Genomic DNA, 57,671 nt, shown 5'->3' with positions numbered 1-57,671 from the left:
GGTGATATGAAAGATAAAACAGATCATCAAAATTTAGATTTCAAAACATTGAATCATTATTACCACGAAACAGGAGTTGAAGTAAATAATTTAATTTTCAAAACATTTGGATTGGGAGCATTTTACCGTTTAGGTGCTTATTCAGAAGAAAAATTCCAAGATAATTTCTATTTAAAATTAACTGTAAATTTGAATTTTTTGTAGGTATTTAGATTTTGTCATTCTGGACTCGTTTCAGAATCGTATATATTGATTTAAATTTATGAATAAAGAGTTTGAACTTAAAAAATATAGAGATTTAGTACTTGCGACTATAGATTATTATATTGTTCATCTTGCTTTTAATAATGAAATGAAAGATGAATATATTCGTCTAAAAACTCAAACAGAGGAGTATTATTCAAAAAGAAAATTAACTATTTTAAAAAACTGGTTTAAAGATTTAACGTCTGATTTTATCGAAGATAGAGATTTTGGTTTTAATGAATATTTGATAAAGACAACCAATTATGACATTGATATTTTTGAATCATATTTTAAAAGAATCGAAAAGATAATTGAGAAAGATCAAATTAAAACTGATAGTCAATTTTACGAATTAAAAAATTATGTAGATTATTTAATTCAAAATAATAATTCTGATAAAGTTCTTATTCAAAGAATAAATGAACTTCTTTTGCGTTTTGAATCTAAGAACTAGAATAATTTCACTTCAAAAAATAAACTAAAATCAAAAATCCTTTACATTTTCATTGAAATTGTAAAGGATTTTTAGGTTGGTTGAAAAATATTCGCAAAAATTATGCCTATAATTTTTATAACTTTAAATAATAACTAAATTTGTAAGGATAAATTAAAAAATTATGCAATCGTACGGAATTAAAGCCTTATTAGAAAAAGGCAAGGATTTGTTGCTACAGGAAGTAGTTGTAAATGGATGGGTAAGATCGTTCAGAAGTAATCGTTTCATCGCGTTGAATGACGGTTCTACAATTAATAATATTCAAGTAGTAGTAGATTTCGAAAATTTTGACGAATCAATTATAAAACAAATTTCTACAGCAGCTTCTTTACAAGTAAAAGGAGAAGTGGTAGAAAGTGAAGGAGCTGGTCAAGAGATTGAAATTGTTGCGAAAGAAATCAAAATTTTAGGAACTGCGCCATCTGATGATTTAAAAGGAACAATTTTACAACCAAAACAACACAGTTTAGAGATTTTGCGTGAGCAAGCACATTTACGTTTCAGAACAAATGTTTTTGCTGCAACTATGCGTGTTCGTAACGCGTTAATGTTCGGGATTCACAAGTATTTCAACGAAAATGGATTCGTTTACATCAACACGCCAATTATTACAGGATCTGATGCTGAAGGAGCAGGAGAGATGTTTCATATCACAAACTTGGATATGGAAAACTTACCTAAAAATGAAGAAGGTAAAGTAGATTATACACAAGATTTCTTTGGTAAATCGACTAACTTAACGGTTTCTGGACAGTTAGAAGGAGAAACAGCAGCAATGGGATTAGGGAAAATTTATACATTTGGACCTACTTTCCGTGCAGAAAACTCGAATACTTCTCGTCACTTAGCTGAATTCTGGATGATTGAGCCAGAAGTTGCGTTTTTCCGTTTAGATCAAAATATGGATTTGGCAGAAGATTTTATGAAATCTGTTATCACTTATGCAATGGAAACGTGTAAAGATGATTTGAAATTCTTAGCTGAACGTTTTGACAAAGAACAAAAACAAAAACCAGAAGCAGAGCGTTCTGAATTAGGTTTAATTGAGCGTTTAGAATATGTTTTAAATAACAAATTCATTCGTTTAACTTATACAGAAGCAATAGATATCTTAAAAGATTCTAAACCAAATAAAAAAGGTAAATTCAAATATCCAATCGAAGGTTGGGGAGCAGATTTACAATCAGAACACGAACGTTATTTAGTTGAGAAACATTTCAAAACGCCAGTTATTTTATTTGATTATCCTGTAGAAATCAAAGCATTTTACATGCGTATGAATGATGATGGAAAAACAGTTCGCGCAATGGACGTTTTATTCCCTGGAATCGGAGAAATTATCGGAGGTTCTGAACGTGAAGAGCGTTTAGAAGTTTTAGACGAAAAAATGGAAAAATTCGGAATTGATAAAGAAGAATTATGGTGGTACCGTGACACAAGACGTTTCGGTTCTGTGCCACATTCAGGTTTCGGTTTAGGTTTAGAGCGTTTGGTATTATTCGTTACAGGAATGGGTAACATTCGTGACGTAATTCCTTTCCCTAGAACACCGAATAACGCTGAATTTTAATCAAAATATTTTTACGGATTTATGCTTAAAAATTGTAACTTTAAGCTAAATCCGTTTTTTATATAAGCCAAAACCCAAAATATGTTAAAGCAGGAATTAAATTTAAAATTACAACAAAAACTATCGCCACAACAAATCCAATTAATGAAGTTGGTTCAACTTCCTACGGTTGCTTTTGAACAACGCGTAAAGGAAGAGTTGGAAGAAAACCCTGCTTTGGATGATCAATCTTCTGAATATGATGAAGATTACGGAGGAGAACAGGAAGAATGGGACAATCAGAGTGATGATTTTGGCGACGAGCAAGTGATTGACACAAGTGACATCAATATTGATGATTATTTGAGCGATGATGACATCCCAAATTATAAAACGTATACGAATAATTATAGTGATGATGACGAAGATAAATCTGTTCCTTACGCGCAAGGAGAGAGCTTTATCGAGTTTTTGACATCACAATTATATACGAATCGATTAACTTCGGAACAATTTCAAATTGCTGAATTTATCTTAGGAAATATTGACGATGATGGTTATATGCGTCGTGATATTAAATCGTTGGTTGACGATTTAGCATTCTCGCAAAATATTTACACTTCGCCAGAAGAGGTCGAAAATTTGTTGATTAATTATATTCAACGAATGGATCCAGTTGGTGTAGGTGCGCGTGATTTGCAAGAATGTTTATTGATTCAATTAGAAAATAAAAATCAAACAGAAGCAGTAGAGTTAGCAGAAAAATTAATTTCAGAATCGTTTGATGCATTTACGAAAAAGCATTATTCGAAATTGATGGCAAAATATGATGCGGATGATGATGAGTTGCGTGATGCAATTTCGGAGATTGAACGTTTGAATCCAAAACCAGGAAAATCATTTTCGAGTAGTAGTAAAATTGTAGAGCAAATAACGCCAGATTTTACGATTCATATCAACGATGGCGATTTAGAATTGTCGTTAAATGGACGTAATGTACCAGAATTGAAAATTTCGAGTGCGTTTGCAGAAATGTTAGATACATACAAAAAAACCGAAAATAAATCGAATCAACAGAAAGAAGCTGTGATGTTTGTCAAACAAAAGTTAGATTCTGCGAAATGGTTTATTGATGCGGTTCAGCAACGCCGTAACACGCTTTTATACACGATGGAAGCGATTATGAAATTTCAAAAAGAGTATTTCTTAACAGGAGATGAAACGAAAATTAAACCGATGATTTTAAAAGATATTTCAGACAGAATTGGAATGGATATTTCGACAGTTTCTCGTGTAGCGAATTCTAAATATGTCACAACGCCTTACGGAACATTTTTGATAAAAGATTTGTTCTCAGAATCGTTAACAAATGATGAAGGTGAAGAAGTTTCGACGCGCGAAATTAAACGAATTTTACAAGATGTAATTGCAGATGAAGACAAACGTAAACCTTTGACAGACGAAAAATTAACCGAAATTTTAAAAGAAAAAGGTTATCCAATTGCTCGTCGTACAATTGCAAAATATCGCGAACAACTAAATATTCCGGTTGCGAGATTGAGAAAAGAAATCTAAACTTTTAGAAGAAATATTATCAAACAAAAAAAGAGCTTTTTATAAAGCTCTTTTTTTGTTTTTACCCCAAGTTGTCATCCATTCAAAATAATCTTCTTTGTACGAATTATCATTCAATTGCGTAATAATTTTTTGTTGTTTTTCTTTGTTCAAATCATCATCAATTACAGAAAAGTTTAAGAAAATATCTTTACCAATTAATTTAGAAAAGAAATTTTCATTCTTTAATTCTTCTAAAACTTCGATACATTTTTCATTAATTTTATTCTGAAATTGATAAAACCAATCTTCGTCATCGTCGTGTTCATCAACGATTTCTTTACACATTTGATTGATTTCTTGAAAAGAATTTTCAGCTCCTAAATAATCATATTTCCATTCAGAAGGCTCGTATTTGTAGTAACAAAAATCGTCTTCATCCGAAACTTTTTCCAAATGTTCTACAGAATTTGCCGAAGGATGAATAGCTATTTTCGAGTCGTTATTGCACAAGGCAAAAGCGTAAAGGTCTTGGGAAGGATTTTCGTTATAAATTTTCAAAAAGGCTTGTTTGGTTGATTGCACTAATTTGTTTTTTAATTCATTAAAATCCATTCATTTATATTTTTTTAATCGGTTAAAATTATTTTTTGAAATGTAGTAAAATTCTTTAAATATTAAATCATTGTTAATTTATTTTTTAAAGACAAATTCAATTATTATTCATTTTCTATGTAACTTTTCTGTAATTCACACGTCATTATAGTAAACAAACCTAATATGTCTAAATTATATATACCAATTTTATTATTTGCCTCGACCTCGATTTTTGCGCAACAACAATATAAAGGAAGCTTGCAATATACGAATCAAATGCCTGTTAGTCTAGCAGATGTGATTATTCTGAAAGATGATCAAATTATTGAAGAAATTTCAACTGATGATAAAGGAAGTTTTACAGTTGATTTAGCCGAAGGAAATTATATGTTTCGAATAGAAGAAGCTGGTGTTTTGCTTCATACTCAAACGATTTTATGTGGAAAAAATCAGGATTTAGGCGTTATTATTCTTCCTAAAACTGAAAATATTACATTAAATGAAACGGTTGTAAAGAGTCAGAAAAAATTAATAGAAAAGAAAGTTGATCGACTTGTTTTTAATGCTGATTTAGCGGAGGGAGCAAAAGGCGGAGATGCATTAGATTTGCTAAAATTGGCGCCTCGTGTAAAGGTTGATAATGATGTAGTTTCGATAATTGGTAAAAGTAATTTGCGTGTGATGGTGGACGATCGTTTATTGGAAATGTCTGGTGATCAATTGACAAATTATTTAAAAACGCTTCGTGCAGATGATATTGAGAAAATTGAAGTAATTACAAATCCACCCGCAAAATATCAAGCAATAGGAAATAGTGGAATTCTCAATATTGTACTGAAATCAGGCAAAAAAGACTCGTGGAATGGAAGTTTGTCGTCATCATTGCAACATTATAACAAACCATATTGGAACAATAGTGCATCGTTTAATTACCGAAAAAATAAATGGACTTTAGTTTCGAATATTTTTGGTGGTTTTGGTGAATATGATGGAATTGGACAATCTGATATTTATTTTAGAAAGACAAATGAAGTTTGGACTGAAAGAGAAAAAAATAGTGGAAAAAATAGAAATATTGGCGGAAAATTAGGATTGGATTATAAAGTTTCAGATAAATTGACGACTGGTTTTACGGTTGATTTATATGCTGGAAATCGAAAAGGAACTGGTGGCACGAAAACAACGATAAATAGTTTGGATAAAAATGAATTGTTGAGTTATATTCTGAATGATCGAAATGGAAGCAAAGGAAACACGAAATACAATACGCTGAATTATCATGTGATTTATAAAATGGATACGATCGGAAAAAAACTGACATTTGATTTTGATTGGGTAAATTTTAATAATAACAATACAAGTGTAACTTCAAACCGATTTTTTAATTCAGAAGATGTTGAAAATAAAACAGAATATCAAGGAAATAAAAGTTTGTCCGACCAAAAAGCAAATAATTATAGTTTGAATATTGATATGGAACATCCCGTTAATACTTGGAAACTAAATTATGGTGGACGTTATAGTTGGACGAAAAATAATAGCGATAATTTATTTTACAACACATCTTCTGGGTCGCCTGTTTATGATGAAAAGTTGAGTAATGGTTTTTATTATGACGAAAATATTTTGGCTTTTTATGCGAGTATTGAAAAAGATATTTCAGAAAAATGGTCTGCAAAAGTTGGTTTGAGATACGAAAATACAGATGCAAAAGGTTTTTCTCCGCAAGAAAATCAACATGATACCTATAAATATGATGGATTATTTCCAACCGCTTATTTGATGTATAAACCTGCTGAAAATCATTCGTTAAGTATTAATGTTGGGCGTCGTATTGATCGACCTTTTATGGGACAATTGAATCCGTTTCGTACCATTTATTCTCCTTATTCTTTTGCCGAAGGAAATCCGAAATTAAAACCTTCTTATTCGTATAATTATGAGTTGGAATATGCATACAAAGATTTGGCAGTTACAACATTATATTACAGAAATTCTACGGATGAAATCAATCAAATTGTGGTTGTAAATCCAACAGAAAATACACAAAATTGGATTCCATATAATTATGCTGATTCGGAGAGTTTTGGAATTAGTGAAAATCTAAATTTCAAGCTTGTAAAATGGTGGAAAGTCAATGGAACGATTGATTTGTATTACAAGAAAACAAAAGGAATTATTCCTGAATACAATTATGTATTGGATGGATTTAATGGAGAATTTCGTTTGACAAATAATTTAGAATTGAATAAATCGAAAACATTATTGTTTAATCATACCACAAATTATACAACAAAAACAATTGATGCCATGTCAAGAAGTCGCGCTAATTGGAGTACAGCTTTTGGTTTGAGAGCGTTATTTTTGGATAAAAAATTCGAGGTTTCGTTTAATGTGAACAATGTATTTAAAGATAGAGCTTGGCAAGATCAAAGTTTTAGTAACGATACAAAATTTGTTTATACAGGACAATCCGCTCGCTATTATCGTGTTGGAATTCGATACAATTTCGGAAAATCATTCACAATAGAACAATCAAAAAGTAGTTCGGAAAAAGGAAGATTGTAAATTGTTAAAAATAAACCCCAATATTGATTTAAAATATTGGGGTTTATTTTTTTATTTGATATAAATGACTTTACTTCTTTTCCATTTTATAGAACAATAAAATAACGAAACTAATCGCAAACGAAACGCCCATTGCAAGTGCCGAAGCTTTCATTCCGCCAGAATATTCAATCAATAATCCATAAATAACTAAACCTAAAAATAAGGCAAATTTTTCGAAAACATCGTAAAAGCTAAAATAGGTTGTAGTATCTTCTGTTTCTGGTAATAATTTGGCGTATGTAGAACGTGATAAAGCTTGCAAACCTCCCATTACAAGACCAACCATTGCAGCCATTACGTAAAATTGAGTTTTTACATTAGGATCATTTTTATTAATCAAATAACCAATAATACATGTAATAATCCAGATAAAAATCCCGATTAATAAGGTTTTCTTATTTCCTATTTTTCCTGATAGAAAAGAGAATAACCATGCACCTAAAACAGCTTCAATTTGAATTAATAAAATGGTCATAATCAATTCTGAAGATTCCATTCCTATTTCTGAACTTCCAAACATTGCCGCCATCAAAAAGATAGTTTGCATTGCTAAACTGTAAAAGAAAAATCCAGCCAAAAAAACACGAATATTTTTGTATTGATTAAGATCTTTGAAGGTATGTTTTAAATTTCTAAAACTCGATTTGATGATATCTTTTGGAATTTCGCGATCATATTTGTGGTTTGGTAATTTACTTAATGCAATTTGTCCAAATCCTAACCACCAAATTCCTGTTAATAAGAAACTTATTCGAGTAAACATTGCTTGTTGTTCTTCTGGGGCGAATTGTATCATTGCCAAACAAATCGTCAATAAAATGACAGAACCAATATAACCAAACATATAACCTTGCGCCGAAACTTTGTCCATTTTTTCGTCTGAGACAATTTCTGGTAAATAGGCGTTGTAAAAAACTAAACTTCCCCAAAAACCTATGCTTGCAGTGATATTGAGTAATAAAGCTAACCAAACTAAATCGCTTGATGTAAAGAAAAACATTCCGATGCATGAGAAAGATCCTAAATAGCAAAAAAAGCGAAGAAATTTTATTTTATTTCCGATTAAATCTGCAATTGAAGATAAAACAGGAGACAAAACAATCACAAAAAAGAAAGCAATTGCCAATGAAAAATTGAATGCGGACTCTGGTAATAATCCTAAAAATTTAATTGGGTGATCGTTCGCATCATAGGTCATTAAAGTGTAATAAACCGGAAAAATAGCAGAGGCAATAACTAAAGAATGAACAGAATTTGCCCAGTCGTAAGAAATCCAAGCTCGTATTAGTTTGGGATTATCTTTTGTATTCATAAATTTTTTATAGTAATGTTGGTTAAACTTAAGAATAATTTATCAAAAATAATGTTTCGTAAAAATTAATTGTTCAATCTTCTATTCTTTCAGTTCAAATTTGGTCAGTTTATTGTCTTTGTAACAATAAAACTCATAACTATCTTCTCCAATTCTGAATACTTTTTCGAGATGGATTTTATCGTAATTAGGTAAAATTTCATTGTATTTCTTTAATAAATTTTTAGGTAATTCATTCGGTTGAATTGGACGTTCAATCTCAAATTCACCATCTAACGAATATTCCATCACAAAATCGCTGTTTCGCCATTTTAAAGTGGTTTCATTTTCGTCACCTTTACTTGTTGTTGTAAGTTGAACTTTATCTTCTTGAATGATTTTTTGGGAACTTGTATAAAAAAGTGTAATTCCAGAAATAACCATCGCTGCATAGCCAACTTTTCTGAAAATAAAATCGCTAAAATAAGGTAAAATATATTTGACCGTATAAGAAGAAATAATTGAGGCAATTGCAATCGTCAATCCAAGTAATAATGCGTTCTTTGAGTATAAAGCAAGAACAATATAAATGATTAATTTTATGATATGAAGTATAATTTCGTTGGCAGCTCGCGTTGCAATAATTTCTTCTTTTGTTAATCCATATTTTAAATAAAATCTATTGAATAATAAACCTATTGCTCCTGTTATTCCAGAAACGAATCCAGCTAAAAAACCAACAATGGCCAAAATATATTTTGGTGAAGGTTTTTCTTCATTGTCTTGTTGTTTTTTGTTTAGAAATAATTGTGGAACATTTGAAATCAATAATACAGCTACAATAATTTGTAAATAAATTGGGTTGATAAATTTGATTAAATAAGCGCCCATTAAAACTGCTGGAATCGAAAATGGCACGAACCAAAAGAAGATTTTCCAATGTACAGATTTTCTGAAAGCCGCTATTCGAGAGGCAGAACTTGTAAATGTTCCGATTGTTAACGAAAAAGGGACTAACGAAGTTGGAATAATAAGATTGAGGATTGGAATTAAGATTAAACTTGCGCCACCGCCACAAATTGCACTTATCCAAAATGCTAAAATAGCTCCAATAAATAGGAGAAAAATAGTAAAAATCATGACCAGAAATTTTATTCTGTTACAAAATTAGGACGATGATTTTAGAAATTAATGCTTAAAGACTTATCTTAAGTAAAACTTAAGAATAAGTAAATCTTAATTGAAAAAGATGATTTTTCGGATAAATTGTTTGCGAAATCTGTTGAAAATTATTTTTTAATAAGGCTTTAGACGAGGCGATATTTTCTTTTTTCACCCAAGCTTCAATCAGCATATATTTTCTCGATTTCAACTCTTTCGAAATCAGTTTGATGATTCGTGTTGCGTAACCTCTGTTCCAAAATTGTTCATCAATCGAATAGCCAATAATCGCTTTGTCGTGAACAGGTTGAAACATCACAGTACCAATCAAGGTTTCAGAAGATTTTTCGATAACAGCAAAACGAAATTCATATCCAGAATTCTTTTTTTCTTTATCTCTTTCCAGCATTTTGTACGAATCTTCGATTGTTTTCATTGGAGCGGTTTCGCGGTATTTCATGGCTTTTGCATTCGAATAAATTTCGAAAAGTCGTGCTACATCAGTGTCCAAAAGTTCTCTGAAATAAATTAATTCGTCTTCCATATTTTGGTTTTAAGAATTTGCTTGACGTTCTAATTTTTCAATCAGTAATGCTTTTGCGTTTGTAAGTGCATAATCTTTAGCTTCTGCAAATGAAACGTTATATTTTCGTTTGAGTGATTGAATATCTTTTGGTAAATCGTTTAAAAGTTTATCATAATAAACATCTAACATTTCAGAAGTTGGCATTTTGAAATCAATTTTTAATTGAAATCTTCTCAACAATGCAACATCAATAATATGTGGATGATTTGTTGCGGCTATCAACAACGAATTTTGTGGCAAATAATCAATTAATTGAATTACTGTGTTCACTAAACGACGCATTTCGCCAACATCTTTGTCATCATTTCCACGCGCTTTTCCGATTTGGTCAAACTCATCCAAAAATAGAATTGCTTTTTCACGAGCAGCTTTATCAAAAAGCATTCGAATATTTTGCGAAGTTTCACCAATTCTTGATGAAACAATATTACTTAAATTCAAAATCAATATTGGTTTTCCGATTTCATTTGCAATTGCTTTTGCAGTTGTTGTTTTTCCACAACCTGAAAATCCATGCAACAAAATTTTATTATTGACAGGTAAATTATATTTACTCAATTCCTCTATATATCTATGTTCTTTGATAAGTTGTTTTACTTGAGCAAGATTTTGATCATCTAAAAAAACATCATTCAAAGAAATTTCTTCCTTATCGTCAACAATTAAATCGTAAATATTCATATCAATTTTACTTCAAGACTCAAAAATAAACTATTTTAATCCGAAAGCCGATTTTTAGCACAAAAAAAGCTTCAGATTTCTGAAGCTAAAATTTTAAACCGTCATATGAGAACTGATTGCAATTCTATTCCAAGCATTAATCGTGGTAATTGCAATAATGATAATCGCAATATAATTTTCAGAAAAAAGTGTTAATGCTTTTTGATAAGTTTCTTCTGATAAACCATGTTGACTAATATTTGTAATTTCTTCTGTCATCTCCAATATCACACGCTCTTCTTCTGTAAAAAGTGTCGTTTCTCGCCACGCATTCAACAAAAAAATACGTTGATTTGTTTCGCCTAATTTCATCGCGTCTTTGGTGTGCATATTAATACAAAAAGCACAACCATTGATTTGTGAAGCTTTGATTTTAATAAGTTCTAAATGTAATTTATCTAATTCAGAATTTGCTAAATAATTCTCTAGACCATACATTGCTTCGTAAGCTTTTGGTTCTAATTTTTGAATGTTTAATCGTGATTTCATTTCTTAATTTTTTACAAAGTTCGTTGATTATTTATTCAATAAAATTAAACTGGTTTAAGAAAACTCTTTCTTTCGGATTTCGCTTAAATATTCGGGTGTGAAACCTAAATAAGAAGCTAATAAATATTGCGGAACACGTTGTAAAAACTCAGGAAAATTTTTCTTGAAGTGAAGATAAAACTCCTCTTTCGAAAACTCTTTCAAATATTTGGAACGCATTTGAGCAGCAGCATTTGCTTTTTGATAAATTTGTTTGAAATACGAATTGAAAATAGGATGTTTTTCGCATAAAATTTCTTCGTTCGTTTTACTCATTTTCATAATAATTGCATTTTCTACAGCTTGAATATAAAACTCAGAACTTTGTTGATTAATGTAAGAAAACAAATCTGTCAACCACCAATTTTCGATAGCAAAATCAATGGTTTGTTCTACACCTTTTTCATTGATGAAAAATAATCGAATACATCCAGAAATAATAAAATAATTGTACGTACAAACTGTTCCAGCTTTATGAATCATTTCTTTTTTCTTCACCGAAAATTTCTCAAAATATTGGACTGAATCGTGAAATTCTTCTTCAGAAATTGAAGTGAAAATTTGAATATGTTTCTTTAACTGACCGAAAGAATTTTCCATTTTATAAGCTTAATATATTTCTCTTTAAAATTAATGATTAGTTTCCGAAAGGACTTAATTTAGTTTAAAATTAATCAGGTTTATAGTCAGAATTTGGAGTGCAATTTACTTGAAATGAATCGTCGAAAGAACATAAAAATAATCTATATAGATTTGACATTTTTTTTTACTTTTACGAACCAAAAAATAACAATAATATGGCTTCAGGAATATTTGCAATTTTAGATGATATTGCAGCATTGATGGATGATGTAGCGGTTACAAGTAAAGTAGCAGCGAGTAAAACAGCAGGGATTTTAGGAGATGATTTGGCTGTAAATGCTGAGAAAGCAACGGGATTTTTATCTTCGCGCGAAATACCAGTTTTATGGGCAATAACAAAAGGCTCTTTTATCAATAAATTGATCATTGTTCCAATTGTTTTGACACTAAATCATTATATGCCAGAAGTGATAAAATATGTTTTGATTTTGGGAGGTTTTTATTTAGCTTTTGAAGGTGTAGAGAAAATAATCGAGTTTATTTTTCACCGTCCAAAAAAAGGTTCAGAAGTTATTCATGAAGATAAAGTAGAAGATAAGAAGCAAGTTTCGGAAAAATCAAAAGTGAAATCTGCGATTATTACGGACTTTATCCTTTCGATAGAAATTGTGATTATTGCATTGAGTACAGTTTTGGAACAACCAATGTTGACACAAGTTTTTACAGTTTCGTTTATTGCAATTTTAGCAACCATTGGTGTTTACGGGATTGTAACCTTAATTGTTCGTATGGATGATGCAGGTTTTAAACTGATAAAAGCATCACACGACAAAGGAGCTGTTTCTAAATTAGGACATTTTTTGGTTGATGCATTACCATATGTGATCAAAATTTTAGGATTTGTAGGGACTGTTGCGCTTTTATTGGTTTCAGGCGGGATATTTGTTCATAACATCGATTATATTCATCATCATTTACCTACAGCAATTCCAATGATGATTAGCGAAGCTTTGATTGCTTTGATTGCAGGATTATTGGTTGTGGTACTTGTCACAATAGTTAAGAAAATAATAGGTTTAGCTAAAGGTTAGGAGATAGAATAGATTTCGAAAAGAATTGTTAACTATTTCGTATCTTTGAATAAAGATTTACAAATGGCAGATTATATCAGAATTCATCCAGAAAATCCACAAGAAAAAGCGATTGATCAAGTGGTTAAGATTTTACAAAATGGAGGTTTAATTATTTATCCTTCCGATACTGTGTATGGATTAGGATGTGATATTACGAATATTAAAGCAATGGAGAAACTTGCTCGATTGAAAGGTGTTAAACTTGAAAAATCTCATTTTTCTATTGTTTGTAATGATTTAAGCCATTTGTCACAATATACTTTACCAATTGATAACAGTACGTTCAAAATTTTGAAACGCGCTTTACCAGGTCCTTTTACATTTGTCATGAATGCATCGCGCAATTTACCTGTTGCTTACAAAGGTAAAAAAACGGTTGGTATTCGTGTTCCAGATCATGCTGTTCCGCAAATGATTGTCGAAAAATTAGGAAATCCTATTGCTTCAACTTCTATTTATGATGAAGATGAAATTGTAGAATATACAACAGATCCTGAATTGATTTTTGAAAAATGGGAGAAGCTTGTAGATGCTGTCATTGATAGTGGTTATGGAGATAATATTGCGTCTACTGTTGTTGATATGACGGATGGAGTAGAGGTTTTACGTGAAGGTAAGGGTGATATTGAAGATTATTTATAGGATTCAACATTAATTATATAAAACCAAAAAAGGATTTCAATTGAAATCCTTTTTCTATACTAACTAATTGATAAAATTATTTATCAATCGAACCCATTACGCGTTGCATAAAAGTATTGGCAGCAGTACGCTCGTCCAATCCTTCTTCTTCCATCATTTGCTTCATTTCCATAGCTCCACAAATGTTAGAAATCATTTCTCCAATTACTTCTTGTTCTGGCTCCTTTACAGCTGGAGAATCAGCATAAACTTCCAAAACTTCTAAAGCTGTTTCCATTGCTTCAATAGAAACGTTTTTTGCTAAATTCTTAAATACCGGCAACTTCATTGATCAATTCTTTTACAGCATCAATTTTAGACGCAGTTACTTGTCCTACATTTTCTCCTCCTTTGAAAACCGCGAAAGTTGGTAAATTTGGAACTTCAGCTAATTTTCTTGATTCTACTAATTTTTCAGCATCAACATATAAAAACTCAGCTTGACCTTCATATTCAGCCGCTAATTTTTTGAATTTTGGTTTTACTAAACGGCAGTTTCCACACCATCCAGCACCATATTGTACAATTACTATATTGTTATCAGCAACTACTTGTGCTAAGTTATCTTGTTCTAATTCTGCAAACATTTTATTAATTTTTATAAGTTAAAAATTGGGTATAAAAAAGGCTGTCTAAGTGTTGAGCTTAGTGATTTTTATTGAAAATGAATTCGTTAAAATCTCCTGTCAAATTTTTTAGACAGCCTCTTCGTGAATTTTGAAAATCAAAAGATTTTCAAGTTATTTTTAGTGAGAAGCTAAGTAAGAAGCTACACCATCTTTAGTAGCGTTCATAGCATCTTTTCCTTCTTCCCAGTTTGCTGGACAAACTTCACCATATTTCTCAACGTGTAAAATTGCATCTAATAAACGTACATACTCATCGATGTTACGTCCTAATGGTAAATCGTTGATTGTTTCGTGACGAACAACACCATTTTTGTCGATGATGAAAGTACCACGGTAAGCAACTGGAGCTCCTTCAAATTTTAAAGAATCATTTTCTTCATTGTAAACATACTCACCAGCTAAAACTCCGTAATCCATAGCGATAGTTTTTGCTAAGTCAGCAACGATTGGGTAAGTAACACCTTCGATACCTCCGTTATCTTTTGCAGTGTTTAACCACGCTAAGTGAGTTTCTTCTGAATCACAAGAAGCAGCGATTACAACAGCATCTCTTTTTTCGAATTCAGCTAATTTAGCTTGGAATGCGTGTAATTCTGTTGGACAAACAAATGTAAAATCTTTTGGGTAGAAGAATAAAACGATGTTTTTCTCTCCGATTGGCATTGAAAAGTTTTCTACGATTTCGTCTCCATCAATTACTGCTGGCGCTGTGAATAAAGGCGCTTTTTTTCCTACTAATGACATAATTTTAATTTTTTATATTTTGTTTTTTACTTCTCGATGTGATAAAACTTGTAATAGTTTTTATCTCTTTTACTGATACAAATTTAGACTGATATTTTAAACTGTCCATATATTTTCAATTTCAAATATAGATTATACTATAAATTATATTTATGATATATGATTAATAATAATTATTGAGTTAATATTCTATTGAAATTCAATACAACAGCCTTTTTATCTTATTTATACGCTAATTTACGAAGATTATTTACCCTAAAGAATGATATTCATTATGTTGATGATTATTTAAAATGAATTAAATTTTATTTAAAAACGACTGTGATAATTATGATTTAATGATAAGTTCACAAGGCATAGAGAAAGATTAAGATATTAAAACGAAAAAGGTTAGTGAATTCACTAACCTTTTTCGTTTTATATTTTTTTAATTTTTCTTTCGATATAGGTATTAAAATTTTTTCCATCCATTGAAATTTCAAAAGCTGTGTTAACTTCATTATTTTCGAGTAGCGAGTAAATCAATCTAAATATGGGTTGATTGGGTTTTGTTTCACTCAGAAATGTAATCTTTTTTTCGGGATAAGTAATCGAATAATTGATAACATGACCTTCGTTATCAAAATAAATAGCTTTCGATAAATTTTTATTTTCATCTAAATAAACAACCAGTAAATCATCATATACTGTCATTTTTTTAGAATCTCGTGAAGGATATTCAGAATGACTTTTTCGGACAATAATATTGTTATTTAATTGATGACCAAAAGAAAAAGTTCCTTTTCCTTCGCCAGGTTTTCCAATACCAATTCCTCCCCAATTTCCAATTAACCAACCCCAGTTATTATTCGTTTGTGCGAATGCACAATTAGTAATATTTAGAAATAAAGTTTGGGTAATTAATCTTTTATAAATAATTTATATATCGTGTGTTATTTGTATTGCATAAAACAAACTTCGATTATTTCATCTTCATAATTACAGTTGCTAATTTCAACCGGAATATTATTAACACCAGATTTAACAGTTTATATAGCTGAATTTTTTGTGTAAATTTTTGAAGAATTCTTAAACTTAAATTAAAAAATACCTTTTTCATTCATCATTCCTCGATTGTTGATAGTAACTATATATTTACAATCACTCAATGTGTTATTTCAATTTGTTACATCTATTATAAAAGAACAAGAATAGTGTTTAATGTCATCATCTTGCCACAAACAAGATTGAAAACTTTTTAATTAAACGAAAAAACTAAATTTTATATACCTCATTAACATTGATTTGAGTTGTAAATAAACCGTAATTTACAAAAACAATTTCTTTTTTTATCTTATCAATTGTTCCAACACTAGACGAACCATGAATTTTGACACGATCACCAACTTTCAACGCATCAATTTTTTTCTGAGTAGCTGCTTTTTCTTTCTTTTCGATGACTTCTTTTTGTTGAGAAATTGTTTCTGAATTTTCTTTTAACTCGCGTTTAACTTCTTTCTCTACAATCTTTTCAATTTTCTTTAATCGTTGAACTTCTTTCGTTTTTTTCGAGTTTTCCATTTCAATTAATTTCAAGAAATTCGAAATCATTTGCTTTTTATTTTTCGTTTTCAAGTAAGAATCCGCCATGTCTGAAATACGTTCTCCAAGTTTCAAACGTTTTTGCTCGCGATCATATAATTGCTGAAAATCATATAGTTTTTGCTGAATTTTTTCATTCGTTTGCTCTAATTTTTCGTTGTGCTCAAGATTTGTTTCGCGCAACTCTTCAACATGATCTTTTGTTTTCTGAATTTCAAATTTTTCTTGTTGAAGTTTTAAAATAGTTTTATCCAAACTCACTTTTTCACGTTCAACTTTTTTCTTCGCACGATTAATCAAACGAAACGGAATTTTATTTTTCTCAGCAACCTCAAATGTAAATGAACTTCCGGCTTGTCCAATTTCCAAACGATAAAGTGGTTCCAATGTTTTTTTATCAAACAACATACAAGCATTTATCGCTTCTGGCAAACTTTCTGCGCTCAATTTGATATTTGTATAATGCGTCGTAAAAACACCGAAAGAATTACGTTCATAAAATTCTTCAAAGAAAACTTCGGCCAAAGCTCCACCCAATTCTGGATCAGAACCTGTCCCAAATTCATCAACTAACAATAATGTTTTATCGTCTGCATTCTTCAAGAAATAGGACATTTGTTTTAGACGATAACTGTATGTTGATAAATGATTTTCAATGGATTGATTATCTCCAATATCTGTGAAAATTTGATTAAAAAATCCAAATTGACTTTGATCTTTTACAGGAACTAAAACACCACTCTGAATCATAATTTGAAGTAAACCAATTGTTTTTAACGTAATTGATTTTCCTCCAGCATTTGGACCAGAAATAATGATAATTCGACAATCTTCGTTAATTTCTAAACTCTGCGGAATCGTTTTTTGAGCTTTTCTTTTATTGTTTAAAAATAAAACAGGATGATAAGCATCGACTAATTTGATAATTCGATTCTCAGAAAGTTGAGGTAAAATTCCATTAATCAAAAAAGCATAATTTGCTTTCGCTTGTGTAAAATCGATGTATTCTAAAAACGTTTGATATTCTTCAAGATTTGGTTTGTATTCTGCAATTTGAGCAGTTAAATCTAATAAAATCTGAATAACCAAATGTTTTTCTTCTTCTTTTAATTCTTCCCATTCACGACGAGGATTTTGTACACTTTCTGGCTCAATAAACGTAATCGATCCAGTTTTAGAAGTACCTAAAAATTGCCCTTTCACACGTTTTCTCAAAGCAGATTTAACGGCCAAAACGCGACGATTTCCAACAACAGATTCACGAATGTCATCCAAATAATCCGAATGATAAGACATCGATTTATTGAATAATTCGGTAATTCGTCCATTCAAATGACGCAAACGATCGCGTACAATTTTCAGTTCAGGACTTGCGTCGTCCTTGATTTCTCCAAATTTATTGAATACTTGATCGATTAATTTTATGATATTTTTTTCGTAAGTAATCGTTGAAGCTTTCTCAAACAAAACAGGTGCATATTCGTTGAAAGCTGTCAAATATTTCAAGATTTCTTTCACTTGAAGCGTATTTGCCTTGATTTTGAAGAATTCTTCTGCAGGCAAATAATAATTCTCAATTTCTAATCGGTTTAGATTTTCATCTAAAATATAATATTCTGAAAACGGAAAACGATTTCCCGTCTCGAAACTTGTTAAATATTCGTTTGTCGTTTGTAGATCTTGTACCAAAAGTTGGTGATCCTGATAAGGTTTTAAGTTAAAAATAAGTGCCTCAACCTTTTCTGTATAAGCAAATTCTGCGATTTCTTTTTGAACCGCATTAAATTCTAAATCTTTTAAAGTTTGTTCTGATATTTGCATTAACGCAAAATTACGGATAAAATTTCGACAAATTCAAAATCATGAAATACTTTGAAATCCGTGATTTTTTATGACCGATCAAAGTGAATGACATTAATTTTGACCTTATTAATATATGTCATTTGATCTGTGTTAGTATTTGCTTTGCTACTTCTGAAAACTGATTTTTTAGTTTCATTTGGTTTTAAATCAATAGTTAAAGTTTCGGAATTGATTGTCGGATTTGGATTTTTAAATTCAAAAGTTAATTTAACTTTTACTGAAAAATCCTTGTTTTTATTCTTCACTTCAGTGCTTATGTTGTATGTTCGGTCTGCATTATATATCATATCTGTATTCAAAACTTTTATATTATTTTCAATTTTCCGGCCTAAATCATAAGGATCATCATCAGCAAAATCTATACAAGAATTTAGTATAAAAAAGGGAATTAGGTAAAGAAACTTTTTCATAGAGGTTAAAATTGGTTAATTTTGTTTCTGTATAAATATATGAAAATGGATGTGAAATTAGATGCTTCTTGGAAAGAAGTTTTAAAGAATGAATTTGAAAAAGATTACTTTAAAATATTGACAGATTTTGTACGAAATGAGTATGAAACAAAAACAATATATCCTCCCGCATCCAAAATATTTTCTGCATTAGATTATACGCCTTTTGATGATGTTAAAGTGGTTTTGATTGGTCAAGATCCTTATCATGGGATTGGACAAGCAAATGGTTTGTCTTTTTCGGTTGTCGATGGAATTAAATTACCTCCAAGTTTGCAAAATATTTATAAAGAGTTGAATGATGATTTAGGAATAAGAATTTCTACTTCTGGAAATTTGGAAACATGGGCTAAACAAGGTGTATTATTATTAAATGCAACATTGACGGTTGAAGCTTCTAAGGCAGGTTCGCACCAGAAAAAAGGTTGGGAAATATTTACAGATGCTGTAATACAGAAGCTTTCTGATCAAAAAGAAAATTTAGTTTTTATACTTTGGGGAGCTTATGCTCAAAAAAAAGGAGCAAAAATTGACCGAAATAAGCATGTTGTTATAGAATCTGCTCATCCTTCTCCATTAGGAGCTTACAGAGGTTTTTGGGGAAGTAAACCTTTTTCGAAAACTAATAATTTTTTGAAAAGTAAGAATCTACAACCTATAAATTGGGAAATCAAAAGTAAATAATTTACATCGCCATAATTTTTTGTAAATAAGAATTAAAAGCTGTTGGGGTGTTTACGTTTATATACGGAACTTTTTCGGTTATTTTTTCTTTTAGAATAGTATAAGTAGCTACAAAAATGGTAACATTTGGAAGATTTTTCGTGATTGATTCGAGATAAATTTCAAGAGAAGTGGAATCATAATTTTTAGAGATATAAATAAAAATATGTGTTATTTGAGTATTTTCAATACATTCTAAAATAGAATTTAAACTCTGATTTTCCCCTAAATAAATTCCTTTTTCGTTATTAATTTTTAAAAGAAGATGAGTATAAATTAATTCTAAATCTTCATTTTCTTTTTCAGGTAAAAATAAAAGCCATTTACGAGAATTTTGATCTGAATATGGAATTGATTTAATCAAATAAAAAAGATGTTTTCTAATTAGGTTTTTAGAAAACGAAATAACCGATTCTTGAATAGTATACTTTTCCATAATGATAGACATTTTGCTTAAAAAAGGAAAAACAATATCTATACAACATTTTTCGATTCCAATTTTATTGAAACAAAGTGTAAGAATAGTGTCAAAGAAACGTGTATCATATGAAAAACAAGAACAGATTAATAACACAATAATTGGTTCATAACTTTTGTTTTTCTGGATATAATTTTGAATTTCAAATTCGGATAAAAGTTGTATTTCTGAAAGTGATTTTACACTTAAATTTTCTACTGTATATTTTTTGTTTGATTCAATTAAAAAAGAAATAATAATAACTTTTTTTAAGTGATCGTGGTTAAATAATGAATTTTTATCAATCTTATCCTCGTTAAACAATTTGAACTTTTTATCCCATAAAACAATCATTTGTTCATCTAGTCTTGACAGATCTGATAGATCTTTTAGAGAATAAGTATTCATAAGTAGAATTCTAAAATAGTTCTCTTTAAAGTTAATAATATATTGTAAATAAATCAATATAAATTATAGTGATTTATTAATAAAACATTAATATTTTATTGAATATGATAATTTTATCTGCACGAAAAACATTGAAATTTATGTTATCTTAGCAAGAGTCATAAAAAATCAAAATCACAAATAAATGTCACAAATTACTCAAGAAGAAAAGAAAGAAAAGTTTGTACATCCAATACAAGAAGTATACACTCCTAAAAACAAAGTACGTATTGTAACTGCTGCTGCTTTGTTTGATGGGCATGATGCGTCGATTAATATTATGCGTCGCATTATTCAAGCAACGGGTTGCGAGGTAATCCATTTAGGTCACGATAAATCGGTTGAAGATGTTGTAAATACTGCGATACAAGAAGATGCAAATGCAATTGCAATGACATCTTATCAAGGAGGTCACAACGAATATTTCAAATATATGTACGATTTGCTTCAAGAAAAAGGAGCGGGTCATATCCGCATCGTTGGAGGTGGAGGTGGAGTAATTTTACCGTCAGAAATTAAAGAGTTGATGGATTACGGAATTACACGTTTATACTCTCCTGATGATGGTCGCGAATTAGGTTTGCAAGGAATGATTAATGATATGGTGGAGAAAGCAGATTTTCCGACAGGGCCATTAGAATTGCCAGAAGGAAAAGATGTTTATCAATCATTAGAAGATAAAGATATCACGACGATTGCGCGACTAATTTCGTTGGCAGAAAATCGTGAAGAAGATTTTTTGAAGGCATTTGATTTCGATAAAGTAGCTGATAAATCTGCACCGGTTTTAGGAATTACGGGAACAGGAGGAGCAGGAAAATCGTCTATGGTAGATGAATTAGTGCGTCGTTTTTTGATTGATTTTCCAGAAAAATCAATTGCTTTGGTTTCTGTCGATCCATCAAAAAAGAAAACGGGTGGTGCTTTGTTAGGAGATCGTATTCGAATGAATTCTATCAACAATCCTCGTGTTTATATGCGTTCGCTGGCTACTCGTCAATCAAATTTAGCGTTATCGAAATATGTGGAGGAAGCGATTCAGGTGTTGAAAGCTGCGAAATATGATTTGATTATTTTAGAAACTTCTGGAATTGGTCAGTCAGATACCGAAATTTTAGATCATTCTGATGCTTCATTGTATATCATGACGCCAGAATTTGGTGCTGCAACGCAATTAGAGAAGATTGATATGTTAGATTTTGCTGACATTGTGGCGATTAATAAATTCGATAAACGTGGTGCGTTAGATGCCTTACGCGATGTAAAAAAACAATACCAACGTAATCATAATCTTTGGGATATAAATCCTGATGAAATGCCTGTTTTTGGAACAATTGCTTCACAATTTAACGATCCAGGAACCAATCAATTATACCAATCAATCATTGATAAAGTGGTTGAAAAAACAAATGCAGATTTGAAATCTTCTTTTCAAATTACAAAAGAAATGTCAGAGAAAATCTTTGTTATTCCACCATCAAGAACGCGTTATTTATCAGAGATTGCTGAAAATAATCGTGGATATGATGTTCGTGCAAATGCACAGAGAGATGTAGCTCAAAAACTATATGGTTTCTTTAAAACAATTGAAACACTTTCTGGAAAAAAGCCAACAATTTCTCAACACGGAATTGATATTTCTGGAACTGAAAATGCAGATTTAGTTAAAATTCTTTTAGCTGAATTTGATAAATTAAAAATGAATTTAGATCCTTTCAACTGGGAAGTAATCACGACTTGGGACGAAAAGGTAAACAAATATAAAAATCCAGTTTATACATTTAAAGTGCGTGATAAAGAAATTAAAATTCAGACACATTCTGAGTCTTTATCGCATTTACAAATCCCTAAAATTGCATTGCCAAAGTACGAAGCTTGGGGCGATATTTTACGTTGGGTTTTACAAGAAAACGTACCGGGTGAGTTTCCTTTTACTTCGGGATTATATCCATTTAAACGTGAAGGTGAGGATCCAACGCGTATGTTTGCGGGTGAAGGTGGACCAGAGCGTACCAATCGTCGTTTCCATTATGTATCGAAAGGAATGCCAGCAAAGCGTTTGTCTACAGCGTTTGATTCGGTAACTTTGTATGGAAATGATCCAGGTCATCGTCCTGATATTTACGGAAAAATTGGTAATGCTGGAGTTTCGATTTGTTGTTTAGATGATGCGAAGAAATTATATTCTGGTTTCGATTTATCACATCCAGCTACTTCGGTTTCTATGACGATTAACGGTCCTGCGCCTATGTTGTTAGGTTTCTTTATGAATGCCGCAATTGATCAAAATTGTGAAAAATACATCAAAGAAAATGGTTTAGAAACTGAAATTGAAGCAAAAATCAAAGCTATTTACGAAGACAAAGGTTTGGAAAGACCTCGTTATAATGGCGATTTACCAGAAGGAAATGATGGTTTGGGGTTAATGCTTTTGGGTGTAACTGGTGATCAGGTTTTACCTGCAGAAGTTTATGCTGAAATTAAGAAAAATACGTTAGCTCAGGTTCGTGGAACTGTTCAGGCAGATATTTTAAAAGAAGACCAAGCACAAAATACGTGTATTTTCTCAACAGAATTTGCGTTGCGTTTAATGGGCGATGTGCAAGAATATTTCATCAATCAAAATGTACGTAATTTTTATTCGGTTTCTATTTCGGGTTACCATATTGCTGAAGCAGGAGCGAATCCTATTACGCAGTTAGCGTTTACGTTAGCTAACGGATTTACGTATGTTGAGTATTATTTATCTCGCGGAATGGATATCAATGCGTTTGGGCCAAACTTATCGTTTTTCTTCTCCAATGGTATCGATCCAGAATATTCAGTAATTGGTCGTGTGGCGCGTAAAATTTGGGCAAAAGCCTTGAAAAATAAATACGGAGCTAACGAACGTGCACAAATGTTGAAATACCATATTCAAACTTCGGGTCGATCGTTACACGCGCAAGAAATTGATTTCAACGATATTCGTACGACGTTGCAAGCTTTATATGCGATTTACGACAACTGTAACTCGTTACATACCAATGCGTACGATGAAGCAATTACAACGCCAACAGAAGAATCGGTTCGCCGTGCAATGGCTATTCAGTTGATTATCAATAAAGAATTAGGTTTAGCGAAGAACGAAAATCCAATTCAAGGTTCATTTATAATTGAAGAATTAACGGATTTAGTAGAAGAAGCAGTTTTACAAGAATTTGATCGTATTACAGAACGTGGTGGCGTTTTAGGAGCGATGGAAACGATGTATCAACGTTCTAAAATTCAGGAAGAATCATTGTATTACGAAACATTGAAACACAACGGAACGTTCCCAATTATTGGTGTAAATACGTTCTTAAGTTCAAAAGGTTCGCCAACAGTGGTTCCTGCGGAGGTTATTCGTGCAACAGAAGAGGAAAAACAATTTCAAATTAAAACTAAAGAAAACTTGAATAAAATTAATGAACAACAAGCTGAAAGTGCATTAGAAACTGCACAACAAGCGGCTATTAACAATCAAAATATTTTTGAAGTGTTGATGGAAGCAACCAAAGTTTGTTCATTAGGACAAATCACTTCTGCCTTATTCGAAGTAGGCGGACAGTACCGTAGAAATATGTAATTTTTTTATTAATAATACTTTAACAGCCTCATCTTTTGATGGGGTTGTTTTCTTTTAAAAATACTTATAAACTAATATGAAAAAAAATGTAATTGTAGCTTTATTCACCTTGTTAGCAATGCCAAGTTTTGCACAAAAAGTTTTACATACCAATGAAAAAATGCTTGAAATAAAAGTAAATGGTAAAATATCAAGCAAATCTTGGGCTATTAATTCTAAAATTAAGCCAGATGTTTTTATGGCAGAAGTTTCAAATGAAAAGAGTGAAGTGATTTATTCTGATGGAAAGAATAATCTTTCTTTTGATTTAAAAAAAGGTGAAACGATTGATTTTTTAATCATTCAGAATAAGAAAGATACCGCTTATCAACGTATTATTGGAATTGCACCTAACGTAAATTTTACAAAAGATTATATCAATAAATATAAAGGAAAAACTGAAGTTGCGATTCCGGAAGTGAGTGAATTGGTCAATATTTTAATGGCTTTGCATCCCGATGCTGAGAAAGAAATTAATATGTTTGACACCAAAACAGAATATTATAAACAAGTAAAAGAGTACTTTAAGCCTTATTTGAATCATCCTGCGATAGATACGATTAAAAAATATATTACAGATTTACAGTATATTGAGGATTACAAAGGAAATATGTTTTCTAATACAAGTTATCGCTATTATTATGCCTTGAAAATGAATGCTTGTGCATATAATTTTGATAAAAACGGAGAGATTAAAAATAATGGAAACATAGGTCAAATGGCAAAAGGCTGGTATACGTTTGATCCGATGAAAGATGCAAAAGTGTTCCAAGATTTTGCAAAAGTGAGTAATTTTAGAGTATTCTATAAGAACAACCAACCGTATTATACAGAACTTTTGCAAAGGTATAATCAATTAAATCCAATTCAGAAAATGCAAAATTGGTTGGATAAAAAGTTCGGATTTGGTTATGGTTCATACGCAGTATATTTTTCGCCGTTAATTTATGGAGCGCATTCTACATCGCGTTTTGAGGATAACGGATTTACACAAACTATTATGTTCATTGCTCGTGCAGATTTTGATTCAAAATTGACTCCTACGCAAAATGAATTGTTAGAATCACGTGTTGTATTTACTGAAATCGATCATAATTATGTAAATCCTGTTTCTGATAAATATGTGAAACAAATCAATGAAGCATTGTCAAATCGTAAAAAGTGGGCGAAACCTACAATAACTGATATGTATGAATCACCTTACAAGGTTTTTAACGAATACATGACTTTTGCTGTTTATATATTATATGTTCATGATAATTATAGCAAAACAGATTTGGATAAATATTTGCCAGAATTGAATGGAATGATGAGTAATATGAGAGGTTTTGCGAAATTTACAGATTTTAATCAAGTAATGCTTGCAAAGTACAAAGAAAATCCATCAATTAATATGACTGATTTATATGAATATATGCTTGATTGGTGTAAAAAAGAGAATGAAATAGATTAGTTTTTTATACAAATAATAGATTTTTTTAATTTCAAACATGAAAAATTTCCTACTCAAAAAAGATATACAAATTTCTGCAAAACGATATTTTATCGATGCAATGGGCGCAATGGCTTATGGTTTATTTGCGACTTTATTGGTTGGTACAATTTTGAAAACTATTGGTGAAGAGTTAGATATTTCTTTTTTAACTGATATTGTTTGGCCAGTTGCGAATCAAGCGACAGGACCTGCGATAGCATTGGCTATTGCTTATAGTTTACGAGCACCTCAATTGGTGTTATTTTCGTCAGCAGTTATAGGAATTGCAGCATATCAATTAGGTGGACCTTTAGGTGTTTTTATAGCGACAATTGTAGCGGTTGAAGTGGGAAAAATGGTAGCAGGCGAAACACGTATAGATATTGTAATTACACCGATTATTACTGTTTTGGTTGGAGTAATCTTAGCACAAATCATTGGTCCTTCTGTTCAACAAATGATGAAATGGATTGGTGAAATAATTATATTATCAACCGATTCTAATCCTTTGATAATGGGAGTTGTAATTGCTGTAATTGTCGGTATGGTTTTGACTTTACCAATTTCATCAGCTGCTTTGTGTCTAATGTTAGAATTAGACGGTTCAGCAGCTGGAGCTGCAACAATAGGTTGTTGTGCACAAATGATTGGATTTGCTACAATCAGTTTTAAGGATAATGGTTTGAAAGGTGTTTTAGCACAAGGATTAGGGACAAGTATGTTACAGGTTCCGAACATTTATAAAAATTGGAAAATTTGGATTCCACCAACTTTAGCTTCAGTGATTATAGGTCCAATTGGAATTATTTATTTCAATATGGAAAATACAGCTCTAGAATCGGGGATGGGTTCTTGTGGTTTGGTTGGACAAATAGGAACTTTCAATGCCATGAAATCTAAATATGATACTTCATATATTTTAACTTCAATATTAATTTTGCAAATCATTGCTCCAGCAATTATTTCATATTTAATTTACATTTTCATGAAAAAGAAAAACTGGATAAAAGATGGTGATATGAAGTTGGGGTAAATAAAAAATCGGTTGGATAATTCCAACCGATTTTTTATTTAGTTTATACAATATTGATTATTGTAATTTCGAAAAATCAATTTGTGGTGCAGTTTGTTTGTTATCAAACTTGAAAGCTGTTCCAGGTTGTTCAATTTCATTAAAAAAGCCTCCCATCTTCAAGAAATATCCAGTAGATGTTGTTCCTCCAGTTGCATCAATACGTTGATTTGCTTTATAAGTTGCATCAACAGTTAATTTTGCTCCATTTACTTTTTTCCATTCTCCATCATAAACCCATTGATTGTTGAAGTTTACTTTTCTAGTTAAGTAACCTTGTGTTGGCATAAAATTTTCTAGGAAAGAGTGAAATCTTTTTAGGTATGTATTTGTTTTAGGGCGTTTAAAGCTTGCGATGATTTGCCAATTATTCGTTTCTGGCATAAAAAACCAAGCTGTATAAGTTGTCGAATTATCACCATTTGGAACACCTTTCAATAAGAATTTATACGTTGTATCGGCTTTCCAATTGTATTTCATATAACTTTGTCCACCAGAACCTTCGTTACCGAATTCTCCTGTTTTCACATTGTCTCCTTTCTTTAACAAAACGATTTTTTCATCATCAGGAATACTTTTTGGGTCATCAGTTACGAAAGGACTCCAAACTGAAAACAAAATACGTCTTTCCGTTTCTGAATTAGCTTGAATTCCGAAATATCCTTCTCCAAAACCGTTTGCCATATAATAAGAACCAATTATATCAGCGTCTTTTGGTACAACGATTTCATTGTAGTAATATGAAACATTTTTATCAGAAGGAATTTCATAGGCTAAATGGCAAGAAGGTCCACGTCTCGCCCAATAATAGTACTGCGGATCGTTGCTATAAATAATTCCGTTGTCTACAGCAGTTCCACTAACTATAAAATCTGTAATAGCAATTTCGCCTTTCAATCCGCTTAAATCAACAGAAACATAACCCGGTTTTGAAATAGCGAATGTACCTACAGAAATAGTTTTATCAGTAGATTTCCAATTGTATTTTTTTGTTTTTTTATTGAAACCAACATTTAATTGAGCGTCATTTTTAGCTTCACCCTTTAATTGAATATTAACATTTCCAGTTCCTAAAACTTTGAAATACGTTTTTGTTACATTTTTAGTTTGTGGAGAAATTAAAGCATCCACTTTTGTAACTGTAGATGATGATCCTTCTTTATGACCGACTTCAAAAGCATTTCCAACCAAAGGAATGTCATAAGTTTTTGTTTGTTGAGCGATTACATTTCCTCCAACCAAAACGGAAAGAGAGAATAAGATGTAATGAATTGTTTTCATGGTGTTAATTTAATTTATATTTTAATAATTCGTATCCCCTCCTTCAAGACCAACTGTATTTGATTCTTTTACAGTTTTTTTAATAACATTTTTATCATCATTGTTATTTTTCGGTTGATTTATTTCTTTTTCGATGATTTGTGTAGGTGATCTATCTACAGTATTAATTTGTGGCTGGTTTTCTTCAATTTTTTGATTTTCAGTAGTTTTTTTCTTAGTATTACGCAATTTATCCAACAAACGTTTTGCTTGCTTAGCTTCTTCAGTTCCGTCATAAGCAGTAATTACAATTTCTAAAGCTTGTTCAAAATCGCTATCTTTTCCCGTTTGTTTGATTACATAAGCATTTAATAAAGCAAATTTAGCAATGATAATTTCAGTAGGAAATTTTACAATTGCTTCTTGTACTTTTTTCTTTACGTCATCATATTTTTTATCTTGATACAACGTGTATGCAACTTTGTAGGCTTCTAAAGCTTCTTTTGTTTCAGCAGTGATGTATTCAACTTCTGGATTAAGAATATAACCTGCATAAATCGTATTTGGATATTTTGTTAGAATGATATTTTTGTATTCATCTTCTAATTTTTGATCACGATTTTTATAAATACGATACAATTGATAAGTCGCTTTTAATAACACATCTTCCGATTTTGGAGGCGAAGCAACCAAGGCTTTCAACTCTTTTCCAGCTAATTCTGAGTTATTGAAAATATCAAAATATCCAGTACCTAAAGACAATTGCGTTGTATCTCTCACAACTTTCAACTCATTCAATGCTTTTTGAGAAGTTGGAATTTGATCTAAATAATAATCAAGTTCAAAACGTCTTGGATCGCCAGCAGCAATTTGCCCTGTCAATTCATTCTGTTTATCCTCAATTGCAGTACTTATCGCATTCGAATTTCTCCAATTATCTTTTAAGGAAATTCCTCCCCAAATACGTTGGAATTCTTGCTGTCCAGTCGATTTTAAATTTTGATTATAGAAATAGAATTTTCCTTTATCAGCATTATTAAAACTCGTCGTAAAACTTGCTGTTTTATTCTCTAACTGAAAAGTTTCCATTTCTTTTTGCTCTTCTATAGCTTGCTTTTCTTCTTTTTTCTTTAATTTTTCAATATAATCTGTGAAGAATTTTGATTGATCTTCTTTTGGAAGTGCTGCAAGTTTTAGAATTGAATCATTTTTCTGAACTAAATAATGTTTTTCCATCAATTTTTTCAAAACATCATTTCGTTTCTGAATACGCGTTTGATCTTCTGGCAAATTATAACTTGTTTGTGCCGAATCATAATAAGCCGATGCGTAAACATAATCGTTTTGCTTGAACTTTATATCACCATAATTTTCGAAAGCGCGCCCACGAATATAAGGATCAGACATTGGTTCCTTCAAACTCAATTTTGCATATTCTACAGCATCATCCATTTTGTCAGCTCGAAAAGCCATTTCAGAAATTCCGTAATATAACTCGTTTTTCTTCGATGCATAAATTCCTTTATTCGAGATGTCCAACAAGTTTTGCTTGTAATTTCCGTAATTATTAATTTTTGGATCAAAATTAGCTGCAATCGCCAACTGCGATTTGATTTCCATATCAAATCCAGGCTTCATTTTATAAACTTGCGTGAAAGCTTCACCAGCCTCTTGTTGTTTTCCTAATTTAGAAAAAACTTGTCCTAACGTATAAAATATTCGAACTCGTTCATCTTTATTTGTAGAAAAATATTCGGCTTTTTGCAATGGATCAAGTGCTTCTTCGTACTTTTTTTGATCAATTAAAAATTGAGCATAGGTACGCGCAATCATTGTTTTTAATTCTTTACTTTTATACGGATCGTTTTCGTAAAGTTTTTGCAAAGTTTCAGCTCCATCAAAGTAATTTCCTCCTTTTATTTCGGAAACAGTTTTGTAAACATGCGCTTCTTGAGCGTATTTAGAATCTTTGAAATTTTTGACAACATAGTTTAAAGCATCAAGCGCTTCAAAGTATTTTTTTTGATAAAATAATGATTTTCCAATCAATAAATAAGCGCGACCCATCAAAGGATTATTTTCTTTTCCTTTAATTAACATCGAATGTTTTTCGATTGCTTTCGAAGCTTTTGCCTCTACAGCAGCAAATCCAACAGGTTTTTCTACTTTATCTTGATTATTTCGATTTCCACTTCCAATACCAAAATTGGGCGTATTAAATTCACCTAAATTAGCAGAGTCCGAAACAGAAAAATATTCTATTCCAATAGGTAAAATTTTCGAGTAATTTTCTACATAATTTGTTTGTAGTTCTGTGTTCTTTTTTTCTAACTCATCCTCAGCATTGAATACTCCATTAAACCACGATGTCATCTTGTGATATTGTCGGTTTTTGAAACTATTTTTTTGCGTAGAACAGCCGATTAAAAAACTTGCGGCGAAGATACTCAGTACAATCTTTTTCATGATAGCGAATAAAAACAAATCTACAATAAAACGTTCGATTAGAAAAAATCTTGTATCCCTCGAAAAAATAAGATAATTTTATGTGGAATAGAAATAATAGAGAAGCGACTTTTTACGGGATGATTATAAAATGATAGCTAACGTTTTAGCTTTAATGTAATTAGTGATTTGACTAAGAAAAATCATTGCAATTGTTGTTAAATTATTTAGAATATTCGTTTAAATTCGACCAATAATAATGTTTTAAAGGAACAGCATGAAAGCTTTTTTAGCGAAAATTTTTGCAAAATACATTGTCAATAAAGAACAAAAGTGGATAAATAATCCGCTGGAAACACAAGACAAAATTCTAAATGAATTGATTGTTGCTGCAAAAAATACAAAGTTTGGAGTTGATCATCATTTTGAATCAATCAAAAATTATGAAGATTTCAAATCGCAAGTTCCAATCAACGATTACGAAGGGTTGAAACATTATTTTGATGAGGTAATTGAAGGGAAACCTAATATTCTATGGCCTGGAAAACCTCTTTATTTAGCTAAAACTTCTGGAACTACTTCTGGTGCAAAATATATTCCGCTTACAAAAGAATCCGTTCCTTCGCATATAAATTCTGCTCGAAATGCTTTATTGTTTTATATTAATGAAACAAAGAACTCTAATTTTGTTGACGGAAAAATGATTTTCTTGCAAGGAAGTCCAATTCTCGAAGATAAAAATGGTTTGAAAGTTGGTCGACTTTCTGGAATTAGTGCGCATTTTGTTCCAAATTATTTGCAAAAAAATCGTTTGCCGTCTTATGAAACAAATGTGATTGAAGATTGGGAAACGAAAGTGGATAGAGTAGTGGATGAAACGGTGAAAGCTGATATGACGCTGATTTCTGGGATTCCGCCTTGGTTGATTATGTATTTTGAACGATTGATTAAAGTTTCTGGAAAAGAAAACGTTCAGTCGATTTTTAAGAATTTACAATTAATGGTAACAGGAGGTGTAAATTATGAACCTTATCGTGATAAAGTGAATCAACTAATTGGTCGAAAAATAGATTGTATTCAGACTTATCCTGCTTCAGAAGGGTTTATTGCGTATCAAGATTCTCAAAAAAATGATGATTTATTGCTTTTATTGAATAATGGAATTTTTTATGAATTTGTTCCAGTTGAAGAGTTTTTTGATGAAAATCCAACCCGAATTTCATTGAAAGATGTTGAAGTAGGAAAAGATTATGTTCTAATTCTCAATACAAACGCAGGTTTGTGGGGATATAATATTGGTGACACAGCTCGTTTTACCTCGATAAAACCTTATAGAATTGTTGTTTCTGGTCGAATTAAACATTATACATCTGCTTTTGGTGAGCATGTAATTGGTCACGAAGTGGAACAGGCGTTGCAAAAAACTTTAGAAAAATATCCAGCGAGTGTAAATGAGTTTACAGTTGCGCCTCAAGTCAATCCAGCAGAAGGTTTGCCTTATCACGAATGGTTAATAGAATTTGATCAAAAACCACAAGATATAACTATTTTTAATCAAGAATTAGATACACAAATGCGTCGCCAAAATACGTATTACGATGATTTAATTACGGGAAATATCTTGCGTCCGCTTGTCGTTTCTGAGGTTAAAACAGAAGGTTTTCAGCATTATATGAAATCGATAGGGAAATTAGGTGGACAAAATAAAGTTCCTCGTTTGTCTAATAATCGCGAAATTGCAGATGAATTTTACAGTCTAAACTTAATTACTACAAATTGAACACACACACAACAATAGATAAAATGATTTACAAAACGGTAAAAAGTTCATTGGTAACTTTTTCGCAATTAATGCTTCCATCACATTCCAATTTTAGTGGAAAAATACACGGTGGATTCATTCTTTCTCTACTCGATCAAATTGCATTCGCATGTGCTTCCAAATATTCTGGAAAATACTGTGTTACGGCGTCTGTGGATAGAGTAGATTTCTTAACGCCAGTAGAAGTAGGAGAATTATTAACGCTAAAAGCATCGGTAAACTATGTCGGAAGAACGTCAATCGTCGTAGGAATTCGAGTAGAAAGTCAAAATATCCAAACAAGTGAAATTAAACATTGTAATTCGTCTTATTTTACGATGATATGCAAAGAAGAAAATGGTGAAAAAGCAGAAGCTCCAAAATTAATTTTGAAGAATCTGAACGAAGTTCGACGCTTTTATAAAGCTTTGCATCGAATTGAAGAACATACAAAAGCAAAAGAACAAATAAAAGATCCGATTGATTATAAATCGCAAGATTTAATTGATCATTTATTGGATAATCATTTCGTGAAAATAGAACTAGATTAAAGTTTTTACATCATTAATAAATAACTCAATTCTGAAAATGAATTGAGTTATTTTGTTTATAGGGTTTTGATAAATAGTTTATATTTTATCTCCTAATTGTTATGCTCCAAAAAATTGATTATTTAATTTGAGTGGCATTACTAAATTGCAAATTATTTAATTTTAAGAAAATTAGGCATTGTATTTGTTTTATCGATTCTTAATATCAAAACCAAACTTTTTATTTAATTCATTATTATGAAAACTCTCTTCAAATTTTTATTACTATTCATTGCAAGTACAACTATTTCATTTGCTCAATCTTCTGGTTTAAATAGTCAATTAATACAAACAAATTTTACTGAAAATAGCTCTAAATCTTCAAATCCTATTAGTTTTGCTGTAGCAGGAAGTGTATTTGTTTTAGCTTTTTGTGCTTTTCGTTTCAGAAAAAAAATTGTCTAAAACGAAACAAATCATTTTTTCGAAATCAGAAAAACGATTTAATTTCTAAATTTGTAAAATGAAATATTTATTCATTTTACTTGTATTGTTAGTGCTGTTTGTTATTTACAAAAAATTAAAAACAGTTCCAATTGAAAAACCACTTCCGAAAGAAGAAGAACCAAAAATATCGTTTTTAAAAATTGAAAAAAATGATGATTTGATTGATGATTCTAATCAACAAATTTCAGAATTTCAAGTAAAAATAGATTCGGTAACAAAGAAAAAAAATACATTAGAATTCTTAATTTCTATTCAAAATAATACCGAAAAAACAGTTCGTATAAATATCGTTGAAGCTGATTTTTATTCAAATTTTTCTCAAAAAAAAATCAAAGCTGATGTTACATTTTATGGAGAATTGGCAATGGGGACAAATGATATTTTATTGAAAAATACCATTTTACCTGATTCTCACGTTATCCGAAATATTTATTTTTTCGAAACAGATTTAATTCATTTTAATCAAAACGATTATCTGGAAATTGATATAGAAATTAATGGAGAACATCATCAGTTCAAAAACTATTTTCATCAAACAACTTTCGAATCGATTAAATACATTCAGTAATCTGATTTTTTGATTTGAATTGTAAGGCTTAATTTTGCATTTCAGAATTTAGAGATATGAAACATATACAATTGATGCTTGGAAGCTTGATGCTTTTTGGATTAACAGCTTGTCAAACACCAAAAATAGTTACTGAACAACAACCAGTTCAGCAAAAAAGTTTGCAAGTTGATGGTAAAATTTATGCTGCATTTTTTCAACAACGTGCTGCTGAATATCAAGCCTTAAGCCAGCAAGCTTATAATGTTGCTAAAATGAGATTGGATGAAGCAATTGCGACAAAAGGCGCAAAACCTTTAGCGATTGTAACGGATATTGACGAAACTTTTTTGGATAATTCGTACTATGCAGTAGAAATGGCGCGTCAAGGAAAAACGTGGTCGCAAGAAACTTGGGCAAATTGGACGTCGAAAGGAATTGCAACTCCTTTGGCTGGTTCTCAAGAGTTTTTTCAGTATGCAGCGAGTAAAGGTGTTCAGATTTTTTACGTTACAAATCGATACGAAGTAGAGCGTCCTGGAACTTTGGCAAATTTAGAAAAATACAATTATCCAATTCAAAGTGCTCAGAATTTGATTTTGAGAAGTAAAGAAAGTAGCAAAGAAGCACGTCGTCAAAATATTTCGAAAGATTATGACATTGTTTTATTGTTAGGAGATAGTTTAACAGATTTTTCTTCTTTATTTGATAATCATAAATCTGAAAAAGAAAGAGCGGCAGCTGTAGAAACTTTAAAATCTGAATTTGGAAAACGATTTATTGTATTGCCGAATGTTGGATATGGAGATTGGGAATCTGCAATATTTGATTACAAATATGACTTGACGCAAGAGCAAAGAGATTCGATTATATACGAAGCTGCGAGAGAAACTCCTGTGAAATAAAGAATAAATACACAATGAAAACTGTCTTAATCGGACAGTTTTTTTTTGATTTATAAAAAAGTGAGAAATTAAATTTTAAATACATTTAACATGTTTTTGTTAAAAATAATCTATTAATTATTATTTGATCTGTAAAAAAATAATATTTATTTATTGAATATATAGTTTTTTTCTTTGTGCTGTATAATATTTAAGCATTCACCTATTTGTAAATTAAACTATAAATAACCTATATTTATAAGCTGGTTGTTTAGGCAATCATCAACCAATATTTAAAAAAAAATTATATCAAAACACATGAGTCAATCACAAAAAACTAATTGGGGTCAATTTATCCCACTGGTTACAGTATTCTTCTTTTGGGGATTCGTAGCGGCAAGTAATGAAATTTTAATTCCAGTTTTTAAAAAATCATTTGATTTATCCCAAGCCGAAAGTCAATTAGTCGCAGTAGCTTATTATATAGCTTATACGGTTGGAGCTTTAATTTATATGGGCGTTTCATTATTAGCTAAACAAGATTTAATCAATAAATTTGGGTATAAGAATTCATTATCTTTTGGACTTCTTTTATCAGCTATTGGAACGCTTTTTTTTATTCCAGCAGCCAATACAGGATCATTTCCTTTAATGTTAACAGGTTTGTTTACTGTAGGTCTAGGTTTTTCGTTGCAACAAACTGTTGCTAATCCGCTTGCAATTGCTTTAGGAGATGCAAGTACTGGATCTCAACGTTTAACATTAGCTGGAGGTATTAATAACTTAGGAACTACAATTGGACCTTTAATTGTTGCTTATGCAATTTTTGGTGCAGGAGGAGAAGGAGAAACAACTTTGAGTATAGAAGCAGTTAAAATTCCATATTTGTGTTTGGGTGTTGCTTTTTTAGCTGTTGCTATTTTCTTGAAATTTTCGTCTTTACCAAATCATCCAGAACAAGAAGAGGATAGTGCGATTGCAACTTCAAAAAATGATAAATCATCAGCCTTAAAATATCCTCAATTATTATTAGGAATGCTTGCGATCTTCTTATATGTAGGTGTAGAAGTTTCTACTGTAAGTAATTTACCAGCATATATGCACAATGAATTAGGGTTCGATATACAAGGAGTAACACCATATGTTTCGTTATATTGGGCAAGTATGATGATTGGTCGTTGGGGTGGTGCAGCAGAAGCATTTGGTTTAGATAAGACAAAAACATTGGCTCTTAAATTTATAGCACCTTATTTAGCTTTTGGGATTTTCTTATTAGTTAATTACATTGCAGGGCATGATTTGAAACCATTTTATCTATATAGTGTAATTATTTTAATAATGATTTTAGCTTCTTTATGGACAAATGGAAACCCTGCTAAAATGTTATTAACTTTCTCAATTATTGGAATTGTAGCATTATTAATCGGAATGAATACAACTGGTTTAGTCTCTATTTATTCTATTACAAGTGTTGGTTTGTTCTGTAGTACATTATGGCCTTGTATTTTTGCATTAGCAATTAATGGTTTAGGAAAAAACACTTCGCAAGGAAGTAACTTCTTAATTATGATGATTATGGGAGGAGGATTAGTAAGTATATTCCAAGGGTATATTGCAGATTTATCAACTGTTCATTCTAGTTATATTGTTTGTATTTTATGTTTTGTGTATCTTGTATTTTATGCAATTGCAACGCCTAAAATTCTTAAAAAACAAGGAATAAATCTTGGTGAAGTTAAATCTGAAGGAGGACATTAGGAAGATTTAATATTTAGTAATTTAATAAAAGGCTGTTTTATAATTTATTATAAAACAGCCTTTTCAGTTATTGAATTAATATAATAGGTGAAGGGACAAGAGAAACAACAAATTACAACATTTTGACAAGGTTCTAGAAAATATTCTAATTAGAATAATTCAAATACCACTACCCAGACAGCATCGCTATAAATCTATTTACTGGTCTAGGGATTAGTGCTAATGGAGAAAATTATATTACTGCTCAAAAAATAAATTAGTGAGTTAATAAAAAACTCAACCATTTGGTTGAGTTTTTTATTTCTTACGATATGCCAATATTTTATCAATACGATTACCGTCTTTGTCTACAATTTCTAGTGTCAAATCTTCTACTTCTACCTTATCACCAACATTTGGAATGGTTTCGTATTTATCTAAGAAAATTCCAGCAACGGTAACATATCTATTTTCGATGTCTTCGTCGATATCAATCTCAAAAAACTTCTCGAATTCATAGATCGAAAATTGCCCATCGATCAACCATGTACCATCTTCACGTTCTACGATTTCGTAATCTTCGTCTTGGTTCTCTGGTGTATCACCAACCAATTCGTCCAAAATATCGTTTATTGTTACAATTCCAGCCGTCGTACCATATTCGTCTAAAATAATGGCAAAATGTGCTTGTGAATTCTGTAACATTTCCAACAAAGGATAACTAAACGAATTTTCATTGACAAAAATAGGTTTGTGTATAAATTTTTTCAGGCTAAAATCTTCCTTACTTACACCAAACATATCTTTTAGTTTCAAGATACCAACGATTTCGTCCAGATTATTGTTCTTCGTAACAGGGTAGGCTGAATATTTATTTTTCTTAACTTTTGCACGTGCTTTCTCATAATCATCTGAAATATCTAATGAAGCAATTTCCGAACGATGCGTTGCTAACGTGTTCACACGACGATCTCCAAGCTCGAAAACACGTTCTAAGATTTCGTGTTCTTTTTCCTGAATTTCACCACCTTCTGTACTTTCTTTGATGATATTTTTAATTTCTTCTTCCGAAACAACTTCGCTGCTATCGTCTTTAATACCAAACAATTTTAAGAAAAAATTATTGGTAACTGTTAACAACCAAACGAATGGAGAAGTGATGATAGATAACCATTTCATCGGTTTCGAAACAATAGTAGAAACCATTTCAGGAAATTTCATTCCCAAACGTTTTGGTAATAATTCGCCAAATACAATCGAAAAATAAGTGATGATTACTACCATAATAATTGGAGAAAGTGTTTTGGCGTAAGGTGCAATGAAAGAAATAGATGTTAAAAATTCTGTTAAATTTGCAGTTAGTTTATCACCCGAGAAAACCCCTAATAAGATACCAATAAGGGTAATTCCGATTTGTACGGTTGATAAAAATTTGTTCGGATTCTCAGCAAGTTCTAAAGCCGTTTTAGCACCAGAACTTCCTTTCTTCATTTGATTTTCTAATTTGAATTTTCTTGACGAAACAAGTGCCATTTCTGACATGGAAAAAATTCCGTTCAATAAAATCAATACGATTATTATAACAATCTCCACTTTTATTCTTTAATTTTGATAAAAATAAACCAAAATCTAATACTTACCATAATGTCTCAATTTAATATTATGAAATTTTCTTATTTAATTTTACTTGCTTTTATGCTAAATGCTGGTTGTGCTTTCGGTAACAGCGATCAAACTCCAGAAGAAACAGATACTATTTTACCTACTTTTACAACGGCTGAATTGATTGGTAAAGGCAACCCTACGATGGTTGGAAATGGGTATAAATTGTTGCCAGAAGTTGCAAAACAATTTGAATTAATGAAAGCTGATGCACAAAAAGCAGGTTTTAAAATACAAGTGATTTCGAGCTATAGAAATTATACGTATCAAAACGGAATTTGGGAGCGCAAGTATAAAGCAAATCAAGCGAAGAAAATTGCAGCGAAAGAAAACATCGAAAAGATTATTGAATATTCTACCATTCCAGGAACTTCTCGTCACCATTGGGGAACTGATTTGGATATTATAGACGGAACGCGCGGAATACCAGCAGATCCGTTGAATGAGAAACATTTTAACGAAGGAGGATCAATGCATAAATTTAAACTTTGGTTAGATGAAAATGCATCTAAATATGGTTTTTATTTGGTGTACACGGATAATTCAGCGAGAAAAGGATTCAAATATGAACCGTGGCATTTTACGTATAAAGCGATTTCTGAACCGATGTTACAAGCTTATAAAAAGCTTGATATTAAAAAGGTTTTACAAGAAAATAAATTGTTAGGAAGCGAAAATTTTACAGATGATTTTATCGAAAAATATCGAAAAGAAAATATTTTGGATATAAATCCTGTTATTAAATAGTTAAAGCTCCTTTTTGGAGCTTTTTTTGTGGTATCTTTAAATAAAATTTAAGAGATTATACTTTCTGATGAGATTAACATTTTTCATATCGTTATTTTTGAGCATGAGTTTACTAACTTTTGCCAAACAATCGATTGTGAAAGATTTGGATGGCGATGGAAAGTTTGACAAGGTTTCAATTAATTTTGAAACGAATAAAATAGAGTTTTTACTTTCTGATACTGAATATAAAAAGCAGAGTAGTTTAGCTTTTAATGAATTGGATCGTAATACGAAGATTGAGGAAACAAAGAAAGGTTTCAAGATTATCAATAAAATAGGAGATGTTTTGTTTACATCTTATTTTCGATACAATCGTCAGACAAAAAAGATTGAATTATCTGCCATAAAACGTTCAATAGTTTCGGATGATTATTCGAAAGAAAATGGCGAATCAACTTTTATTACAGCTACAAAAGAGTTTATTGCGAAATGGAATAGTTTGGATAAATCATCAAATAAAGTGATTGCTTTACCAACGCTAAAAACTAAAATTGATTTGGATGTTATTTCTTTGAATGATTTTAATGATGCATTTCTGAATAAATTTAATCAACAAAGTTTGACTTTTTATAAAGCTGAAATCTCCAAGCAAAAATAATTATTGCTCCAAATCTATTGTTCTGAATGTTAGATTAATTCGTGGCGAATTTACTTTTTTAGTAGGAGGTAAGCGATGCAGCCAATAATCTTGTGTTTCATTTTTCATAACTAATAAACTACCACTTGCAAGATTTAAAGCAATTACTTCTTTAGTTTCTTTATGTTTAAAACCAAATTTACGTTCAGCGCCGAAACTTAGCGAGGCAATTGCGCCATGACGTTTCAATTGTTTTTCACCATCACTATGCCAAGCCATCCCTTCGGAACCATCGTGATATAAATTTACCAAACAAGAATTATAAGTTTCGCCAGTTTTTTCCTCAGCTAATTTTTTTAATTCAAGTAAAGTATCAGTCCAAGGCAAAGCTGTTTTCATGATTTTGGAATAGGTATAAGCAAATGGAAAATCTCCATACCAAGCAATTTTTCGTTTAGTTTCTATCAATTTTCCAAATATTATTGCTTGATCGTTTTTCCATTCAATTTCATTTAATAATATAGAATAATAATGATGCGCTTTTTCATCGGTCATAATTTGTCCAAAATAATTTACAGTTCCATCTTTTGGAAGTAGATTTTGTTGTCCGTCAAATAAATCGTTAAAAAGATCCATTTATAGTTTTATATGATCAAAAATAAGGAATTTAGATTTAATTCAGTTAATGTAATGTGCAGATAAATAAAGTTTTACTAACGTTTGTTATTTAAAATTTAATATTGAATAAGTCAAAAAAAAATTGGATTATATAATTTTTTATTTATTTTTATTTAACCAAAATTTAACACAATATGAATAAATTGATTTTTAAGAACACAATTAAGTTCTTCCTTGTAAGTAGTATTTTACTTCTTGTTTCTGTCTTTTTAAAAATGTTAAATGTAGATCATGCGGATTTTATCTTGAACATCAGTTTCTCGGTTACAATTATTTCGCTTATCGCTGTAATGATGAGTTATAAGACTATAAGGGGGAAAAACAATTTTTCTATGGATTAATTTTTACGTATTAATTTAATTAATAATTTTGGTTGTTTATTTGTGAAAAGATAAACAACCAACTATTGTTATTTTAATAAACTGCCTCAGCGATTCTTTTTGTATTTATAGAATTACTCATTGTATAAAAATGTAATCCAGGAACACCAAAATCGATCAACTCTTTACATTGTTGAATACACCATTCAATTCCGATTTCCTTGATTCGTTCCTTATCTTTCGACTTCAAAACTTCCATTGCCAAAGCTTCTGGTAAGTCCAAATAGAAATTTTGTGGAATCGACGTTAGTTGATTGAAAGTTGTCAAAGGTTTTATACCCGGAATAATCGGAATATTAATATCCATTTCGCGACATTTTTTAACGAAATCAAAATATTTCTGATTATCAAAAAACATTTGCGTCACGATATAATCAGCTCCCAATTCCACTTTCTTTTTCAAATAATACAAATCCATTGCAAGATTTGGTGATTCGAAATGCTTCTCAGGATAACCCGCTACACCAATACAAAAATCCATTGCATGCGATTCTTGTAGTTCGTCGTCTAGATAATTTCCTGTATTCAAAGCAGTAATTTGCTCAATCAATTCCGAAGCATTTGCATGTCCACCAACTTCAGGAACAAAAGATTTTTCCGATTTTATAGGATCTCCACGTAAAACCAAAAGATTGTCAATTCCCAAGAAATTCAAATCGATTAACGCATCTTCTGTATCTTCTTTTGTAAATCCACCACAAATCAAATGCGGAATTGCGTCTATCTTATAATGATTCTGTATTGCAGCACAAATTGCAACTGTACCAGGACGTTTTCGTACCTGATAACGTTTCAATAACCCATTTTCTTTCTGTTTGTAAATATACTCTTGACGATGATAAGTTACATCGATAAAAGCTGGATTTAACTCAACTAACGGGTCTAAAGTTTTGAACGTCGCATTGACATCTTGTCCTTTCAAAGGCGGTAAAATCTCTACAGAAAATAATGGTTTTCCGTTTGCGCGTTCTATATGTTCGGTAACTTTCATTCTTTATTTTATCGTTTAGCGAAGTTCGAATCTCGAATTTCGATTATATATTTTCTTTTATATGGGCGTTTCCTTCGGGCGGGCTTTTCGTTACAATCTTTTTTGTTAATTTCGACTTCGTCCAATCAACAAAAAAGGATTTTCACTACAATCCCTAACGCATTTTTTTATTTTGTTCTACGTTCGTTGTCATTCCGAGCTTGTCGAGGAATCTGAGATTCTTTATTTCGAAATGCTCATTTTGAATGATAAATTTTATTTTTACTTAACGCTTTTACGCCAAATTAGGACTCAACCAACGTTCAGCTTTATCAAGTTCTATATTTTTACGTTTCGCAAAATCTTCAACCTGATCCAATTTTATTTTACCAACTCCGAAATATTTTGCTTCTGGATTTCCAAAATAATAACCCGAAACAGATGAAACTGGATACATCGCCAACGAACTTGTTAACTCAATCCCTGCATTTTTCTCTACATCCAAAATTTTGAAAATTGTTTCTTTTTCTAAATGGTCAGGACATGCAGGATAACCAGGAGCAGGGCGAATTCCTTTATATTTTTCTGAAATTAATTCGTCATTTGATAAAGTTTCATCTTTCGCATAACCCCAAACTTCTGTACGAACATATTTGTGCAAATATTCTGCATAAGCTTCAGCTAGACGATCGGCAATTGCTTTCACCATAATCGAATTGTAATCATCTAAATTTGTTTCGTAAGCATTAGCAACTTCTTCAATTTCATGACCAGCTGTGACAGCAAATGCACCGATATAATCTTGAATTGCTGAATCTTTCGGCGCAATAAAATCAGCAATCGAAATATTTGGTTGTTTTTTCGATTTTTTCGCTTGTTGACGAAGTGTATAAAACTCCTCTATTTTATTATTATTTTCATCAAACAATTCAATCGTATCATCGTTTACTGTATTCGCTTTAAAAAGTCCAAAAACAGCTTTCGGTTTAGCTAAATTTTCAGCTTCAATTTTATTTAACATTGACAAAGCATCTACATATAATTCTTTGGCATTTGTTCCGACAATTTCATCATCTAAAATCGCAGGAAATTTACCATGTAAATCCCATGTTTTGAAAAATGGCGTCCAATCGATAAAATCTCTTAATTCAGAAACTGTTGTTTGATGTGTAAAAACACCTAATTTATTTGGTTTAAAAGGTTTATTTTCTTCAAAATCAACTTTTAGTTTATTTTTTCGAGCATCTTCAATCGATAAGTATTCCTTTGATACAGCACGATTTAAGAAACCTTCTCTAATTTTTATGTAATCAGTAGTAGTTTCTGTTAGCAATTCCTCCTGTTGATTTCCAATCAATTTTTGACAAATCGTAACCGAACGAGAAGCATCTAAAACATGAATTGCTTTGTCATATTCTGGTGCAATTTTTACAGCTGTATGTGCCTTAGAAGTTGTTGCGCCACCAATCATCAGTGGAATATCAAGATTAAGACGTTTCATTTCTCTGGCAACATGCACCATTTCATCTAAGGATGGAGTAATCAATCCAGAAAGACCAATCACATCGACATTATTTTTTTGCGCTTCGTCTAAAATTGTTTCAGAAGAAACCATTACGCCTAAATCGATAATCTCGAAACCATTACAGCTTAAAACGACTGAAACAATATTTTTTCCGATATCGTGAACATCACCTTTTACAGTTGCCATTAAGATTTTAGAAGGCTCTTTGTCTGTTTTATTTCTAAGTTTTTCTTCCTCTAAAAATGGCGTTAAATAAGCAACAGATTTTTTCATTACGCGAGCCGATTTAACTACTTGAGGCAAGAACATTTTTCCGCTTCCGAAAAGATCTCCAACAACGTTCATTCCGTCCATCAAAGGACCTTCAATAACACGTAATGGCGAACCAATTTTTTTCAAAGCTTCTGCAGTATCTTCGTCAATAAATTCTGTAATTCCTTTTACTAAAGAAATTTCAATACGCTTTTCTAAAGGTAATTCGCGCCAAGCATCATCTTTCTTTTTCTCTTTTGTAACACCTTTTAGATGTTCGGCAAAATCAATCAAACGCTCTGTTGCATCGTCACGTCGATCCAATAAAACATCTTCAACGTGTTCTAATAAATCTTTTGGAATATCATCGTAAATCTCAATCATTTCTGGATTGACGATTCCCATGTCCATTCCGTGTTTAATGGCGTGATATAAAAACGCCGTGTGCATCGCTTCACGAACCGCATTGTTTCCACGGAAGGAAAATGAAACATTCGAAACTCCACCCGAAACTAACGCATGCGGAAGATTTTCTTTGATCCATTTTGTTGCATCAAAAAAATCGATGGCATTACGGCGATGTTCTTCCATTCCTGTTGCAACTGGGAAAATATTCACATCAAAAATGATATCTCTTGGATTGAAATTTACTTGATTTACCAAAATATCATACGAACGTTTTACGATTTCGATTCGACGTTCATAATTATCCGCTTGACCTTTCTCATCAAACGCCATAACCACTGTTGCAGCACCGTAACGTTTAATTTTCTTCGCATGTTCGATAAATAATTCTTCTCCCTCTTTTAAAGAAATTGAGTTGACAATCGCTTTACCTTGAACATTTTTTAGACCAGCTTCAATAATTTCCCATTTCGAAGAATCAATCATAATTGGAACTTTCGAAATATCAGGTTCAGAAGCAATCAAACGCAAATATTTTACCATAGAAGCTACACCATCAAGCATACCTTCATCCATATTGATATCGATAATTTGCGCGCCACCATCCACTTGGTCACGTGCAACCTGAAGTGCTTCTTCAAATTTTTCTTCTTTGATTAATCGCAAGAATTTTTTAGAACCAGTTACATTTGTACGTTCGCCAACGTTTACAAAGTTTGAATTTTCTCGTACAATTAAAGGTTCTAATCCAGAAAGTTGAATTTTTACGCCTGACATTGTTCACTAATTTTTCGAGGTTCGTATTCTTTTGCTAAATCTGCCATCAATTTGATATGATCTGGTGTAGTTCCACAACATCCACCCAAAATATTAACCAATTTTTTATCTAAGAAAGGTTTGATAAAATCTCGCATCATTTCAGGAGTTTCATCGTATCCACCGAAAGCGTTTGGTAAACCAGCATTTGGGTATGCGCTGACATAAAATGGTGCTTTTTCGGCTAATACTTCTAAATATGGAATCAAATCTGTTGCACCTAAAGCACAATTTAACCCAACTGAAATTAAATCAATATGTTCTAATGAAATCAAGAAAGCTTCTGTTGTTTGTCCAGAAAGTGTACGTCCAGATTTATCTGTTATTGTACCAGAAGCCATTAGAGGAACGTTGATTCCTGTTTTTTCTATCGCATCTTGAATTCCATAAAATGCTGCTTTTGCATTTAAAGTATCAAAAATAGTTTCGACAAGTAAAATATCTGCACCAGCTTCTAACATTGTTTTTGCTTGACGATAATATACATTTGCCAATAAATCAAAATCCACATCGCGATAACTAGGGTCATTTACTTGTGGCGAAATAGAGGCTGTCTTGTTGGTTGGACCTAAAGATCCAACTACAAAACGAGGTTTATCTGGGGTAGAAAACTCTTCACAAGCTTCTTTTGCTAAGCGAACGGCTTCGTAATTTAATTCATCAACCAAATCAACCATATCATAATCAACCATAGAAATAATATTGGCATTGAACGTATTTGTTTCGATTAAATCTGCACCAGCAGCCAAATATTCTCGGTGAATATCTTTTATGATTTGAGGTTGGGTTAAAACCAATAAATCGTTATTTCCTTTTAAAGAAGTATGAAAATCCTTGAATCGTTCTCCACGATAATCTTCTTCTTGTAAATTGTGCTTTTGGATCATCGTTCCCATTGCACCATCTAAAATAACAATACGCTCTTTTAGTATATCGTCTAATTTCATTCTAAATATTTTAAAAGCCTTATGGGAAGAAGTGTGAGGTAAGTCCTTATCTTTCTCTATTTGAGTAGGATTTAGCACCCAACTATACTTTGGGTTGCTAAGATTTCAACGGGCCTATTCCCTCCATCTTTCTTTATAAAGCTATGTGCAAAATTATTTAAAGTATTGAGAATAAAAAAATCAAGATTGAAAAAAACGAGTTCGAAACTTGGTTCATAGAAATAATTTTTGTTTGAAATAGTTCAAAATCTCTAATAGGTCATTTTTGAAATTTATTTTAGAAAATATTTCTTTAAAATTACTATTTTAAAGAAATAATATTTTAATTAGTTATTGAAAATTGTAGTTTTTAGAATATTTTTAATAAAAATAGGGTTTTATTAAAAATTATTAAGATTTGTTTTTTCTTTTAATTGTATTTTTTAGAAAATTATTTTTGTCTATAAATATTTATAGAATAAAATTCATTATTTGTGTATTTTTATCTATAATTACGGAAAATATTAAATTAAAGAAATGAAATTAATTTGGATATATAGAATTCTTTCGCCTAAATTTGTCCTCAGAAATAGTTCATTAAAATTTACATTTTATCAAGAAAAGTGGAGGGAAATGGCCCAAAGAAACTTTAGCAACCTGATTAATGAATCAAGGTGCTAAATCCATCCTTATAGGAAAGATGAATAAAAACTACTGTAAACCAATCTTCAATAATATTCTTTATTCAAAATGGTTCAATTGTTTTTATGCGATTGAACCATTTTTTTTCTTCACTTTTCTTTGGTAAATAATTAAAAACAAAACAAATAAATGAAAAAAATAAATATCGGATTGTTCGGATTTGGAGTTGTAGGAGAAGGAATTTACAAGGTATTGGAAGAAAAACCACAATTGAATGCTGCAATTAAAAAAATTGTAATTAAAGATAATTCTAAATCTAGAAATGCTCCGTCTGAATTATTTTCGACTAATGCGGATGATATTTTAAATGACGATGAAATAAATGTTGTTGTTGAGTTAATTTCGGATGCTGATGCGGCACATGATATCATTATAAAAGCGTTCAATAAAGGTAAACATGTGGTAAGTGCAAATAAAAAATTGATTGCAGATCATCACAAAGAATTATTGGATTTGCAAGCACAAAACAATGTTTCTTTTCTTTATGAAGCCTCTGTTTGCGGGTCAGTTCCGATTATTAGAAATCTAGAAGAATATTTTGATAACGATTTATTGAATTATGTATCTGGAATTGTAAATGGGACAACAAATTACATTTTGACGAAAATGGCGAATGAAAATGAGTCGTATCAAGATGCCTTAAAAGCAGCGCAAGAAAGTGGTTTTGCAGAAGCTGATCCAACGGCTGATGTAGAAGGTTTTGATGCGTCGAGTAAATTAGCAATTATTACGTTGCATGCTTTCGGTAAAAAGATTGATGTTGATCAAGTTATTCGAAAAGGAATTACTTCATTGAAAGTTGAAGATTTTAAATACGCAAAAGAAAAAAATTATACAATAAAGTTGATTGCTAATTCTAAAATTAATCATCAAACGGGTGAAATTACATCAACAGTTTTGCCAACTTTTGTTGAATTAAATAAAACAATTGCGCTTGTGAATAACGAATATAATGGAGTTTTGATTGGAAGTTCGCTTTCAGATGAGCAATTTTTATATGGAAAAGGAGCAGGGCGTTTCCCAACTTCTTCGGCTGTTTTGAGTGATATTTCTGCGTTGAAATATGATTATCAATATTCGATTCGAAAATATGAAAACAAAGAAGAAGGAGTTTTTAATCAAACAGGAAAGAAGCGAATTTATATCGGTTTTGAGAATCAAGCAGATGATGTTTCAAATATTTTTGATGAAATAGAAGAACGTTATCAGAGTAAAAATTACAATCATATTGTTGGTGTGATTGATATAGAAAAGCTCAAACAAAAAGAGACTATTGAAAATCCAAAACTTTCGATAATTGCGTTTGAGTAAATTTTTGTGATTAAAAAGCCTCAATATTAATTGAGGCTTTTTTGTAAATCTAAAAATTAAGGTTTTTGTAAATACTTTTCCAATAAAAGTTTTAGGGGTTTATTTTTAATTAATCCAGTATAAGTCATTTCAATTTTATAATCTTTTGAGATTAAAACCCAATATGGATAACTAATTTGTTCATTTTTATCAATGAATTCTTCTAAAAATAGGTGAGTTTTTTTATTCGATTTAGGTTCATATTTTTTGTTTAAAAAGATAATAGATTCATTTGTTTCTGCTTCAAATTCAATAAAATAAATGTCATTATTTAGAATTTGAAGTAATTCTTTATCCTTTTTTAATTGTTTCTTTTGAATCATACAGTAACTACACCAATTTGTCGAAAAATAAAGTAGAATTGGTTTAGGATTTTCATTAGAAATTGAATTAAATTTTTCTAATGAAATCTGTGCTTGGAGATTCAATGATGATAAAATGAATATGAAGTACCAGATTTTCATTAACGTAAATTGTATCGAACACCTATAAAACCTCTTGTTCCCTGCATAGGTGTATAGCTGTAATCATTTGGTTCAAAAATAACATCGTTTCTTCCTTTAGGAGGAGTAACGCCATTTCCAGGTTCTCCGAATGGGTCCCACCAACGAGCAATAACATCGCCTTTTGGTAAAACATTAAAAATATTTTTGATTCCACCATAGATTTCAATATTATTCTTAAATGATTTACTTAATTGAATATTTGCAATAACAGTTGGTTTTGAATATTCTGGTCGATAATCATTTTCTACTTGAGGTAATTTCATTTTGTCATTATAATTGGCGGTTAAATCAACAGTAAAACCTTTTTTGAATGTATAACTTGCTAAGAAATTTCCAGACCATTTTGGTGCATGATATTGAACTTCTTTTTCTCCATCTTCTTTTTTGTATACATCCATATAGGTTGCGCCAAGCATTATTTTTAGAGGAAAGTCAAATGTTGCATCTAGGTTTAAAGAAACTCCTTGAGATATTGCGTGTCCATCTAAATTGTCATAGATAATCTTTGTTTCGTCAGTATCTGTATCAGCAATAATTTTGTTTGTGAAATAAGAATAGAATGTTGTAAAATCAAAGTTTAAAGCGGTGAAAGAAGTTGGTAGTTTGAATACATAATTAATATTTCCATTATATGATTTTTCAGGTTTTAATTCATTTTCAAAAACTACTTGTCTAGCTCCAGTTAATGCACGATGATCTTCTGTGAAGACATTCACAACACGAAATCCCGTACCAAAACTTGCTCTTAAAGTATGATGAGATGAAGGTGAAAATTTGTATGCAATTCTTGGAGAATGTATTCCTTTATGTGTTTTATCATAATCAAATCGATAACCAAGTAATAATTTGTTTTCAGAATTTAATGTCCATTCGTCTTGTACAAAAATACCAGGAATCTGTGTATTCATTGGGTTATTCTTGATTAGATTATTATCCTCATCATATTCTCCAGTACCTCTTGTGTTATCATCATAATAAGTATATTTAAATGAAGATCCTAAAAGTAAGCTATGTTGTCCAATTATCTTATCCCAATAAGCTTGAGCAAAAATAACTTGTTGTTTTCCTTGATAAGATTCTGGACCATAAAATGAATTCTGTTGATGAAAATTATAAGAAAATTGAGTCATTATTTTTTCTTTTATAGGTAATTGATACATTCCTATCGCTTCAAAACGATTTGTCATAATACTTTCGGCATAAACTTCGTCACTTCCTCTGTGTAGTTTTCTTTTCCAATTCATTTGACCTCCCCATCTATCTTCGTATAAATAACGTAAAGCAACTGATGCTGTTCTATTTTTTTGACGTTCAAAATCAAATTTATTGAATAACGTGATGCGATCTTGTAACGTTACATCCGTAAAACCGTCGTTATTTTTATCTTTCTTATTACCATATTTAAAGTAATTAAAACCAAATAAACTATTTACCTTTTCTCCTAAATTGTATTTGTATCCACCATCAAGATTGGTTTCCAACCAAGAAGTTGTAAAAGCATCCAAAGATAATTTTGGAGCAGATTTAGGAGATTTCGTAATTACATTAATTATACCACCCATGGCTTCTGTTCCATAAAGGGAAGATGCTGGTCCTTTTACAACTTCTATTCGTTCTACCAAAGAGTTCGGAATTCCGCTCAAACCATAAACAGTAGATAAAGAAGAAACAATTGGCATTCCGTCAATTAAAATCATGGTATATGGACCTTCCATTCCGTTAATATGAATATCACCTGTGTTACAAACATTACAGTTTAGTTGTGGTTGAACACCATTTATTAATTGTACAGCGTCAAATAATGAAGGTGTTGGATTTTTTTGAAAAAACTTTGGTGTATAGATTTCAATTGGAACTGGACTATCAGATTTTCTTACAGCTTTCATTGTTCCTGTAATTACAATCTCATCTAAATTTTCTGAAGAATCTTCCATATAAATAGAATCTTTTTGTTCCTGAGCATTTGATAGAATGGAGGTTAAGGTGATGAATAAATAAAATGTTGTTTTCATGTTAAGTAAAATTTATAATCAAATTAAAAAGTTAGACAAATCTAACAAAAATATTATTAAAAATGAATTTTTAAATTTTACTTAATTTTCAACTATATTTGTTTCCATGAATTCATTGGTCGAAGAAAATTACCTAAAAGCATTATTTCATCTTTCTGAAAATGGGAAAGGAGAAGTGAATGTGAAGGATTTGAGTAAGCATTTGGAAATAAAAATGCCTACTGTAAACAGTATGATGAAAAAATTAGCTGAAAAAGAATTGGTGATTTATGAATCGTATAAACCACTTCGGTTATCTGATAAAGGAATTCTGAAAGCTTCTTTGATTGTAAGAAAACACCGATTAACAGAGATGTTTTTGGTAGATAAAATGGGATTTGGTTGGGAACAAGTTCATGAAATTGCTGAGCAAATAGAACATATTCAAAGTCCAATTTTTTTCGATAAAATGGACGAATTATTGAATTTTCCTAAATTAGATCCGCATGGTTCTCCAATTCCAGATAAAAATGGAAAAATAGAAATTATCAATTACAAAAAATTGGCCGAATTTATAGAAGGTGATAAAGTAGAAATATGCGCTGTTATTGGTTCTTCTGATGAATTTTTGAAGTATTTGAATTCAAAAAATATTCATTTGAATGATGAAATTGAAATCATTTCTGTTGAAGATTTTGATGGAACAATGAAGGTTAAGTTCCTAAAATCAAATGAAATTGAAATATTTAGTAATCATGTGACTTCAAGATTATTAGGTAGATAATGGTTTTTAATTTATAAAAAGAAAAAAGCAAGTTATTTAACTTAAAAAAGCAAGTTATTTAACTTGCTTTACAATTATTCCGCTTTTCCTTTTATTCTGAAAATTTTTCGAGAAGAAACTGGATCGTTAGATGTGATTGTTACAGATTTATTGAAATCTCCAGTCACAGAACCACTTGAATATTTAACGGTAATATCCGCAGATTTTCCTGGTTCGATAGGTGTTGTAGGATATTCAGGAACTGTACATCCACAAGAACCAACAACGCTTTTAAGAATTAAAGGTTTATCACCTGAGTTGGTTACTTTCATCTTAGCTGTTACTTCGGTATTCAACTTTATATTTCCAAATTGAATTTCTTCTTTTTCTAAACTAAGTGTTTGAGCAAATAAACTTGTAACGCCTAAAGCAAAAGCACCTAAAAACATTAATTTTTTCATGACGATAATTAATTTGTAACCAAAGTTAAAATAAATAATACAAAAAGTCTACCTTTTTTTGTATTTTAGTACTAAAATAATTAATATATATTAATATGAAAAGAATAATTGTTACAATAATGCTTCTAGTTTACAATTTTACTAATGCACAAATGTCTTCTACAGCTACTGTTAATGAATATAATCTACAAACTATTGTTGCAGAAGTAAAACAACAGAAATATACAGAAGGAGTTACTAATAAAGATGAATATTTTAATGTTAATTTTCTTCCTGCAAGTATAGATGGTTTCAAAGAAAAGGAGAATTTTAGATATAATGCATTACTAGACGATTTAGAGTTTTTAAGAGATGGATATTTATATAAAATGAATAAATTATCAAACCAGACTATTAGATTCGATGATGGTAAAATTCTTAAGTATGTAAGTTATATTGATGGGGGTACATTAACATCAAGATATTTACAAGTATTATCACCTTTAGATCGAAAAATTGTACTTTATAGAAAATTATCTAATGATGGAGTAGATGGTCTTGGTGCTGGTGGTTTAAATGCTTCTAATAAGAGAAATTATTTTAAACAAGAGAAATTATTGATTGGTTATAGTGATAAAATGTATAATGTTCCAAATTCAACTAAAAAATTTAAAGATTTTACAGATAAAGACGTAAATCAAATTGTAAGTACAAATAAACTTAGCATAAAAAAAGAACAAGATTTAATTAAACTTATTGATTTATTGAATAAATAAACAAATTATATAATATCTTAGAAATGTTGGGCAGATTGTGTAAATTTGCCCAAATTTATTTTAAGTCATATATAAATAATGGAAATCGCATCTAAATATACGCCAACGGAAGTTGAAGGAAAATGGTATGAATACTGGATGGAGAAGAAGTATTTTAAATCTACTCCAGATGAAAGAAAAGCTTACACAATCGTCATTCCACCACCAAATGTAACAGGTGTCTTGCACATGGGACATATGTTAAATAATACGATTCAGGACGTTTTAATTCGTCGTGCGCGTATGCGTGGATTTAACGCTTGTTGGGTACCAGGTACAGACCATGCTTCAATTGCTACTGAAGCGAAAGTTGTTGCGAAGTTAAAAGAGGAAGGTGTTTCTAAATTTGATATCGGTCGTGAAGAATTTTTAAATCACGCTTGGGATTGGACGCATAAACATGGTGGAATTATTTTAGACCAATTAAAAAAGTTAGGAGCTTCTTGCGATTGGGATCGTACGAAATTTACGATGGATCCAGATTTATCTGAATCTGTTCAACGTGTTTTTGTTGATTTATATAACAAAGGATTAATTTACCGTGGATACCGTATGGTAAATTGGGATCCGGAAGCAAAGACAAATATTTCTGACGAAGAAGTTATTCATGTTGATAAAAATGGAAAATTATATCATTTAAAATATCAAGTTGACGGAACTGATCAATATATTGTTGTGGCGACAACTCGTCCTGAAACAATTTTTGGTGACTCTGCAGTTTGTATCAATCCAAATGACGAGCGATATGAATGGTTGAAAGGAAAACAAGTTATTGTTCCAATCGTTGGTCGTAAAGTAAATATTATCGAAGACGAATATGTTGACATCGAATTTGGTACAGGATGTCTTAAAGTTACGCCTGCACACGATGTGAACGATTACGAATTAGGTAAAAAACATAATTTAGATTTTATTGATATTTTTACGGATGATGCGAAATTAAATGATTTAGGATTAAATTATGCTGGATTAGATCGTTTCAAAGCGCGTAAAGAAATCGAGAAAGAATTAGAAGAAAAAGGTTTACTTGAAAAAGTAGAAAATTATAATAATAAAGTTGGTACATCTGAAAGAACAGGAGCGGTGATTGAGCCTAAAATTTCAAATCAATGGTTCTTGAAAATGACAGATTTAGCTAAACCAGCTTTAGAAAATGTAATGAATGATACGATTAAATTTCATCCTGCGAAATTTAAAAATACATATCGTAATTGGATGGAAAATGTAACAGATTGGAACATTTCTCGTCAATTATGGTGGGGACACCAAATTCCTGCATTTTTCTATGGTGATGGAAACGAAGATTTCGTTGTTGCTCTAACAAAAGAAGAAGCTTTACCATTAGCACAGGAAAAAACAGGAAATGTTACATTAACAATCGAAGATTTACGTCAAGACGAAGATGCGTTAGATACTTGGTTTTCTTCTTGGTTATGGCCAATTTCTGTTTTCAACGGAATCAATGAGCCAGAAAATGAAGAAATCAATTATTATTATCCAACACAAGATTTAGTAACTGGTCCAGATATTATTTTCTTTTGGGTTGCGCGTATGATTGTGGCTGGATATGAGTATCGTAACGAATTACCTTTCGAAAATGTATATTTCACAGGAATTGTTCGTGATAAACAAGGGCGTAAAATGTCAAAATCGTTAGGGAATTCACCAGATCCAATCGAATTGATGAACGAATATGGTGCAGATGCTACGCGTATGGGAATGTTGCTAACAGCGCCTGCTGGGAACGATTTACCTTTCGATGTTGATTTGTGTCTACAAGGACGTAATTTTGCGAATAAAATTTGGAATGCTTTCCGTCTAATAAAAGGTTGGGAAGTGAAAGAAGATTTAGAACAAACTTCTGCTCAAACAAAAGCGGTTGAATGGTTCGAAAATAAATTCCAACAAGCATTAGCAGATATCGAACATAATTACGATCAATATCGTTTATCTGATTCATTGATGGCAATTTATAAATTGATTTGGGATGATTTCTGTTCTTGGTACTTAGAAGCAATTAAACCTACTTTTGGTGAGCCAATTGATGCAAAAACTTATGCAGCAACAATTTCTTATTTAGAAAATGTATTGAAAGTTTTACATCCATTTATGCCTTTCTTAACAGAAGAAATTTGGCATTTAATTGCTGAAAGAACAGAAAACGAAGCCTTAATTATTTCTAAATATCCTGAAGTAACATCTTTCAATGAAGAGATTATCAAGAATTTTGAAAATACAAAAGAAGCAACAACTGCTATTCGTGGATTACGTTCAGAAAAAGGAATGTCACCAAAAGAAGCATTAGAAGTTTTTGCTGATGCTCAAGCTGCGAATGAAATTTATGTAGATGTGTTCTCTAAATTAGGAAATGTTTCTAATTTCAATACAGGTGATAAACCAGAAAAAGGTTTTGCTTTCCGTGTTGGTACGTTAGAATTTATGGTTCCGATGTCTGATAATATCGATATTGAAGCTGAGCGTGAGAAATTACAAAAAGAGTTGGATTACAACCAAGGTTTCTTAAACTCGGTTCGTAAAAAATTATCAAACGAAAAATTTGTTGCTGGTGCGCCAGAACAAGTGATTAATGCAGAACGTAAAAAAGAGGCTGATGCATTATCTAAAATTGCTCAAATTGAAGAGCAGTTACAAGCTTTGTAATTTTAATTTAATTTTTAAAATATATGAAAAACCACTCCAAATTTTGGAGTGGTTTTTTTATTGATTTTTTTCGATTAACTTTAATAAAGCCTCAAAAAAGTATAAATGTCAAGCGAATTAAATTACAAAAAGAAAAAGTTGTATTCTGATTTTTTAAACCAAGAAAGAAATATTTTTGTTTGGATACCAGAGCGTTTTATAAATGAAAGTTTGCCTGTTTTGTATTTATTAGATGGCGGAATTAATGAAAAATTTAAGCAAATATCAAAACTAATTGATGAGTTAATTATATCAAATCATATTCAACCATTGATGATTGTAGGAATTGAAAATATTAATCGAAATTTAGATTTTACAAGAAATACATACATTGCAAAAGATAAAAAATGGGTTCCAGAATATGGAAATGCAGAATATTTTGAGAAATTTATTGTATTAGAATTACTTCCTTATATTTCGAAAAATTACTATACAAATAATTCGAAAACTATTGTTGGTGAGTCTTTAGGCGGATTATTGGTAATGGATATATTGTTTTATTTTTCGCATTATTTTGATTCTTATATCGCAATTGATCCTTCGCTTTGGTGGAATAACCACGAATTGTTTGACTCTTATTGTAAAAAATTTGATTTTAATCTATTAGAAAATAAAAAGATTTGGATTTCAAGTTCTAAAACTATTTCAATTTCAAAGTTTACAGATCAATTTGTAGAAAAATTACGCGAAAAAGATAACTTGAAATCAAATTGGAATTATTTACATGATCCTTCGCAAAATCATTTCACAATTTTCAATTCTTCAATAAAATCAGCGTTAATATGGATGTTTAAGTAATATTTTTTTAAATGATTCATATTACTTCAATAGGTTTCTCCAACAAGTTTGTCTAAATTTGCAAACCTTTTTAAAAAGAATTAATGCAGTATTTAGAACTACTTTTAATCGGAGTTTTCACAGCTTTTATTGGATCATCCATTCCTGGATTGTTGAATATGACGGTGGTAAAAATTGGGAAACAAGAAGGAACTAAAAGTGCATATAGTTTTATGTCTGGAACAGCGATTACGATTGCAATTCAGGTTTATTTGGCAATTTTTCTGGCAAAATTTATTGATTTTAATGAAGAAGTTACTAAAATTTTTAGGGAAGTTGGATTAGCTGTTTTTGTAATTATTACGATTTATTTTCTCTTTTTTGCAAAGAAACAAGATCAAAAAAATAAGAATAAAAAGCTAAAACAACAAGGTAATGTAAAACAGAAAAATAAATTCATCTATGGGTTATTGTTATCTGCCATAAATGTTTTTCCAATACCTTTTTATGTATTTTTAAGCGCAACGTTGATTTCGTATAATGTTAATGTTTTTGGACAACCAAATAGCTCAGTTTTTGCTTTAGGAGTCGTTATTGGTTCGATGATTATTTTTGGTCTGTATCTGAAATTTTTTAATTCAAAATCAGAAGAAGATTCGTTTATTTTAAAGAATATCAACTATGTAATAGGAGGAGTGACGAGTGTGATTTCTTTGTTAACGATTTATCAACTTTTTCAATAAAAATTTAATTCAAATTTTGCTTTGGATGCGAGTATTTAAGCAAATATTCCATCACTTCATCGCATTCTTTTCCTTCTAAAATATAACTCAAAATATCTTCGATTAATTCATCAATAATTTGAGGATTAAATTCAAATTTTTTAGCTAAATCAATACAAATTGCTTTTTCATTTTGATGAATATTCAAATCAACAACCATTAACAAAACAGCGTCGTACAACAAAGAAAGTCGATCAGTAAAGGTTTTTGGCAACGTAAAATCAAACTTCGTGTTCTCGTTCAAAATATAACTTATATCTTTGGCAGAAAGCTCATGAAATTTGGCAATATCAGAGATAATTTGAATCTCTTTTTCATTCAAATTACCATCACTTTTACCAATAATAAATAAATTTTTGATGTGATTTAATTTGTCAATCAAAGTAAGATTATTTTTCATTTGTTGCTTTTTGGGATTAAAAATACTTAAAATAGTGTTAAATTAACGTTCAAAATTTTTCATGTGCCAGATTTTAAAACGAAAATAGATGAGATTTATGATAAGCAATGTAAGAATAAAGCAAATATTCGTCATCTTACTGTTTATTAGCGAAAAATATATTTAGAAAGAGTTTTTCACATATGAAACCGATTTTAAAAGTCAATTGGTTTTTATCACCTTCAAAATTTCTCAATTATCCCTATAATTCTACAACTCAAAAGGTAATTGATTTTTTGATGAAATATTTTTAAATCTCGGTTCAACGATTTAATTTTATATTTGTTTTATACAACAATCAACGTTATTTTTGTAGTTAAATCTTATAGAATTGTTATCAAAAAAGACAAAATACGGACTAAAAGCAATGGCTCATTTGGCCAGACAAGAAAGTAACAAACCAGTTTTAATCGGACAAATTTCTGAAACAGAAGTTATTCCGAAAAAATTCTTGGAGGCTATTTTATTGGATTTAAAAAAGTTAGGCTTTGTCAATTCGAAACAAGGAAAAGGTGGTGGATATTATTTGGCACGTGATGCGAAAGATATTAGTTTAGCATCTTTGATTCGTGTTTTAGAAGGACCAATCGCGCTTTTACCTTGTGTAAGTAAAAATTACTACGAAAAATGTGATGATTGCCCTAACGAAGGCATTTGTACATTGAATAAGGTGATGGTTGAATTGAGAGATTCGACTTTAGAAATTCTTGAAAATAAATCTTTAGAAAGTTTAAAATAAATCTTTAGCCTGAGTTTTTCAGGCTTTTTTATTGTAAAATTTTATAAGAATGAAGAAAAAAAGTATAACTCTTTTTCGAGAATTCTTCCTAATTTCGAACATTTGTATTTCATGAAAAATAGATCTATACAACAAGAGTTTAAAGAACTTTTAGAAC

At 30.7% G+C, this 57,671-nt stretch carries 51 protein-coding genes and 2 riboswitches (1 of these 53 running past the window's edge); of the genes, 26 read left to right on the top strand and 25 right to left on the bottom strand.

Annotated features, from left to right (window positions below; all coding sequences use genetic code 11):
• The 4 genes from B2X73_RS12405 to rpoN all read left to right on the top strand — a co-directional run.
• Positions 1-204 carry the 3' end of a DUF5686 family protein gene (locus B2X73_RS12405; RefSeq protein ID WP_219034348.1) on the top strand. 2,208 nt of this gene lie to the left of the window's left edge, so the window shows 204 of its 2,412 coding nt (coding positions 2,209-2,412); its start codon lies off the left edge, out of view; it ends in the stop codon at positions 202-204.
• 58 nt (positions 205-262) lie between these two features.
• Positions 263-700: a hypothetical protein gene (locus B2X73_RS12400; protein WP_280051165.1), complete on the top strand. Its 438-nt coding sequence runs from the start codon at positions 263-265 to the stop codon at positions 698-700.
• A gap of 163 nt (positions 701-863) precedes the next feature.
• Positions 864-2,312, top strand: a complete 1,449-nt coding sequence (asnS, locus tag B2X73_RS12395; RefSeq protein ID WP_291096549.1) for an asparagine--tRNA ligase — start codon at positions 864-866, stop codon at positions 2,310-2,312.
• An 81-nt stretch (positions 2,313-2,393) separates the two neighbouring features.
• Positions 2,394-3,866 (top strand): RNA polymerase factor sigma-54, encoded by a 1,473-nt coding sequence (gene rpoN / locus B2X73_RS12390; protein ID WP_115000980.1) that lies wholly within the window; start codon positions 2,394-2,396, stop codon positions 3,864-3,866.
• Between the two features lie 39 nt (positions 3,867-3,905).
• Here rpoN and B2X73_RS12385 read toward each other — a convergent pair whose 3' ends face one another.
• A complete protein-coding gene (locus tag B2X73_RS12385) occupies positions 3,906-4,460 on the bottom strand; it encodes a DUF4303 domain-containing protein (RefSeq protein ID WP_084106915.1) in 555 nt (184 codons plus the stop codon).
• Between the two features lie 165 nt (positions 4,461-4,625).
• Here B2X73_RS12385 and B2X73_RS12380 point away from each other — a divergent pair, with 165 nt between their 5' ends.
• Positions 4,626-7,010, top strand: coding sequence for an outer membrane beta-barrel family protein (locus B2X73_RS12380; RefSeq protein WP_291049202.1), 2,385 nt, complete (start codon positions 4,626-4,628; stop codon positions 7,008-7,010).
• A gap of 70 nt (positions 7,011-7,080) precedes the next feature.
• Here B2X73_RS12380 and B2X73_RS12375 read toward each other — a convergent pair whose 3' ends face one another.
• The 6 genes from B2X73_RS12375 to B2X73_RS12350 all read right to left on the bottom strand — a co-directional run bounded on the left by B2X73_RS12375 (position 7,081) and on the right by B2X73_RS12350 (position 11,938).
• Positions 7,081-8,364, bottom strand: coding sequence for an MFS transporter (locus tag B2X73_RS12375; RefSeq protein ID WP_280061172.1), 1,284 nt, complete (start codon positions 8,362-8,364; stop codon positions 7,081-7,083).
• Positions 8,365-8,445: 81 nt separating this feature from the next.
• Positions 8,446-9,483 (bottom strand): sulfite exporter TauE/SafE family protein, encoded by a 1,038-nt coding sequence (locus tag B2X73_RS12370; RefSeq protein ID WP_286495183.1) that lies wholly within the window; start codon positions 9,481-9,483, stop codon positions 8,446-8,448.
• 79 nt (positions 9,484-9,562) lie between these two features.
• Positions 9,563-10,048 (bottom strand): GNAT family N-acetyltransferase, encoded by a 486-nt coding sequence (locus tag B2X73_RS12365; RefSeq protein ID WP_291096547.1) that lies wholly within the window; start codon positions 10,046-10,048, stop codon positions 9,563-9,565.
• A gap of 9 nt (positions 10,049-10,057) precedes the next feature.
• The gene (locus B2X73_RS12360; protein WP_115000956.1) at positions 10,058-10,771 is read right to left on the bottom strand and encodes an AAA family ATPase; all 714 of its coding nucleotides are present in this window, start codon (positions 10,769-10,771) and stop codon (positions 10,058-10,060) included.
• A 93-nt stretch (positions 10,772-10,864) separates the two neighbouring features.
• Positions 10,865-11,299, bottom strand: a complete 435-nt coding sequence (locus B2X73_RS12355) for a carboxymuconolactone decarboxylase family protein (RefSeq protein WP_286495181.1) — start codon at positions 11,297-11,299, stop codon at positions 10,865-10,867.
• A gap of 54 nt (positions 11,300-11,353) precedes the next feature.
• Complete coding sequence (locus tag B2X73_RS12350; RefSeq protein ID WP_286495180.1) at positions 11,354-11,938, bottom strand: Crp/Fnr family transcriptional regulator; 585 nt, start codon at positions 11,936-11,938, stop codon at positions 11,354-11,356.
• A gap of 197 nt (positions 11,939-12,135) precedes the next feature.
• On the opposite strand from B2X73_RS12350, the gene B2X73_RS12345 reads away from it, so the two are divergent.
• Both B2X73_RS12345 and B2X73_RS12340 read left to right on the top strand, forming a co-directional pair.
• Positions 12,136-13,011, top strand: coding sequence for a DUF808 family protein (locus B2X73_RS12345; RefSeq protein WP_115000953.1), 876 nt, complete (start codon positions 12,136-12,138; stop codon positions 13,009-13,011).
• A 63-nt stretch (positions 13,012-13,074) separates the two neighbouring features.
• On the top strand, positions 13,075-13,695 hold the full coding sequence (locus B2X73_RS12340; protein WP_219034359.1) for an L-threonylcarbamoyladenylate synthase: 621 nt from the start codon (positions 13,075-13,077) through the stop codon (positions 13,693-13,695).
• A gap of 76 nt (positions 13,696-13,771) precedes the next feature.
• On the opposite strand, the gene B2X73_RS12335 is transcribed toward B2X73_RS12340, so the two are convergent.
• The 6 genes from B2X73_RS12335 to B2X73_RS12310 all read right to left on the bottom strand — a co-directional run bounded on the left by B2X73_RS12335 (position 13,772) and on the right by B2X73_RS12310 (position 18,961).
• Positions 13,772-14,023, bottom strand: a complete 252-nt coding sequence (locus tag B2X73_RS12335; protein ID WP_038336694.1) for a DUF6952 family protein — start codon at positions 14,021-14,023, stop codon at positions 13,772-13,774.
• The gene (locus tag B2X73_RS12330) at positions 14,004-14,321 is read right to left on the bottom strand and encodes a thioredoxin family protein (protein ID WP_286495177.1); all 318 of its coding nucleotides are present in this window, start codon (positions 14,319-14,321) and stop codon (positions 14,004-14,006) included. Before B2X73_RS12330 ends, B2X73_RS12335 begins: the two co-directional genes overlap by 20 nt.
• 159 nt (positions 14,322-14,480) lie before the next feature.
• Positions 14,481-15,107: a peroxiredoxin gene (locus tag B2X73_RS12325; protein ID WP_038336698.1), complete on the bottom strand. Its 627-nt coding sequence runs from the start codon at positions 15,105-15,107 to the stop codon at positions 14,481-14,483.
• A 417-nt stretch (positions 15,108-15,524) separates the two neighbouring features.
• On the bottom strand, positions 15,525-15,800 hold the full coding sequence (locus tag B2X73_RS12320; protein ID WP_219034361.1) for a hypothetical protein: 276 nt from the start codon (positions 15,798-15,800) through the stop codon (positions 15,525-15,527).
• Positions 15,801-16,361: 561 nt separating this feature from the next.
• A complete protein-coding gene (locus tag B2X73_RS12315; protein ID WP_286495176.1) occupies positions 16,362-18,509 on the bottom strand; it encodes an endonuclease MutS2 in 2,148 nt (715 codons plus the stop codon).
• Positions 18,510-18,577: 68 nt separating this feature from the next.
• Positions 18,578-18,961 (bottom strand): DUF5004 domain-containing protein, encoded by a 384-nt coding sequence (locus B2X73_RS12310; RefSeq protein WP_115000084.1) that lies wholly within the window; start codon positions 18,959-18,961, stop codon positions 18,578-18,580.
• Positions 18,962-19,006: 45 nt separating this feature from the next.
• Between B2X73_RS12310 and B2X73_RS12305 the strand changes: the two genes are divergently transcribed.
• Complete coding sequence (locus B2X73_RS12305) at positions 19,007-19,684, top strand: uracil-DNA glycosylase (protein ID WP_219034364.1); 678 nt, start codon at positions 19,007-19,009, stop codon at positions 19,682-19,684.
• 1 nt (position 19,685) lies between these two features.
• Here the strand turns inward: B2X73_RS12305 and B2X73_RS12300 are convergent, their stop codons facing one another.
• Positions 19,686-20,588, bottom strand: coding sequence for a hypothetical protein (locus tag B2X73_RS12300; RefSeq protein WP_291096545.1), 903 nt, complete (start codon positions 20,586-20,588; stop codon positions 19,686-19,688).
• 184 nt (positions 20,589-20,772) lie between these two features.
• Here B2X73_RS12300 and B2X73_RS12295 point away from each other — a divergent pair, with 184 nt between their 5' ends.
• From B2X73_RS12295 to B2X73_RS12285, 3 genes are all read left to right on the top strand, one after another.
• The gene (locus tag B2X73_RS12295) at positions 20,773-24,234 is read left to right on the top strand and encodes a methylmalonyl-CoA mutase family protein (RefSeq protein ID WP_291049238.1); all 3,462 of its coding nucleotides are present in this window, start codon (positions 20,773-20,775) and stop codon (positions 24,232-24,234) included.
• Between the two features lie 76 nt (positions 24,235-24,310).
• A complete protein-coding gene (locus B2X73_RS12290; RefSeq protein WP_291049241.1) occupies positions 24,311-25,726 on the top strand; it encodes a DUF4932 domain-containing protein in 1,416 nt (471 codons plus the stop codon).
• A 37-nt stretch (positions 25,727-25,763) separates the two neighbouring features.
• Positions 25,764-26,780 (top strand): PTS transporter subunit IIC, encoded by a 1,017-nt coding sequence (locus B2X73_RS12285; protein ID WP_286495173.1) that lies wholly within the window; start codon positions 25,764-25,766, stop codon positions 26,778-26,780.
• Positions 26,781-26,837: 57 nt separating this feature from the next.
• On the opposite strand, the gene B2X73_RS12280 is transcribed toward B2X73_RS12285, so the two are convergent.
• Positions 26,838-28,100, bottom strand: a complete 1,263-nt coding sequence (locus tag B2X73_RS12280; RefSeq protein ID WP_286495172.1) for a DUF3472 domain-containing protein — start codon at positions 28,098-28,100, stop codon at positions 26,838-26,840.
• A 21-nt stretch (positions 28,101-28,121) separates the two neighbouring features.
• Positions 28,122-30,452 carry a tetratricopeptide repeat protein gene (locus tag B2X73_RS12275; protein WP_291071834.1) on the bottom strand — a complete coding sequence of 777 codons (2,331 nt, stop codon included), beginning with the start codon at positions 30,450-30,452 and terminating at the stop codon, positions 28,122-28,124.
• A gap of 349 nt (positions 30,453-30,801) precedes the next feature.
• On the opposite strand from B2X73_RS12275, the gene B2X73_RS12270 reads away from it, so the two are divergent.
• The 6 genes from B2X73_RS12270 (at position 30,802) to B2X73_RS12245 (ending at position 36,551) form a co-directional block, all read left to right on the top strand.
• On the top strand, positions 30,802-32,304 hold the full coding sequence (locus B2X73_RS12270) for a GH3 family domain-containing protein (protein WP_291096543.1): 1,503 nt from the start codon (positions 30,802-30,804) through the stop codon (positions 32,302-32,304).
• A complete protein-coding gene (locus tag B2X73_RS12265) occupies positions 32,301-32,876 on the top strand; it encodes an acyl-CoA thioesterase (protein ID WP_376741545.1) in 576 nt (191 codons plus the stop codon). Before B2X73_RS12270 ends, B2X73_RS12265 begins: the two co-directional genes overlap by 4 nt.
• A 237-nt stretch (positions 32,877-33,113) precedes the next feature.
• The gene (locus B2X73_RS12260; protein WP_125350324.1) at positions 33,114-33,320 is read left to right on the top strand and encodes a hypothetical protein; all 207 of its coding nucleotides are present in this window, start codon (positions 33,114-33,116) and stop codon (positions 33,318-33,320) included.
• Positions 33,321-33,378: 58 nt separating this feature from the next.
• Positions 33,379-33,930, top strand: coding sequence for a hypothetical protein (locus tag B2X73_RS12255; protein ID WP_219035068.1), 552 nt, complete (start codon positions 33,379-33,381; stop codon positions 33,928-33,930).
• Positions 33,931-33,986: 56 nt separating this feature from the next.
• On the top strand, positions 33,987-34,814 hold the full coding sequence (locus B2X73_RS12250) for a 5'-nucleotidase, lipoprotein e(P4) family (protein ID WP_125350322.1): 828 nt from the start codon (positions 33,987-33,989) through the stop codon (positions 34,812-34,814).
• A gap of 297 nt (positions 34,815-35,111) precedes the next feature.
• Complete coding sequence (locus B2X73_RS12245) at positions 35,112-36,551, top strand: MFS transporter (RefSeq protein ID WP_125350321.1); 1,440 nt, start codon at positions 35,112-35,114, stop codon at positions 36,549-36,551.
• Between the two features lie 297 nt (positions 36,552-36,848).
• Here B2X73_RS12245 and B2X73_RS12240 read toward each other — a convergent pair whose 3' ends face one another.
• Complete coding sequence (locus B2X73_RS12240) at positions 36,849-38,123, bottom strand: hemolysin family protein (protein WP_125350320.1); 1,275 nt, start codon at positions 38,121-38,123, stop codon at positions 36,849-36,851.
• 69 nt (positions 38,124-38,192) lie between these two features.
• On the opposite strand from B2X73_RS12240, the gene B2X73_RS12235 reads away from it, so the two are divergent.
• Together B2X73_RS12235 and B2X73_RS12230 are read left to right on the top strand one after the other, a co-directional pair.
• Complete coding sequence (locus B2X73_RS12235; protein ID WP_280037621.1) at positions 38,193-38,939, top strand: M15 family metallopeptidase; 747 nt, start codon at positions 38,193-38,195, stop codon at positions 38,937-38,939.
• Positions 38,940-39,042: 103 nt separating this feature from the next.
• Positions 39,043-39,579: a hypothetical protein gene (locus tag B2X73_RS12230; protein ID WP_219035070.1), complete on the top strand. Its 537-nt coding sequence runs from the start codon at positions 39,043-39,045 to the stop codon at positions 39,577-39,579.
• On the opposite strand, the gene B2X73_RS12225 is transcribed toward B2X73_RS12230, so the two are convergent.
• The 4 genes from B2X73_RS12225 to B2X73_RS12210 all read right to left on the bottom strand — a co-directional run bounded on the left by B2X73_RS12225 (position 39,580) and on the right by B2X73_RS12210 (position 45,531).
• A complete protein-coding gene (locus B2X73_RS12225) occupies positions 39,580-40,194 on the bottom strand; it encodes an alpha-ketoglutarate-dependent dioxygenase AlkB family protein (RefSeq protein ID WP_219035071.1) in 615 nt (204 codons plus the stop codon).
• 456 nt (positions 40,195-40,650) lie between these two features.
• Positions 40,651-41,607, bottom strand: coding sequence for a methylenetetrahydrofolate reductase [NAD(P)H] (metF, locus tag B2X73_RS12220; RefSeq protein WP_125350316.1), 957 nt, complete (start codon positions 41,605-41,607; stop codon positions 40,651-40,653).
• Between the two features lie 274 nt (positions 41,608-41,881).
• On the bottom strand, positions 41,882-44,545 hold the full coding sequence (gene metH / locus B2X73_RS12215; protein WP_286496172.1) for a methionine synthase: 2,664 nt from the start codon (positions 44,543-44,545) through the stop codon (positions 41,882-41,884).
• Entirely contained in the window at positions 44,533-45,531 is a 999-nt protein-coding gene (locus tag B2X73_RS12210) for a homocysteine S-methyltransferase family protein (protein ID WP_219035074.1), read from the bottom strand. The genes metH and B2X73_RS12210 overlap by 13 nt, the downstream gene beginning before the upstream one ends.
• A 43-nt stretch (positions 45,532-45,574) precedes the next feature.
• A riboswitch (SAM riboswitch) is annotated at positions 45,575-45,673 on the bottom strand.
• A gap of 445 nt (positions 45,674-46,118) precedes the next feature.
• A riboswitch (SAM riboswitch) is annotated at positions 46,119-46,217 on the top strand.
• Positions 46,218-46,341: 124 nt separating this feature from the next.
• Between B2X73_RS12210 and B2X73_RS12205 the strand changes: the two genes are divergently transcribed.
• Positions 46,342-47,523 carry a homoserine dehydrogenase gene (locus B2X73_RS12205; protein ID WP_221856801.1) on the top strand — a complete coding sequence of 394 codons (1,182 nt, stop codon included), beginning with the start codon at positions 46,342-46,344 and terminating at the stop codon, positions 47,521-47,523.
• Positions 47,524-47,579: 56 nt separating this feature from the next.
• Here the strand turns inward: B2X73_RS12205 and B2X73_RS12200 are convergent, their stop codons facing one another.
• Both B2X73_RS12200 and B2X73_RS12195 read right to left on the bottom strand, forming a co-directional pair.
• Positions 47,580-48,026 (bottom strand): thioredoxin fold domain-containing protein, encoded by a 447-nt coding sequence (locus B2X73_RS12200; protein WP_125350313.1) that lies wholly within the window; start codon positions 48,024-48,026, stop codon positions 47,580-47,582.
• Complete coding sequence (locus tag B2X73_RS12195; RefSeq protein ID WP_291096541.1) at positions 48,026-50,080, bottom strand: TonB-dependent receptor plug domain-containing protein; 2,055 nt, start codon at positions 50,078-50,080, stop codon at positions 48,026-48,028. Before B2X73_RS12195 ends, B2X73_RS12200 begins: the two co-directional genes overlap by 1 nt.
• A gap of 106 nt (positions 50,081-50,186) precedes the next feature.
• On the opposite strand from B2X73_RS12195, the gene B2X73_RS12190 reads away from it, so the two are divergent.
• The gene (locus tag B2X73_RS12190; RefSeq protein ID WP_291096539.1) at positions 50,187-50,843 is read left to right on the top strand and encodes a metal-dependent transcriptional regulator; all 657 of its coding nucleotides are present in this window, start codon (positions 50,187-50,189) and stop codon (positions 50,841-50,843) included.
• A 74-nt stretch (positions 50,844-50,917) separates the two neighbouring features.
• On the opposite strand, the gene B2X73_RS12185 is transcribed toward B2X73_RS12190, so the two are convergent.
• Complete coding sequence (locus B2X73_RS12185; protein ID WP_038334454.1) at positions 50,918-51,283, bottom strand: DUF1573 domain-containing protein; 366 nt, start codon at positions 51,281-51,283, stop codon at positions 50,918-50,920.
• 119 nt (positions 51,284-51,402) lie between these two features.
• On the opposite strand from B2X73_RS12185, the gene B2X73_RS12180 reads away from it, so the two are divergent.
• The 4 genes from B2X73_RS12180 (at position 51,403) to B2X73_RS12165 (ending at position 56,297) form a co-directional block, all read left to right on the top strand.
• Positions 51,403-52,038: a hypothetical protein gene (locus tag B2X73_RS12180; RefSeq protein ID WP_286496174.1), complete on the top strand. Its 636-nt coding sequence runs from the start codon at positions 51,403-51,405 to the stop codon at positions 52,036-52,038.
• Between the two features lie 78 nt (positions 52,039-52,116).
• Complete coding sequence (locus tag B2X73_RS12175; RefSeq protein ID WP_286496175.1) at positions 52,117-54,738, top strand: valine--tRNA ligase; 2,622 nt, start codon at positions 52,117-52,119, stop codon at positions 54,736-54,738.
• A gap of 105 nt (positions 54,739-54,843) precedes the next feature.
• The gene (locus B2X73_RS12170) at positions 54,844-55,575 is read left to right on the top strand and encodes an alpha/beta hydrolase (protein ID WP_286496176.1); all 732 of its coding nucleotides are present in this window, start codon (positions 54,844-54,846) and stop codon (positions 55,573-55,575) included.
• 83 nt (positions 55,576-55,658) lie between these two features.
• A complete protein-coding gene (locus B2X73_RS12165) occupies positions 55,659-56,297 on the top strand; it encodes a LysE family transporter (protein WP_286496177.1) in 639 nt (212 codons plus the stop codon).
• Between the two features lie 4 nt (positions 56,298-56,301).
• Here the strand turns inward: B2X73_RS12165 and B2X73_RS12160 are convergent, their stop codons facing one another.
• Positions 56,302-56,736, bottom strand: coding sequence for a hypothetical protein (locus tag B2X73_RS12160; protein WP_286496178.1), 435 nt, complete (start codon positions 56,734-56,736; stop codon positions 56,302-56,304).
• Positions 56,737-57,106: 370 nt separating this feature from the next.
• On the opposite strand from B2X73_RS12160, the gene B2X73_RS12155 reads away from it, so the two are divergent.
• Positions 57,107-57,514, top strand: a complete 408-nt coding sequence (locus tag B2X73_RS12155) for an RrF2 family transcriptional regulator (RefSeq protein ID WP_219035236.1) — start codon at positions 57,107-57,109, stop codon at positions 57,512-57,514.
• Positions 57,515-57,671: the final 157 nt, after the last annotated feature.

The sequence above is a fragment of the Empedobacter sp. UBA7252 genome, assembly GCF_002472765.1.
Lineage (GTDB): Bacteria > Bacteroidota > Bacteroidia > Flavobacteriales > Weeksellaceae > Empedobacter > Empedobacter falsenii_B.
The sequence above is the reverse complement of the archived record's forward strand: the minus strand, read 5'-3'. Positions and strand labels throughout refer to the sequence as shown.

Excerpts from the sequence above, each read along its gene's own strand:
- B2X73_RS12400 (WP_280051165.1), top strand. The coding sequence starts at position 263 with ATGAATAAAGAGTTTGAACTTAAAAAATATAGAGATTTAGTACTTGCG.
- asnS (WP_291096549.1), top strand. The coding sequence starts at position 864 with ATGCAATCGTACGGAATTAAAGCCTTATTAGAAAAAGGCAAGGATTTG.
- rpoN (WP_115000980.1), top strand. The coding sequence starts at position 2,394 with ATGTTAAAGCAGGAATTAAATTTAAAATTACAACAAAAACTATCGCCA.
- B2X73_RS12385 (WP_084106915.1), bottom strand. The coding sequence starts at position 4,460 with ATGGATTTTAATGAATTAAAAAACAAATTAGTGCAATCAACCAAACAA.
- B2X73_RS12380 (WP_291049202.1), top strand. The coding sequence starts at position 4,626 with ATGTCTAAATTATATATACCAATTTTATTATTTGCCTCGACCTCGATT.
- B2X73_RS12375 (WP_280061172.1), bottom strand. The coding sequence starts at position 8,364 with ATGAATACAAAAGATAATCCCAAACTAATACGAGCTTGGATTTCTTAC.
- B2X73_RS12370 (WP_286495183.1), bottom strand. The coding sequence starts at position 9,483 with ATGATTTTTACTATTTTTCTCCTATTTATTGGAGCTATTTTAGCATTT.
- B2X73_RS12365 (WP_291096547.1), bottom strand. The coding sequence starts at position 10,048 with ATGGAAGACGAATTAATTTATTTCAGAGAACTTTTGGACACTGATGTA.
- B2X73_RS12360 (WP_115000956.1), bottom strand. The coding sequence starts at position 10,771 with ATGAATATTTACGATTTAATTGTTGACGATAAGGAAGAAATTTCTTTG.
- B2X73_RS12355 (WP_286495181.1), bottom strand. The coding sequence starts at position 11,299 with ATGAAATCACGATTAAACATTCAAAAATTAGAACCAAAAGCTTACGAA.
- B2X73_RS12350 (WP_286495180.1), bottom strand. The coding sequence starts at position 11,938 with ATGGAAAATTCTTTCGGTCAGTTAAAGAAACATATTCAAATTTTCACT.
- B2X73_RS12345 (WP_115000953.1), top strand. The coding sequence starts at position 12,136 with ATGGCTTCAGGAATATTTGCAATTTTAGATGATATTGCAGCATTGATG.
- B2X73_RS12340 (WP_219034359.1), top strand. The coding sequence starts at position 13,075 with ATGGCAGATTATATCAGAATTCATCCAGAAAATCCACAAGAAAAAGCG.
- B2X73_RS12335 (WP_038336694.1), bottom strand. The coding sequence starts at position 14,023 with ATGAAGTTGCCGGTATTTAAGAATTTAGCAAAAAACGTTTCTATTGAA.
- B2X73_RS12330 (WP_286495177.1), bottom strand. The coding sequence starts at position 14,321 with ATGTTTGCAGAATTAGAACAAGATAACTTAGCACAAGTAGTTGCTGAT.
- B2X73_RS12325 (WP_038336698.1), bottom strand. The coding sequence starts at position 15,107 with ATGTCATTAGTAGGAAAAAAAGCGCCTTTATTCACAGCGCCAGCAGTA.
- B2X73_RS12320 (WP_219034361.1), bottom strand. The coding sequence starts at position 15,800 with ATGACAGTATATGATGATTTACTGGTTGTTTATTTAGATGAAAATAAA.
- B2X73_RS12315 (WP_286495176.1), bottom strand. The coding sequence starts at position 18,509 with ATGCAAATATCAGAACAAACTTTAAAAGATTTAGAATTTAATGCGGTT.
- B2X73_RS12310 (WP_115000084.1), bottom strand. The coding sequence starts at position 18,961 with ATGAAAAAGTTTCTTTACCTAATTCCCTTTTTTATACTAAATTCTTGT.
- B2X73_RS12305 (WP_219034364.1), top strand. The coding sequence starts at position 19,007 with ATGGATGTGAAATTAGATGCTTCTTGGAAAGAAGTTTTAAAGAATGAA.
- B2X73_RS12300 (WP_291096545.1), bottom strand. The coding sequence starts at position 20,588 with ATGAATACTTATTCTCTAAAAGATCTATCAGATCTGTCAAGACTAGAT.
- B2X73_RS12295 (WP_291049238.1), top strand. The coding sequence starts at position 20,773 with ATGTCACAAATTACTCAAGAAGAAAAGAAAGAAAAGTTTGTACATCCA.
- B2X73_RS12290 (WP_291049241.1), top strand. The coding sequence starts at position 24,311 with ATGAAAAAAAATGTAATTGTAGCTTTATTCACCTTGTTAGCAATGCCA.
- B2X73_RS12285 (WP_286495173.1), top strand. The coding sequence starts at position 25,764 with ATGAAAAATTTCCTACTCAAAAAAGATATACAAATTTCTGCAAAACGA.
- B2X73_RS12280 (WP_286495172.1), bottom strand. The coding sequence starts at position 28,100 with ATGAAAACAATTCATTACATCTTATTCTCTCTTTCCGTTTTGGTTGGA.
- B2X73_RS12275 (WP_291071834.1), bottom strand. The coding sequence starts at position 30,452 with ATGACATCGTGGTTTAATGGAGTATTCAATGCTGAGGATGAGTTAGAA.
- B2X73_RS12270 (WP_291096543.1), top strand. The coding sequence starts at position 30,802 with ATGAAAGCTTTTTTAGCGAAAATTTTTGCAAAATACATTGTCAATAAA.
- B2X73_RS12260 (WP_125350324.1), top strand. The coding sequence starts at position 33,114 with ATGAAAACTCTCTTCAAATTTTTATTACTATTCATTGCAAGTACAACT.
- B2X73_RS12255 (WP_219035068.1), top strand. The coding sequence starts at position 33,379 with ATGAAATATTTATTCATTTTACTTGTATTGTTAGTGCTGTTTGTTATT.
- B2X73_RS12250 (WP_125350322.1), top strand. The coding sequence starts at position 33,987 with ATGAAACATATACAATTGATGCTTGGAAGCTTGATGCTTTTTGGATTA.
- B2X73_RS12245 (WP_125350321.1), top strand. The coding sequence starts at position 35,112 with ATGAGTCAATCACAAAAAACTAATTGGGGTCAATTTATCCCACTGGTT.
- B2X73_RS12235 (WP_280037621.1), top strand. The coding sequence starts at position 38,193 with ATGAAATTTTCTTATTTAATTTTACTTGCTTTTATGCTAAATGCTGGT.
- B2X73_RS12230 (WP_219035070.1), top strand. The coding sequence starts at position 39,043 with ATGAGTTTACTAACTTTTGCCAAACAATCGATTGTGAAAGATTTGGAT.
- B2X73_RS12225 (WP_219035071.1), bottom strand. The coding sequence starts at position 40,194 with ATGGATCTTTTTAACGATTTATTTGACGGACAACAAAATCTACTTCCA.
- metF (WP_125350316.1), bottom strand. The coding sequence starts at position 41,607 with ATGAAAGTTACCGAACATATAGAACGCGCAAACGGAAAACCATTATTT.
- metH (WP_286496172.1), bottom strand. The coding sequence starts at position 44,545 with ATGTCAGGCGTAAAAATTCAACTTTCTGGATTAGAACCTTTAATTGTA.
- B2X73_RS12210 (WP_219035074.1), bottom strand. The coding sequence starts at position 45,531 with ATGAAATTAGACGATATACTAAAAGAGCGTATTGTTATTTTAGATGGT.
- B2X73_RS12205 (WP_221856801.1), top strand. The coding sequence starts at position 46,342 with ATGAAAAAAATAAATATCGGATTGTTCGGATTTGGAGTTGTAGGAGAA.
- B2X73_RS12200 (WP_125350313.1), bottom strand. The coding sequence starts at position 48,026 with ATGAAAATCTGGTACTTCATATTCATTTTATCATCATTGAATCTCCAA.
- B2X73_RS12195 (WP_291096541.1), bottom strand. The coding sequence starts at position 50,080 with ATGAAAACAACATTTTATTTATTCATCACCTTAACCTCCATTCTATCA.
- B2X73_RS12190 (WP_291096539.1), top strand. The coding sequence starts at position 50,187 with ATGAATTCATTGGTCGAAGAAAATTACCTAAAAGCATTATTTCATCTT.
- B2X73_RS12185 (WP_038334454.1), bottom strand. The coding sequence starts at position 51,283 with ATGAAAAAATTAATGTTTTTAGGTGCTTTTGCTTTAGGCGTTACAAGT.
- B2X73_RS12180 (WP_286496174.1), top strand. The coding sequence starts at position 51,403 with ATGCTTCTAGTTTACAATTTTACTAATGCACAAATGTCTTCTACAGCT.
- B2X73_RS12175 (WP_286496175.1), top strand. The coding sequence starts at position 52,117 with ATGGAAATCGCATCTAAATATACGCCAACGGAAGTTGAAGGAAAATGG.
- B2X73_RS12170 (WP_286496176.1), top strand. The coding sequence starts at position 54,844 with ATGTCAAGCGAATTAAATTACAAAAAGAAAAAGTTGTATTCTGATTTT.
- B2X73_RS12165 (WP_286496177.1), top strand. The coding sequence starts at position 55,659 with ATGCAGTATTTAGAACTACTTTTAATCGGAGTTTTCACAGCTTTTATT.
- B2X73_RS12160 (WP_286496178.1), bottom strand. The coding sequence starts at position 56,736 with ATGAAAAATAATCTTACTTTGATTGACAAATTAAATCACATCAAAAAT.